Origin of the sequence: Bacteroides sp. FSHCM14E1, assembly GCF_019633785.1 — a bacterium.
Lineage (GTDB): Bacteria > Bacteroidota > Bacteroidia > Bacteroidales > Bacteroidaceae > Bacteroides > Bacteroides hominis.
In genome coordinates, this window is the sequence record NZ_JADKYL010000017.1 from 57,672 (window position 1) to 105,112 (window position 47,441).

At 46.0% G+C, this 47,441-nt stretch carries 44 protein-coding genes and 1 other RNA gene (1 of these 45 only partly in view); 20 read left to right on the top strand and 25 right to left on the bottom strand.

The window, feature by feature from the left end:
* The 6 genes in view from ISX59_RS19450 to ISX59_RS19475 are tightly spaced (at most 46 nt apart) and all read right to left on the bottom strand, a layout consistent with a single transcriptional unit that may run on beyond the window.
* Positions 1 to 320, bottom strand: the 5' end (the start) of a protein-coding gene (locus ISX59_RS19450) for an alpha-1,2-fucosyltransferase (protein ID WP_022012576.1). The gene continues 595 nt to the left of window position 1, outside the view; only the first 320 of its 915 coding nucleotides appear in the window; it begins with the start codon at positions 318 to 320; its stop codon lies off the left edge, out of view.
* An 8-nt stretch (positions 321 to 328) separates the two neighbouring features.
* A complete protein-coding gene (locus ISX59_RS19455; protein WP_022012575.1) occupies positions 329 to 1,576 on the bottom strand; it encodes a hypothetical protein in 1,248 nt (415 codons plus the stop codon).
* Entirely contained in the window at positions 1,539 to 2,600 is a 1,062-nt protein-coding gene (locus ISX59_RS19460; protein ID WP_217737671.1) for a glycosyltransferase, read from the bottom strand. Before ISX59_RS19460 ends, ISX59_RS19455 begins: the two co-directional genes overlap by 38 nt.
* Before the next feature lie 46 nt (positions 2,601 to 2,646).
* A complete protein-coding gene (gene rfbC, locus ISX59_RS19465; RefSeq protein WP_220576196.1) occupies positions 2,647 to 3,204 on the bottom strand; it encodes a dTDP-4-dehydrorhamnose 3,5-epimerase in 558 nt (185 codons plus the stop codon).
* The gene (gene rfbA / locus ISX59_RS19470; RefSeq protein ID WP_022012815.1) at positions 3,201 to 4,091 is read right to left on the bottom strand and encodes a glucose-1-phosphate thymidylyltransferase RfbA; all 891 of its coding nucleotides are present in this window, start codon (positions 4,089 to 4,091) and stop codon (positions 3,201 to 3,203) included. The genes rfbC and rfbA overlap by 4 nt, the downstream gene beginning before the upstream one ends.
* Before the next feature lie 32 nt (positions 4,092 to 4,123).
* Positions 4,124 to 4,642 (bottom strand): UpxY family transcription antiterminator, encoded by a 519-nt coding sequence (locus ISX59_RS19475; RefSeq protein WP_217737668.1) that lies wholly within the window; start codon positions 4,640 to 4,642, stop codon positions 4,124 to 4,126.
* 280 nt (positions 4,643 to 4,922) lie between these two features.
* Here ISX59_RS19475 and ISX59_RS19480 point away from each other — a divergent pair, with 280 nt between their 5' ends.
* Together ISX59_RS19480 and ISX59_RS19485 are read left to right on the top strand one after the other, a co-directional pair.
* Positions 4,923 to 5,075, top strand: coding sequence for a hypothetical protein (locus ISX59_RS19480; protein WP_164932435.1), 153 nt, complete (start codon positions 4,923 to 4,925; stop codon positions 5,073 to 5,075).
* A gap of 224 nt (positions 5,076 to 5,299) precedes the next feature.
* Positions 5,300 to 7,663: a DUF3987 domain-containing protein gene (locus ISX59_RS19485; protein ID WP_220576197.1), complete on the top strand. Its 2,364-nt coding sequence runs from the start codon at positions 5,300 to 5,302 to the stop codon at positions 7,661 to 7,663.
* A gap of 281 nt (positions 7,664 to 7,944) precedes the next feature.
* On the opposite strand, the gene ISX59_RS19490 is transcribed toward ISX59_RS19485, so the two are convergent.
* Positions 7,945 to 8,193, bottom strand: a complete 249-nt coding sequence (locus tag ISX59_RS19490; protein ID WP_005779872.1) for a DUF4248 domain-containing protein — start codon at positions 8,191 to 8,193, stop codon at positions 7,945 to 7,947.
* A 191-nt stretch (positions 8,194 to 8,384) separates the two neighbouring features.
* Between ISX59_RS19490 and ISX59_RS19495 the strand changes: the two genes are divergently transcribed.
* On the top strand, positions 8,385 to 8,831 hold the full coding sequence (locus ISX59_RS19495; RefSeq protein WP_005779870.1) for an HU family DNA-binding protein: 447 nt from the start codon (positions 8,385 to 8,387) through the stop codon (positions 8,829 to 8,831).
* A 224-nt stretch (positions 8,832 to 9,055) separates the two neighbouring features.
* Complete coding sequence (locus ISX59_RS19500; protein WP_005806817.1) at positions 9,056 to 9,505, top strand: N-acetylmuramoyl-L-alanine amidase; 450 nt, start codon at positions 9,056 to 9,058, stop codon at positions 9,503 to 9,505.
* A 125-nt stretch (positions 9,506 to 9,630) separates the two neighbouring features.
* Here the strand turns inward: ISX59_RS19500 and ISX59_RS19505 are convergent, their stop codons facing one another.
* From ISX59_RS19505 to ISX59_RS19520, 4 genes are all read right to left on the bottom strand, one after another.
* Positions 9,631 to 12,036, bottom strand: coding sequence for a polysaccharide biosynthesis tyrosine autokinase (locus ISX59_RS19505; RefSeq protein ID WP_032530476.1), 2,406 nt, complete (start codon positions 12,034 to 12,036; stop codon positions 9,631 to 9,633).
* Positions 12,037 to 12,049: 13 nt separating this feature from the next.
* Complete coding sequence (locus tag ISX59_RS19510) at positions 12,050 to 12,838, bottom strand: polysaccharide biosynthesis/export family protein (protein ID WP_122141694.1); 789 nt, start codon at positions 12,836 to 12,838, stop codon at positions 12,050 to 12,052.
* Between the two features lie 141 nt (positions 12,839 to 12,979).
* Positions 12,980 to 14,383: an undecaprenyl-phosphate glucose phosphotransferase gene (locus tag ISX59_RS19515; RefSeq protein WP_220576198.1), complete on the bottom strand. Its 1,404-nt coding sequence runs from the start codon at positions 14,381 to 14,383 to the stop codon at positions 12,980 to 12,982.
* 454 nt (positions 14,384 to 14,837) lie between these two features.
* Positions 14,838 to 15,755 carry a Tsr19 family tyrosine-type DNA invertase gene (locus ISX59_RS19520; protein WP_220576199.1) on the bottom strand — a complete coding sequence of 306 codons (918 nt, stop codon included), beginning with the start codon at positions 15,753 to 15,755 and terminating at the stop codon, positions 14,838 to 14,840.
* A 235-nt stretch (positions 15,756 to 15,990) separates the two neighbouring features.
* On the opposite strand from ISX59_RS19520, the gene mpi reads away from it, so the two are divergent.
* Positions 15,991 to 16,584, top strand: coding sequence for a serine-type multi-promoter DNA invertase Mpi (gene mpi, locus ISX59_RS19525; RefSeq protein ID WP_005779856.1), 594 nt, complete (start codon positions 15,991 to 15,993; stop codon positions 16,582 to 16,584).
* A gap of 147 nt (positions 16,585 to 16,731) precedes the next feature.
* Here mpi and ISX59_RS19530 read toward each other — a convergent pair whose 3' ends face one another.
* On the bottom strand, positions 16,732 to 17,313 hold the full coding sequence (locus ISX59_RS19530; RefSeq protein WP_005779854.1) for an HdeD family acid-resistance protein: 582 nt from the start codon (positions 17,311 to 17,313) through the stop codon (positions 16,732 to 16,734).
* A gap of 92 nt (positions 17,314 to 17,405) precedes the next feature.
* Between ISX59_RS19530 and tpx the strand changes: the two genes are divergently transcribed.
* Positions 17,406 to 17,906 carry a thiol peroxidase gene (gene tpx / locus ISX59_RS19535; RefSeq protein ID WP_005779853.1) on the top strand — a complete coding sequence of 167 codons (501 nt, stop codon included), beginning with the start codon at positions 17,406 to 17,408 and terminating at the stop codon, positions 17,904 to 17,906.
* Positions 17,907 to 17,990: 84 nt separating this feature from the next.
* On the opposite strand, the gene ISX59_RS19540 is transcribed toward tpx, so the two are convergent.
* The 5 genes from ISX59_RS19540 to ISX59_RS19560 all read right to left on the bottom strand — a co-directional run bounded on the left by ISX59_RS19540 (position 17,991) and on the right by ISX59_RS19560 (position 23,929).
* Positions 17,991 to 18,614 (bottom strand): DUF4840 domain-containing protein, encoded by a 624-nt coding sequence (locus ISX59_RS19540; protein WP_122296890.1) that lies wholly within the window; start codon positions 18,612 to 18,614, stop codon positions 17,991 to 17,993.
* Positions 18,615 to 19,005: 391 nt separating this feature from the next.
* On the bottom strand, positions 19,006 to 19,647 hold the full coding sequence (locus ISX59_RS19545) for a DedA family protein (protein ID WP_005779849.1): 642 nt from the start codon (positions 19,645 to 19,647) through the stop codon (positions 19,006 to 19,008).
* A 43-nt stretch (positions 19,648 to 19,690) separates the two neighbouring features.
* Entirely contained in the window at positions 19,691 to 21,127 is a 1,437-nt protein-coding gene (locus ISX59_RS19550; RefSeq protein WP_032530479.1) for a lipopolysaccharide assembly protein LapB, read from the bottom strand.
* Between the two features lie 179 nt (positions 21,128 to 21,306).
* The gene (locus ISX59_RS19555) at positions 21,307 to 23,046 is read right to left on the bottom strand and encodes a glutamine--tRNA ligase/YqeY domain fusion protein (RefSeq protein WP_220576200.1); all 1,740 of its coding nucleotides are present in this window, start codon (positions 23,044 to 23,046) and stop codon (positions 21,307 to 21,309) included.
* 70 nt (positions 23,047 to 23,116) lie between these two features.
* On the bottom strand, positions 23,117 to 23,929 hold the full coding sequence (locus ISX59_RS19560; protein WP_032542793.1) for a PstS family phosphate ABC transporter substrate-binding protein: 813 nt from the start codon (positions 23,927 to 23,929) through the stop codon (positions 23,117 to 23,119).
* A 313-nt stretch (positions 23,930 to 24,242) separates the two neighbouring features.
* Between ISX59_RS19560 and pstC the strand changes: the two genes are divergently transcribed.
* The 6 genes from pstC (at position 24,243) to ISX59_RS19590 (ending at position 29,404) form a co-directional block, all read left to right on the top strand.
* Entirely contained in the window at positions 24,243 to 25,439 is a 1,197-nt protein-coding gene (pstC, locus tag ISX59_RS19565; RefSeq protein ID WP_220576201.1) for a phosphate ABC transporter permease subunit PstC, read from the top strand.
* 1 nt (position 25,440) lies between these two features.
* Positions 25,441 to 26,316 (top strand): phosphate ABC transporter permease PstA, encoded by an 876-nt coding sequence (gene pstA, locus ISX59_RS19570; RefSeq protein WP_005779838.1) that lies wholly within the window; start codon positions 25,441 to 25,443, stop codon positions 26,314 to 26,316.
* A gap of 21 nt (positions 26,317 to 26,337) precedes the next feature.
* Entirely contained in the window at positions 26,338 to 27,099 is a 762-nt protein-coding gene (pstB, locus tag ISX59_RS19575) for a phosphate ABC transporter ATP-binding protein PstB (protein ID WP_005779836.1), read from the top strand.
* Between the two features lie 80 nt (positions 27,100 to 27,179).
* Positions 27,180 to 27,869, top strand: a complete 690-nt coding sequence (gene phoU, locus ISX59_RS19580) for a phosphate signaling complex protein PhoU (protein WP_005779833.1) — start codon at positions 27,180 to 27,182, stop codon at positions 27,867 to 27,869.
* Positions 27,870 to 28,250: 381 nt separating this feature from the next.
* On the top strand, positions 28,251 to 28,853 hold the full coding sequence (locus ISX59_RS19585; protein WP_005806793.1) for a riboflavin synthase: 603 nt from the start codon (positions 28,251 to 28,253) through the stop codon (positions 28,851 to 28,853).
* 11 nt (positions 28,854 to 28,864) lie between these two features.
* Positions 28,865 to 29,404 carry a nitroreductase family protein gene (locus ISX59_RS19590; protein WP_005779827.1) on the top strand — a complete coding sequence of 180 codons (540 nt, stop codon included), beginning with the start codon at positions 28,865 to 28,867 and terminating at the stop codon, positions 29,402 to 29,404.
* 594 nt (positions 29,405 to 29,998) lie between these two features.
* On the opposite strand, the gene ISX59_RS19595 is transcribed toward ISX59_RS19590, so the two are convergent.
* Together ISX59_RS19595 and rnpB are read right to left on the bottom strand one after the other, a co-directional pair.
* Complete coding sequence (locus tag ISX59_RS19595; protein ID WP_005779824.1) at positions 29,999 to 31,318, bottom strand: YihY/virulence factor BrkB family protein; 1,320 nt, start codon at positions 31,316 to 31,318, stop codon at positions 29,999 to 30,001.
* A gap of 28 nt (positions 31,319 to 31,346) precedes the next feature.
* Positions 31,347 to 31,709, bottom strand: an RNA gene (rnpB, locus tag ISX59_RS19600) — RNase P RNA component class A.
* Positions 31,710 to 32,054: 345 nt separating this feature from the next.
* On the opposite strand from rnpB, the gene ISX59_RS19605 reads away from it, so the two are divergent.
* The 7 genes from ISX59_RS19605 (at position 32,055) to ISX59_RS19635 (ending at position 40,506) form a co-directional block, all read left to right on the top strand.
* Entirely contained in the window at positions 32,055 to 33,257 is a 1,203-nt protein-coding gene (locus tag ISX59_RS19605; RefSeq protein ID WP_220576202.1) for a C40 family peptidase, read from the top strand.
* Between the two features lie 13 nt (positions 33,258 to 33,270).
* Positions 33,271 to 34,422, top strand: coding sequence for a dipeptide epimerase (locus ISX59_RS19610; protein ID WP_217737663.1), 1,152 nt, complete (start codon positions 33,271 to 33,273; stop codon positions 34,420 to 34,422).
* A gap of 31 nt (positions 34,423 to 34,453) precedes the next feature.
* Positions 34,454 to 35,788: a transglutaminase family protein gene (locus ISX59_RS19615; protein ID WP_220576203.1), complete on the top strand. Its 1,335-nt coding sequence runs from the start codon at positions 34,454 to 34,456 to the stop codon at positions 35,786 to 35,788.
* Between the two features lie 305 nt (positions 35,789 to 36,093).
* Positions 36,094 to 37,641, top strand: coding sequence for a trypsin-like peptidase domain-containing protein (locus tag ISX59_RS19620; protein ID WP_022012489.1), 1,548 nt, complete (start codon positions 36,094 to 36,096; stop codon positions 37,639 to 37,641).
* A 234-nt stretch (positions 37,642 to 37,875) separates the two neighbouring features.
* Positions 37,876 to 38,736 carry an RNA polymerase sigma factor RpoD/SigA gene (locus ISX59_RS19625; protein ID WP_005779810.1) on the top strand — a complete coding sequence of 287 codons (861 nt, stop codon included), beginning with the start codon at positions 37,876 to 37,878 and terminating at the stop codon, positions 38,734 to 38,736.
* Positions 38,737 to 38,836: 100 nt separating this feature from the next.
* Positions 38,837 to 39,238 (top strand): hypothetical protein, encoded by a 402-nt coding sequence (locus ISX59_RS19630; protein WP_005806773.1) that lies wholly within the window; start codon positions 38,837 to 38,839, stop codon positions 39,236 to 39,238.
* Between the two features lie 92 nt (positions 39,239 to 39,330).
* Positions 39,331 to 40,506, top strand: a complete 1,176-nt coding sequence (locus ISX59_RS19635; protein ID WP_032530485.1) for a clostripain-related cysteine peptidase — start codon at positions 39,331 to 39,333, stop codon at positions 40,504 to 40,506.
* A gap of 190 nt (positions 40,507 to 40,696) precedes the next feature.
* Here the strand turns inward: ISX59_RS19635 and ISX59_RS19640 are convergent, their stop codons facing one another.
* The 4 genes from ISX59_RS19640 to ISX59_RS19655 all read right to left on the bottom strand — a co-directional run bounded on the left by ISX59_RS19640 (position 40,697) and on the right by ISX59_RS19655 (position 44,368).
* The gene (locus ISX59_RS19640) at positions 40,697 to 41,536 is read right to left on the bottom strand and encodes a PepSY-like domain-containing protein (protein WP_220576204.1); all 840 of its coding nucleotides are present in this window, start codon (positions 41,534 to 41,536) and stop codon (positions 40,697 to 40,699) included.
* Between the two features lie 84 nt (positions 41,537 to 41,620).
* A complete protein-coding gene (locus ISX59_RS19645) occupies positions 41,621 to 42,058 on the bottom strand; it encodes a PepSY-like domain-containing protein (RefSeq protein ID WP_005806767.1) in 438 nt (145 codons plus the stop codon).
* A 317-nt stretch (positions 42,059 to 42,375) separates the two neighbouring features.
* Positions 42,376 to 43,674 carry a HAMP domain-containing sensor histidine kinase gene (locus tag ISX59_RS19650; RefSeq protein ID WP_220576205.1) on the bottom strand — a complete coding sequence of 433 codons (1,299 nt, stop codon included), beginning with the start codon at positions 43,672 to 43,674 and terminating at the stop codon, positions 42,376 to 42,378.
* Between the two features lie 16 nt (positions 43,675 to 43,690).
* Positions 43,691 to 44,368, bottom strand: coding sequence for a response regulator transcription factor (locus tag ISX59_RS19655; RefSeq protein ID WP_005779794.1), 678 nt, complete (start codon positions 44,366 to 44,368; stop codon positions 43,691 to 43,693).
* 156 nt (positions 44,369 to 44,524) lie between these two features.
* On the opposite strand from ISX59_RS19655, the gene nagA reads away from it, so the two are divergent.
* On the top strand, positions 44,525 to 45,676 hold the full coding sequence (gene nagA, locus ISX59_RS19660; protein WP_032539870.1) for an N-acetylglucosamine-6-phosphate deacetylase: 1,152 nt from the start codon (positions 44,525 to 44,527) through the stop codon (positions 45,674 to 45,676).
* A gap of 995 nt (positions 45,677 to 46,671) precedes the next feature.
* Here the strand turns inward: nagA and ISX59_RS19665 are convergent.
* Together ISX59_RS19665 and ISX59_RS21310 are read right to left on the bottom strand one after the other, a co-directional pair.
* On the bottom strand, positions 46,672 to 46,842 hold the full coding sequence (locus tag ISX59_RS19665) for a hypothetical protein (RefSeq protein WP_175413950.1): 171 nt from the start codon (positions 46,840 to 46,842) through the stop codon (positions 46,672 to 46,674).
* 324 nt (positions 46,843 to 47,166) lie between these two features.
* On the bottom strand, positions 47,167 to 47,441 hold a 275-nt coding region (locus ISX59_RS21310), incomplete at its 5' end, for a hypothetical protein (protein WP_370633295.1).

A 47,441-nucleotide genomic window follows, 5' to 3' on the forward strand; every position in this document is an offset into this window, starting at 1 on the left:
CATACGTTTGCATATATATTACGGTTGGACATCCACCACCACCTAATTGATGCTGGCAGAATTTTTCTTGCTATTTTCTGATGGAATATTTGTTTGTTAAACAGTTCCCATATTCTTTTGTTTTCATCGGGAGTTTCCACTATACACATTGTGTTAATGTTGAGATGCCCAAGAGAAAAACTCCGTTCTTCATTCTTTAGTTCTTTATATAAAATTGTATTGAATGATATGTTTTCATTATACTGTAAAGCTAAAGAACGTGCAAAAGCATACTGGAACATTTGGTTTCCTAAGCCTCCGCCTAAAATTAAATGAATCATTGTATGAACTATTGTTTTTTTAATGCGAGAAAGGAGTAGAAAGCCATTATGAACAATCCTGGATTCATGATATGTGGCTGTCCTAGTCCCATATTGATAATTAATAATATAGGGCATAGCATTTCCCATTTATTCTTATTGCCTTTGTGTAGACACCAAAAAGTGAAGCCAAAAAGAATGCTGAATGGAAGAATGCCTATGGCTAATAGAAGTATAGGTAAACCGGCACATGCATCAAGTTTTAATCTGTGAATTTCATCGTATCCTATTCCCATTAAAGATAAAGGTTCTTTTTCGATTTCTGTAAAAAAATCTTGTATGCTTTGAGTTCTAGCTCCTGCTGTCCCTTGAGATAGGTTGATTGTGGTTCTCTTTTCTGCTCCGTAGATTTTATTAAATACAGCTGTGGTGATGAAATCTCTTCCCAATGGAGTGATTATTATAAATAAAACAATTGTAATGATGGTTGCGGTAAAGTATTTTTTTATTTTAGGAGATATTTTAGAGGATGGGTACTGCGCAAAGCATATGATAATGATACATAAGGATATGTATCCGCTTGTTGATTGTGTTGTGAGTAAAACTATTGTGAATACAATTATATATTTTATCCGATCTTGTTTTCTTAAAAGGCGTGCCTTGAATAAAGAAAAATATAATGCTACTGCTAATATACACTGATATTGTCCTGGCTCTCCGAAAGGTCCGCAATTTCTGCCGATATGAAGTGGAACAAAACGGTATAGAAATCCTCCATAACTATAAAGCTCGTAGTTAGAAGAGGAGGTGGATAAAAATGGAAGGAGTGGACTAAATGCTGAAAAACCGAATAATAATGTCGCTGAATATAAAAAAAAACTGATGATGGCCAATATGAATATGATATTAAGAAATCGTTTTAGAAAGTTTCTTTTATCTATATGGATCGTTGTATAAATAATCATCAGTGTGCATATGATACTTAATGTTGAGCCAATACTTAATGTTGAAAAGAATACAGTTACCAACATTGAGATAAATAGAACTGCTAAAAAAAGAATGAAGCGACTGGTGAAAAGAGTTTCTTTCTTATATAAGAATATGTAAATTCCACATATGGTTAATATAAAAACTTGAAAGAGGTCGTTTCCAATATAGGCTGGCAGAGCCATACCTCCAAATGATATGGCACAATAAATTAGGAAATAATGAAATGCTATGAATATTTTAGATTCTTTCCTATGATGTGATACTGTGCTTTTTTTTATATATTGCATATAAATCTTCTTTTATGAGCTTGTAGGTTTGTTGAGCATTGTACTCTGCCTTCATTAATTGTTGAGCATTAATTCCTAATTGCTTGACTAAATTTTTATCATCTTTTAGTCGCTTGATATGGTATATCCATTTTTCTACATCATAAGGAGCTATTAAAAAACCTATCTGGTGTTTTTCTACATTTAAAGGAATGTCTTTGTTGTCAGTTAGCAGGATAGGAATAGAATATGGTAATGATTCTATAACCTGTGTATAGCCTACTCCATATTCTTTTTTGTGGCAAGGTATGGCTGCTACAGATGCTTTTGACATTTGATTCATTATGTAGGTATACTCTTCGTCTTTTTTTAAATTTAAGTCTTCTATGAAAATAAAGTTGATGTTTGAGTATTGCCTGTATTTTTTTTCAACAATTATATTTTCAGGGTGCTTTCGAGTTAAAATGATACATTGGGCTTTTGTGCATACACAAGCTTCGCAGAGTGTGTGGTAGTCTCTGCTATCTTTTCCCGTAGCTACAATTGTAAATTCGTGTGTTTGGGTAGTGAAATTGATGTTAGACTTAAACCATTGATAATCAACTCCTAAATTTAAATTGTATACTTGTTCTGAAGTTAATATATTGTTTCTTATCGCATCTTGCATATGCGATTTAGATATCATGTATATTCTATCAAAACCTCTCCAGTATATTTTCCTTAAAATATAGTTTATTAAAGGAGGAGTTTCTTGGGGAGCAGTATATTTCCAAGTGATGATCTGTGCTTTTAAAAATCTGATAGCTCGTAACATGACTAAAATGTGCAGTCCCCTAGGATTGTATATTATATCGGGATTTGATTTTAAAACAGCAATAATTAGGCGTATATTCGCTATTATTTTGTTAGTTCCAAATTTCGAGGGATTGATTATTTCAAAATTGATATCATTGTCTTCCAAGAGGCTTTTGATGTAAAAATCCGAGTGTGCCGGTTTGCGTTGAATGAGTTTGGCCGGTAGATTGCTTATATGTATTATTTTCATTACTTAACTGTTTGCGATTCTTGAAAAAATGAACTGAAAAGTCTGATTATGAGAAGTGTATATTATTTGATACCTCTTTCAGTCTTTTATGCCCCTTATCCTTTTCACTCAGCGCTACTTCTCCTCTTGGAATTCTCCAATCGATCCCTAAATCCGGATCATCCCACGCTACGGCTCCTTCGCTTTCCGGATGATAAAATTCATCACACTTATATTGGAACACAGCTTCTTCACTTAATACCGCAAAGCCGTGCGCAAATCCTTTGGGAATAAAAAACTGAAGATGATTCTCACCGGTCAATTCTACTGCTACATGCTGCCCGAAAGTAGGGGAGCCTTGGCGGATGTCCACCGCTACATCCAGTACGCAACCTTTAATGACACGCACCAATTTACTTTGTGTGTAGGGTGGTTTCTGGAAATGTAGTCCCCGAATGACTCCATAGCAGGATTGGGACTCGTTGTCTTGTACAAAAGTCAAAGGAGCCACCTTTTCATTAAATTCTTTCTGGGAAAATGATTCGAAAAAGTATCCCCGATCATCCTTAAAAAGCCGGGGCTCGATGATTACTAATCCTTCGATGGCTGTTTTTATTACATTCATTTCTGTTTGTCTAATTCGTCTATAACTTTTAGCAAGTATTGTCCGTATTGGTTTTTTAGCATCGGCTCCGCCAGTCGGCGTATTTTATCCGGTGTAATCCATCCTTGTCTTAAGGCGATCCCTTCAAGACAGGCTATTTTTAAACCTTGGCGTTTTTCGATTACTTCGATGAAGGTGGAAGCTTCGGATAGGGAGTCGTGTGTGCCGGTATCCAGCCAGGCAAACCCACGCCCTAAAAGTTGCATCTTTAACTCCTTGTCATCAAGAAAATGCTGATTAACGGTCGTTATCTCTAATTCTCCACGAGGGGAAGGTTGGATGTTCTGTGCAACTTTAACCACTTTGTTGGGATAGAAGTAGAGTCCTACTACTGCATAATTGGACTTTGGGTTTTCAGGCTTTTCCTCTATATGAAGAACGTTGCCCGATTTATCGAATTCTGCGACTCCGTATCGTTCGGGATCGCTTACCCAATAACCGAAAATAGTTGCTTTTTTATCTTCTTCCGCCGTGCGCACTGCTTCTTTTAGTAATTGGGTAAATCCGGGACCATGAAAGATGTTATCTCCCAGTACTAAACATACCGAATCGTTTCCAATGAACTCCTGTCCGATGATAAATGCCTGTGCCAAGCCGTCGGGTGAGGGCTGTTCTGCGTATTCGAAACGAACGCCAAAATCTGAGCCATCGCCTAACAGCCTTTTGAATCCGGGTAAATCGATGGGGGTGGAAATGATTAGTATCTCTCGAATACCCGATAGCATGAGTACTGAGATAGGATAATAAATCATAGGCTTGTCGAAAATAGGCAGTAGTTGTTTACTGACTCCCTTAGTAATGGGGTAGAGGCGTGTACCCGAACCACCGGCTAAAACAATTCCTTTCATTGTCTGTCGTTTCTTTTATCTATTGATATCCTTCATCTCACCGCCTCCATCTTTCCCACTCTCTCCACGAACCCCACCGGCATATCCACATGGGCGCAGCCCAGCATATCCAGCCTTACCGCCACCTTGCTTTTGCCGTTGATGGTCACCAGTTCGCCTTCCAGTCCGGTAAGCGGACCTTTGATCACTCGCACCTGTTCGCCGGGGGCGAGGGGGGAGGAGCACACTTCGATGGCTTCTTCGGAGTAGTCGAGCATGAAGCGGAAACGTTCCATCTGCTCGTCGGGGATGACGGCGGGGGTACTTTCGCCGCGCAGCACCATGTAGCGGCTGACGGACGAGAGGGTCAGCACTTCGGCCCGTTCTGCCGGATCGACGTGTACGAAGATCATCATCGGAATGACTACGCGCTCTATCTTTTTGCGGCGGTCGCTCCATTGATGGATTTCTTCCTGCACGGGCAGGAAACTTTCGATGCCCATTGCCGTCAGGCGGTCACGGGTTTTCTTTTCGTGATAGAGACGGACGTAGGCGGCAAGCCAGGATTTCATGTCGGTTGGGGAGTATGGTTTGAGAAAGTGGGAGGGACGCTCCCGGATACGCTACGCGGTTACCTGTCACAGTTGTCTGCTTGGGTAAACCGAATCTTACGTTTGATTTTGCTGCAAAGATAGATATAAATTTACTAAATGCAATAAATTGTTCATTAAAATAGAAAAAATAATGAATTTTTAATCTTTGGATTGTACTTTTGTGAGTTTTAATAATTAACATATATTTTAAATTTAATGATTATGGAAAAAAAACTACAAGTTAAAGAACTCGAATGAGTTGCTTAGAGAACTGTCCGGACAGGTGTTTGCCTTGGTGCGTGAGCTTCCCAAACCGCTCTCGAGGGAGGAGATGCGGGAGATGAAACGGTTGTGCCGCTTCCTGAGTAACACGGTGAAGGATCAGGAGCGGAAGCGGGAGGTGAGAAAATAAATTCGGGCGTTAAAAAGAGCCGGGAGGCGGACGGTGAAAGTGGCGTGTGGGTAGGTGTGGAGGCTTTCCGAAGAGACTTTTACGGCGGTTTTAACATTCGGAAGTGTAAAAAGTTTGTTGTTCTTTTGCATCATGGTTCATTGCAGAGGATGCGTAGTGGCAAGGGTTTTGCTTTGTGTGCTTGGCGGCGGATCGGGATTAAAAACATTAAAATTTAATACTCAATGAAAAAGAGAGAGTTTACAATTTCCTTTTTCCTCCATGTGTGGGAAAAGAAGGCGGAAGAGATTTTGCTGGAAGAGTTTCATAATGACCTCAGGGGAGCACGCTGGAAGGTGCTTGCCGAGTCGTATCGGCGGTGGATGCAGACGGGGATGGCCGAGGAAGCCAAGAAGCTGAAGGGTGCCCTGAATGCAGTGGTGGTAGCCGGCAGGTGCCGGGGCGGACATGCGGCGAACCAGGTGAGCCGGCTGAGCGGACTGGCACTGTTCGACTTTGACCACTGTCCGGAGAAACTGTCCGGGATGAAGGAGAAGGCCAAGGCGCTGCCTTATGTGGTGGAGGCCTTTGTCAGTATCTCGGGTGAGGGGTTGAAGCTGATTGTGCGCATCGATGCGGAGAATGCCGGGCAATACGCGGCGGCTTATCCTGTCGTCGCCCGTGAGTTGGAGCGCGTGTTGGGGCATCCTTGCGATATGTCGTGCCGTGATTTGGGGCGGGCGTGTTACGCTTCGTATGATCCGGAGGCGTATTATAATCCCGCTGCCGGGGTGTTTCCGTGGCGGGAGCAGGCGGACGGACTGCCGCAGGCGGAAGGGGAATATCCTGCGCAGGCGGTGGACGGAGCTCGTCCGGCAGGCGTTGCTCCCGAAGCGGGGAATGGCTTTATGCAGGCTTTCCTGAATGATTTTGATGTCCGGAACCCGTTTGCGACGGGAGGGCGTCATGCGTTTATGTTGAAGTTGGGACGTTATGCCCGGTATAAAGGTTTTTCGCCGGAGGAAATGCGGCTGTTGCAAAAAACAGTGGTTGAGAAATATGCGCAGGCTGATTTCGGAAGCGGAGAGATTGAGAAAACGTTATTCTCTGGTTATCAGTATGCTTCTGTCAGAAAGGCGGACGCTGTCGGGGAAGAAAAGGGCTCAAAGGCTCAAGGCTCACTTTATACCCCTCACGGGGAAGAGGAGGGGGATGATTTGGAAGATCTCTTGTTCGGAAAAAGTGAAGCTTACAGACGACAGGCGCCTTACTTTCCCGAAGAGGTGTTCGAGCATCTGCCCGAGGTGCTTGCGGAGGGAGTAAAGGTGGCGGGCAGCTATCGGGAGCGTGACATGTTGCTGACGGCGATGGTTGCCAACATCAGCGCTTGTCTGCCCGAGGTGCGTGTTTTGTATGATCAGGTGTACTACTCGCCGCACCTGTATTACATGGTGATTGCCCATGCCGGAGGCGGAAAGGGGGTGGTGTCGCTTGCCGGCATATTGCCCGGAGAGATTCACCGGTATTATGAGAAGCAGAACGAGGATATGCGTCTGGTGTATGATAAGGCTTTCTTCGAGTGGGAGCTGGAGCTGAAAAAGGCGCAGGCGGAGAAGCGTTCGCCGGACTTTTCGCTGCGTCCCAAAGAGCCTGCCCGTAAATTGCTGACACTTTCGCCCAATGTGTCGAAGAGTTTGCTGATCAGTGCATTGGAGGAGAGCGGCAAGTTAGGGTGCTGCATCAACGCTACGGAGCTGGACATGGTGTCGGGAGCTATCCGCAATGAGTACGGAAAGCATGATGACGTGTTTCGGGCGGCTTTTCAGCACGAGGTGGTTTCGGCCGATTTTAAGGTGAACGGGCGCCAGGTGGTAGCCCACCATCCACGCTTGGCATTGTGTTTCGCCGGTACTCCGAATCAGTTGGCGCGTTTCATACCTTCGTTGGAGAGTGGATTGTACAGCCGTTTTCTGATCTATACCGGACAGAGTGATTGGTGTTGGCGTTCGGCCGCTCCCCGGGCAGGGGGTGAAGATCATCAATCGGTGTTTGCCCGTCTGAGTCACAGGCTGTTGGAGTTACACCTGTTCTTGCTTCAGTCTCCCACGGAGGTCACGTTTACGGCTGCGCAATGGGAGGAGCATACGTCTCGTTTCTCCTCTCACCTGTCCGAGGTGGTGAACGAGCGGGATGATTCGCCCGGGGCGATCGTGCTGCGTCACGGATTGATGGCAAGTCGGATAGCGGGTGTGCTCACTGCTCTCCGCAAGGGGGAGTGTGCCTGGGCGATGCCGCAGTATGTGTGTTCGGACGAAGATTTCCATACTGCCATGCTGATGACGGATGTGCTCCTGGAGCATAGCTTGCTGCTGTCTACCAGTGTGCAGAAGAGTGAAACGAACTCCAAACCTCTGAAGCCTTATTTCAGGTTACGGCCGGTATTACAATCTTTTTCAGGAACTTTTACCTTCGCCGAGATGGTAGAAAAGGCGGTGAAAATGGGAATTCCCCAGTCCACTGCCAAGAGGCTTTTTAAGAAGACTGTAGACTTGGAACTCGTTGTGAAAGAGGATGGAAAATATCGTAAGACTCACCGTAAGTGGGCGTAATGATGCTTGTAGAGTGAGCCTTGAGCCTTTGAACCTTCTCAAAAAGGATAGGGGGAAGGCGAATGTATGAAAAAACTCTTAAGCCTTTTCTGAAAAGACTTAAGAGTTTCTACTAAAAGACTTGGATGTTTCGGGGGAAACGTCTAAGTCTTTTTCACGGTTTTCACCACAGATTACACAGATTAACACGGATTTAAATTAAAAGATCAATTCCGGGAAAAATAAATTCTTGATCTGTGATAATCTGTGTAATCTGTGGTGGGCTCTTCTCTGTGGTGAAATCAAGGTTCTCCCAGGTAATGCACTATCAGCCCGACTTCACGCTTGAGGAAGCTGTGGCGGTATTTGTTGTAATTGACTTCGGACAGTGCCCGGGTCAGGGCAGTGTTTTTACGCATCCAGCGGTAGAGTTTCTGCAGGGCGAGCACCGGGTCGAGGCCCGGGCAGTAAAGTTGTGCAAGTTCGGCTTTGGTGTACGAGCGGATAATGAAATCGGCTTCGGTTGTGTCTTCTTCTTTTCTTTGGTTCATGGTTTTGATTATCTGATTGTTATCTACCGTAAATATACGAAAAAACACCCGGAATGCAGCGTGTTTTTATACTCTTTTTTCGTCAAACTTCGTCATCGGCGCTCTTTCCTTGTCATTGGCGCATCGAGGTTGTCGTATCTTTGAAATGTGATTGAAAAACAGATGTTTAACTCTAAAAAGAAAGTACGATTATGAGTAAAGAAGTTACGTATTCGGTAGTGGCGCGCAAGAACATGCAGAAGAAGGATGATCCCGCCAAGTATTATGCCCAGGCACAGGCGAGTGGCGATGTGGGTCTGGACGAGATCTCGACCCGGGTGGAAAAGGCCTGTACGGTGCACTCGGCGGATGTGGTGGCGGTGCTGAAGGCGCTGGAGGATGAAATGGTAGACGGGCTGTCGAGGGGAGAGATTGTACGGCTGGGCAATATCGGCACGTTTCAGGTGGGCCTGAGAAGCAAGGGAGCTGAAAAGCCGGAGGATTTCAAAGCGGCGAATATCAGCAAGGCGAGGGTGAACTTCCGTCCGGGGCCTGTGCTGGCGGATGCGATGAAGACACTCAGCTTCAGCAAGGTGAGCACCCGGGCGGCGCAAAAGGGCGACGGCGACGGGGGGATTGTGGATGACCCGACGGCATGAATTCGCACCACAGATTTCACAGATTATCACAGATGAAGAATTTATTTTTTCTGCAATTGATTTTCATATTTAAATCTGTGATAATCTGTGAAATCTGTGGTGTAAACGTAAAACAACTTAATATAGCAAAGCAACGATGAAGAAGTTACAAAGAATCTTGGAATGGGTGATCGCGTTCCTGATGTTTCTCAGCGGGAGGAATGTCGAAAAGTGAAGGAGGGGGTATGAGGAAAATCGACTTAATCGTGATTCATTGCTCCGCAACGAGGGAAGACCGGTGCTTTACGGAGTTCGATCTGGATGTCTGCCATCGCAGGCGTGGCTTCAACGGGCCGGGGTATCACTTCTATATCCGCAAGGACGGGCGGATTGTGTCCACTCGTCCGGTAGAGAAAATAGGGGCGCATGCCAAAGGGCACAATGCGACGAGTATCGGTATCTGTTATGAAGGAGGGCTGGATGCGAGGGGACGTCCCAAGGATACCCGGACGGAGTGGCAGGTGCATTCGATGCGGGTGTTGGTGAAGACTCTGCTAAAACAGTACCCCGGCAGCCGTGTGTGTGGCCACCGGGATCTGAGTCCGGACTTGAACGCCAATGGGGAGATCGAGCCCGAGGAATGGATAAAGCAGTGTCCGTGTTTTAATGTGATTGATGATAAAAAATTACATTGATGTTTTAAAATGGAAATTGAACCGCTATAAAAGTTAATTTAATTAACTCTTATAGCGGTTTGGTTTTCATGGCATAAGTGTAACAAATAATTAATTCTTCATATTTTATAAAATCATAGAGATGTCTAAGTGTGTTTTTGGCCGTAACCATATCCATAGCCGTACTTTTTGCCGTACCCGTAGTAGCGTCCGTATTTTCCGTATCCATAGTAATAACCGTATTTCCGTTTTTTCATGTCGAGCCCGTTGATGACGGTACACAGGTTCGGAAGTTTGTTGCCCAGACGAAGATCCTCGAGCAGGGTATAGTCGGCTTTATGCGTATAGTCGGCACGGCATACGTAAACGGAGAGGTCGGCTACCCGTGCGATGATCTGTGTGTCGGTGACCAGCCCGATGGGGGCGGTGTCGAGTATCACGTAGTCGAAGTGCCTTTTCAGAATATCAATGGCCTGCACCAAAGCCTGGCGTGCCAGCAGCTCGGTGGGGTTGGGCGGAACTGTTCCACCGGGGAGGATACTCAGGTTGGGTGATATCTCCGAGGGCTGCACCATAGACAGCAGGTCGGTATGCTGCGGATTGGCCAGGTATTGAGTGATTCCTTTCTCTTTGTGCGAAAGGGAGAATACTTTGTTCAGTCCCGGCTTGCGGATGTCGAGTCCCACGATGACTACTTTCTTGCCGAGCAGCGAGAGGCTGATGGCAAGGTTGGTGGCTACGAATGTTTTTCCTTCGCCGCTGATGGTGGAGGTGACCAGGACCACTTTGTTCTCTTCGCCCAGCATGAATTGCAGGTTGGTGCGGATGCCCCGGAAGGTTTCCGCCATCAGGTCGTTTTCGTTTTCGCGGACGGCGATGCTTCCCTGCTTCCCTTCTCCCTCTTCCGCCAGGGGGATGTCTCCGATGATAGGGACGGAAGTCAGTTTCTCCACGTCCGCCCGTCCTTCTATGCGGAACTGGAGCAGGCCCATGACGTAGATGACGGCTACGGGGATGCCTATCCCCATCAGGAGCGCGATCATGTAGACCGTCTTTGTCTTGGGTGAGACGGGACCGTTGTCGGCCATGGCTTCGTCTACGATTTTGGCATTATTGGCAGTGGCAGCCAGCGCGATGGAGTTTTCTTCCCGTTTCTGGAGCAGCATCAGGTAGAGTCCGGCTTTGATTTCCTGCTGGCGCGAGATGCTGACAAGCTGGCGTTCCTGGGCGGGAGCATTGCTGATGCGGCGGTTGAACTTGTTGGCCTGCCGGTCGAGGTCGGCTTTGGTGATCAGCAAACCTTTCTGAACGCTGTGGATGGTGGTCAGGATGTTTTCGCGCATGGCACGGATGCTGGTATCCAGATTCACGATCACCGGGTTGGTTTCCGAAGAATTGAGCAGCAGGCGGTTGCGTTGGAGCACCATTTCGTTATACTGGCTGATAAGGGTGGACAGGGACTGGTCGGTCAGGCCGACGTTGACGGGCAACACGGTGTTGAGCTTGTCCGGAGCGGAGATATATTCGCCTAAGTAGCGTACCAGGTTGAGCTGGGTGCCGTTCTCCACCCGTTGTTTCTCGTAGGCGGAGTTTTCGCTGACGGCCAGTTGGGCATCGCTTGCCAGGTCCGTCAGTCCGGCATCCCGTTTGAAGTTTTCCAATTCCTTTTCGGTACTGAACAGCTCGTCGTTGATGATGCGGATGCGTCCGGCGATGAACTCTTCCGTTTTCTCCGCCACCTCGTTCTTGTCGTTGTTGGTGTTCCGGTTGTAGACTTCGATCAGCCGGTTGATGAAGTCCTCGCCACGGCGCTTGTTGGTGTTCTTTAAAGAGACGATAACGATAGAGGTGGTTTTGGACGTCGGTTCTACACTGAGTGCTCCCGCATAGCCTTTAGCTGTCCACAGGGGATTGCTGACAACGGCGGTGAGCGTCTGCGGTTCTTTGACGGTGACGGAGTCGTGGGCAAGCGTAAACGTGAACGTGCCTGCGGGAGTAGTGAGCAGGGCCGGCAGCTTGGAGAACTTTTTACTGTAGGAGCTCTCTCCGATGGTGGCTTTCACGTCGAGCCGGTTGCCGGGCGACAGGGTGAGTTCGAACACGGCCGGCGCTGCTAACTTGTCCGCTTCTTGCGGAGTGAGTCCCACCAGTACCGGCGAATTTTTATAAAGTTCCGTTTCGTTGAAACTGCCTTTGGCTGTATAGGTGGTGTATAGGTTCAGTTCGCTGACCACATGCTTGACCAGCGTTTTGGAACGTAGTATTTCAATCTCGTTGTCGATGTTCGATACCGAGCTGACCAGACCCAGGCCTTCGAGCGCGGTGAGGTTTCCTCCACTGTTGCCCCCTTTCTTATCGTCCTTGATGACTACGGAGGCCGAGATGTTGTAGACCGGAGTGGTCTGCCGGAGGTATAACCATGCTCCCGCCAGGCAGAGGATGATCGAAGCCACGAACCAGGGCCACCGGATGATGTAGCGGAACAGCATGGCGTGGAAGTCTATTTTCTCTTCTTTTTCTTCGTATAGATCGTCGTATAAGTCTTCTTTCATTTTCGGGGTTTCTTTATTTGGCGATTGTAATGATTAAACTGGCAAGCGACACAAGCGTGCCTACCACGGAGAACCAGATGGTGGTGCTGGTGCTGATGTCGGCTGTTTTTGCCTTGGTCTTATTGGGGGTGACATACAGGATGTCGTTCTGTTGCAGGTAGTAATAGGGCGATTGGACGATATCTGCCCGGTTCATGTCCAGCGTGATGATGTGCTGGTGTCCGTCGGCGTCCTCGCGGATCAGGCGGACGTTGTCACGCAATCCGTACACGGTCATGTCGCCTGCCATGGCAAGGGCTTCGAAGAGGTTGACCTTTTCGTTGCTGATGGTGAAAGTTCCGGGAGCGTTTACTTCGCCGATGACAGAGATCTTATAATTGGCCATACGGACGGTGACGATGGGCGATTCTTTGATATAGTCGCTTAACTTCCCTTTGATCAGTGTTTCCGCCTCGCTTTTGGTCAGCCCGCCGATGTGCAGGGTGCCCAGTATCGGGAATTCGATATTGCCCCGGTTGTCTACCAGGTATTGCTGGAGTGCCGGCTGGCTGGTCAGGTTGTTCTGTGAGGCGCTGACGGGAGTTGCTACAGTGAGGTTGAACGGTTCAGCCAGTTCGGGGTCGGTGCAGGACACGACGATGGTGAGCAGGTCCTTCGGCATGATGCGTGCATCATAAAGCTTGGCTTCCGCAACGGCACGCTGCACCTCTCCCGAGTCTTGCAGATAAGGCACTTTCTTGTAGGACTGGCAGGAAGCCAGCAGGATACAGGTTAACGTAAAAAAAAGTAGTCTTTTTGTCATTTATCTTAATTTTAGAATATTACTATATGGGGTGGCTCACCACAGATTACGCAGATTAACACAGATTAACAGATTATCCCCTTGATATTTAAGGTTTAAGATTCTGTGTTAATCTGTGTAATCCGTGGTGAACTCTTTGTTTTAATAAGCTTCTTTTTCTCCTTCTAACGCATTTCTTACAGTTTTATATATTATATATAAATCGAGCATGAAGGTCCAGTGCTCGATATACCAGATGTCCCGTTGCACACGCCCTTCCATTTGCCACAGTTCGTGGGTTTCGCCGCGGAAACCGGTGACTTGTGCCCAGCCGGTGACACCCGGCTTCACAAAATGGCGGACCATGTATTTGTTGATCAGTTGTGAGTATTGCTCCGTATGTTTCAGCATGTGAGGGCGGGGGCCCACTACCGACATGTCGCCCAACAGTACGTTGATGAACTGCGGCAGTTCATCGATGCTGCTTTTACGCAGGAAGTTGCCGAATCGGGTTTTACGCGGATCGTGCAAGGTGGCTTGCAGGGTGTCGCTCTGTGCGTTTACTTTCATGGAACGGAACTTGTAACACCAGAACTCGCGTCCGTCTTCTCCGCTTCGCTTCTGCTTGAAGAAGATGGGGCCCGGTGAGGTGATTTTGATGGTCAGTCCGACGATGATATAGATAACGGGGAAGAGCGTGCACAGGAACAGCAGGGAGAAAACGATATCGAACGTACGCTTCCTGAAGCGGTTTTCGGTGAAACTGAGAGGCTCCTGACGGATGCAGAGTACGGGCACGTTGCCCAGAAGCTCGAAGTACATCCGGCGTTTAAGATAACTGCGTACGTTAGGGACGCTGAAGAAGCGTATCAGGTGATTCTCACAATAATCGATGATGGGGAGTATCTCCTCGCTGCGGGCGGATGGCAGGCAGCAATAGACTTGTTCGATTCCTCCCCGTTTCAGATAATCCACAATCTTGCGGGGTTGTCCCAGATATTTCACTTTTTCGGGAAAGCGGCTGCCGGGCTGGTCGTCGAAGTATCCGATGACACGAAATCCGGAAGTGACATCGTCCGTCATTTGATGATACAGTTCGATGATATTGCTGTTGCTGCCCACGAGAATGATGCTGCGGGAGTTTCCTCCATGCTTGCGGTAGCATTTCAGGAGTCTGCGAAACAACAGACGGTAGCAGACTAACAGCGTGGTGAACGTGAGATAGAATATCAGGAAGAAACGTGCGGAGAGGATACCGAAGTTTCCAAAGGTGAGGGCGCAGGAGAAGAATAGGGCGTGTCCGGCGCTGTTGCGTATGGCGCGCCATACAATTTGTTCGGGACGTACTACGCGGCGATGCAGTATGACGCCCGATGTCATGTTGCTAACCAGATAGCATAAGTTGAGTAATACTAAAACCTGTGGAAGTGAGTGTGTAAATGGGTCTGCAAAGAATTTACTTCCTAAGAGTGCGTACAGAGATAGAAAGATACCATTCAAGAGAATTAAATCTCCGGCGAATACTATCCTTTTTATAACTTTATTAAACCGCAATACCTGTTTCATAATGTATCTATAGGAGTGTAGGTAATAGTTGGCAGTGCTTGATCCACCATCATCTTGCTGTGTGCATTACAATTTGTTCCCTTACTTATTAGGTAATAGAATGCAGAATAACGAAAAGATATAAAATATGGCTTGGAGAGGTTAACTAAACATAAAAGAGGGGGTAGCTTATATAACTACGATGTAAAATTATCGCAATTTGGTAACTCCTGTTTGAGTAATTACATCAAACAGGAATTATGACTAATCTTTCTATTATATGAATAAATTATTTCAAACTGATATTTAAACTGATTATTATCCACTTTATTGGAAAAGAAATTATCATTTTGTTTGTGATATTTCAATTTTTATCTCTACTTTTGCAGCGATAAAACAAACAAATCTGTTCTATTACCTAATAAGTAAGGGATCGCTTTGTTCTATTACCTAATAAGTAAGAGAACCATTTATATCACTCTTCTTCCTTCTTTAGTCTCACGGCAGCAATTACTTTTTTATTCGCATTACTCAGTGTTTTATTATCAAAAGAAGCCAGGTAAATGTATGTCACCTTTTCCGAAGCATGCCCCATGCCGGCACTGATTACTGAAACCGGAACTCCCTTTTGCAGGGCTGTGGTGGCCCAGCTATGGCGTGCTACATAAGAAGTGAGCGGAGTCTTCAGCTTAAGTATTTCAGATATCTGGTTGAGTCGTTTGTTATACACCCTCAGCGCACTCCGGTATTGCTTATGCCCTTCTTCACCGGCTGCGCTAATGACCGGCAGCAGATAGATGGAGTCTGCACAGAGTGCCGCATATTTCCTCAGAATCGCTTTGGCACAGCTTTCTATGATGACCGTAAGCTGCTGACCCGTTTTCTGACGGAAGTAAACCAGTGTTTTCCCTCTCACGTCCGTTTTGCGGAGGTGCACCAGGTCGACAAATGGGATTCCACGCAGATAGAAGCTCAGCAAGAAGAGGTCGCGGGCAAAATCGAGCTTACTGTTCTTACCCAGATCGGCCCCCAGCAGACGGGAGATGATGGAAGGCGAAATAGCCCGTTTGGCGGTAGGTTCGTTGCCGATGAAAACATTCTCGAATAACTCCCGCGTATTGAGTGAAGCCAGGTTTTGCTCGATGGCCTGATTGCAAATGGAACGTAACATGCGCATATAGAGTGAGATCGTATTATGCCTTTTCCCACTCAAAAGCAAATACTGTTCGTACTCCTTGATGCTCTCGGGAGTGATTTCTTCAAAAGTAAGCGAATCTTTTCCTGCAAACTTCTGATAACTGTGCAGGGTGTAAATGTAAGTGTTGGCTGTACTGTAACGACCACCTAACTTAGCCTTCTTGGCTAAAGATTTAATGAACTTTTCAATTTCCATTTTCTTGTTTTTTTTAGTGTGTTCAACAACAATGATTCTAATAAAAAAGATTTTGAGCGGTAAGGCAGAAAATTTGCAGGAAATTAGTAAAAAATCAATAGCCATAAAGTATAGACGAATGAAAGTGTCATAAATACCCAAATGGTCCGATGAAAAAGGAGAGTGAAAAAGTGTCCCGAATTTGGATGAATAGCCGTTCTTTCGTGGTGTATTAATCAATTAAAAACATGAAATTATGGTAATAGCTTATTTGAGAGTAAGTACGGAAAAACAGTTTTTAGCTAATCAGAAAGAAGAGATTTTGCGATTTGCAGAGAAAAATGGATTATCGATCGACAAGTGGTACACAGAGACTATCAGTGGAAGCGTAAGCACAAAAGACAGGAAATTATCAGAGTTACTGAAAAGGATGCACCCGGGGGATACACTGATTGTAACGGAGATTTCGAGGCTGAGCCGTACATTGCTCGAGATTATGACTATCCTGAATTTCTGTATCAAGAAGCAGGTGGTGCTTTATAGCACCAAAGAAGGCTATGTGTTTCAGGACGACATCAACAGTAAGGTGCTGGGATTTGCATTCGGGCTGATGGCGGAAATCGAAAGGAACCTGATTTCGATGCGTACCAAAGAAGCACTTGCACGTAGAAAACAGGAAGGAATGACTTTAGGCAGAAGAAAGGGGGATACGCCTAAAATTAAATTGCTGAGTGCCAACAAGCGGGTACTAACCAGAGAACTTGACAAAGGAACTACTTACTCGGAACTGGCGGAAAAAATGGGGGTGTCCAGAACAACATTGTTCCGGTTCATGAAAACGATGTATTAGTGAATGATGAACGATTAGGGGAGCCATGATTCACCACAGAATTACACGGATTCTCACAGATTAATAATTTATTTTACTGAGAGTTAAATTAAAATATCTGTGTTAATCTGTGTAATCTGTGGTGAATATGAGTTCATTCACTGTTTATCATTTATCGTTCATCGTCGATGATCGTTTATGAAGGCTTTTCAGTTCGAAGGAGAGCATGACCCGGAAGAAACCGATGATCAGGAAGGTGAATGCCAGCATGTATATAACGTAAAGTGCACCCACGGCCGGTTGCCAGAGTATGATCAGCGAACAAATGATGGCAAGGATACCGAAGCCCATGTACCATCCCCACTCACGGGTTCCATAACGTTTCAGGTCCATGGAATAGCCTGTGGCAGAGAAACCGCGGAACATCATCCAGAAAGCGACAATGAACGGTATGACTTCCATGCTGAGCAATGGGTAGGCTACCAGGTAAATACCTAAGATCAGGTCGATAATACCTCCTGCGAGATACCATCCCCAGGACGAGATGCTTCGCCGGTTGCTGATGGAAAAGATGATTTCGATAATACCACTGATCAGCATGGAGATGCTGAAGATAACGCTGAGGGCAATGTAACTGCTTCCCGGTGCAAACAGCAGGCAGAGAGCCACGATGATGTACAGAATACCTAAGATAAGAGATAACCACCAGTTTTTTACTGCGTGTTCCATCTCGTCGAATAAAGTTTTCATATCAATTCTATTTTTAGATTATTGTCCCACGTGAACAAAGTAAGCGTACCGATTGTTTAGAATATAGTAAATAAAACTTAGAGATAACAATTATGGCAACAACAAATTTCAAAGGACAACCGGTAAAGCTGATTGGCGAATTTATACAGGTTGGAAAGGTGGCTCCCGATTTTGAGCTGGTGAAAAGTGATTTATCTTCTTTCTCACTAAAAGATTTGAAAGGTAAAAATATAGTTCTGAATATTTTTCCAAGTATGGATACCGGTGTCTGTGCTACTTCGGTGCGTAAATTCAATAAGATGGCAGCGGGATTAAAGGACACGGTGGTATTGGCCATTTCGAAAGACTTGCCGTTCGCTCAGGGACGTTTCTGCACGACGGAAGGCATTGAAAACGTGATTCCATTGTCCGATTTCCGTTTTTCGGACTTTGACGAAAGCTATGGAGTGAGAATGGCCGACGGACCGCTTGCCGGATTGCTGGCACGTGCGGTGGTGGTGATCGGAAAAGACGGGAAAGTGGCTTATACGGAACTTGTTCCGGAGATTACTCAGGAACCTGATTATGAAAAGGCACTGGCTGCCGTGAAGTAATCTGTGTAGGAGAAGATTTAGGAAAAAATAAAGTCCGTGTTCACTCCAAGGAGGTGGGAACACGGACTTTTTCATGTGGAATTGTTACTTCTTTTTAGTCATATCGAAGTCGAACTGTACTTTAGAAGTCGGTACAACCACATCTGCCAGTTTAATCTCGTCGGCATTGAGCTTCATCTTCAACTGATTGTTTTTGTAAGCGAAGCTGCCTTTTTCCGGAGAAGAAATGGTTACGGTTACGGTCTGACCCTTTTCACCTTCTGTAGCAGAGGGCAACTGGAGGATCAGCGGTTTCGGTTCGAATGCAAGGTAGATACTGTCTTTCTCTGTATTGAGAGCCGGCTTGTAACCTACTTTGTATTTCACGTCACCGATAGCTTTGATAATGGCTTCTGCTTTGTCTTTGTCACCGATAATAGAGATGATAAGGTTGTCAACCGGCAATTTGTCGAAGAAAACGGTATCATTCTTTACTGTCGCATTGACATCCTGTCCCTTGGGAGTTTCACCTTCGCCGGCATTCTCTCTGCCTGCAAGCGGAGTAACTTGGGTGATCAGTACTTTTCCGTTATAGGCGCCTGCCACGTCACCGGTCGATGGAGGAGGGAGCGGAGAGTTGTCATCGTTGTCACAAGAAGACAAGGTTACCACTGAAAAAGCAATCGCAAAAGCATAAAAAAGCTTGGATAGATTAAATTCTTTTTTCATTTTCTTAAACATTAAATTTGTTACATAAATCAGTCGTTCATCAACCAACTGTAAGGCCTAGGATTTGTTTTTTGATGAATTGTTGATTAACTGGTTTGGTGTACGTACAATAAGTAAATGCAGGGAATATAAAGATACTGCATGGAAGAGGAAAAAAAAGAAAGATTTTTTTGAGGGAGGGATGAAGGCGGAGTTTTACCACGGAGTACCACAGAGTCTCACGGAGTAATACGGAATAATACAGAGTAATAGAGAGTAGAGAGTGATACAGAGTGATACAGAGTAATACAAAGTTCTTAGAGTTCACTACCATTCGTTATCGATAGATTAAGTTCACTCTGTGTTGCTCTGTGTTACTCTGTGGTGAATGCTGATTCTTGCTGTGGAGGCACTATTTCTTTTTCTTCATTCCTTTGTAGATAAGGAAGCCGACGATGAAGACTCCGATGGCAATGAAGCAATAGCCCAGTTCGTGGCTGTATTCGGTAACTTTGGCAAGCAGTTGCTCTTCGCTTTCGATGCCGGGGACGGTGGACAGATAGTATCCGATGGCGGCAAGGATGGTGTTCCATAATCCTGCGCCTAAGGTGGTGTAGATAAGAAAGGTGTGCAATTTCATGCGGGCAAGTCCGGCCGGGATGGAAATCAGTTGGCGTACTGCAGGGATCAGACGGCCGATGAAAGTGGACAGCGCTCCGTGCTTGTCAAAGTATTCTTCGGCATGTTGCACTTTGGCTTCATCGATCAGGCACATGTGCCCGAAACGGCTGTTGGCGAATTTATAGACGATGGGACGTCCCAGCCAGCGGGCCAGATAGTAATTGATGATAGCGCCGATATTGGCTCCTATGGTGGCAAAAAGCACTACCAGGTAGATGTTCAACTCTTCGTTGACTGCTGCTTTGTAAGCTGCCGGAGGAACTACCACTTCGGATGGAAAAGGAATAAAAGAACTTTCAATGGCCATTAAGAGTGTAATGGTCCAGTAATTGAGGTGGTCTAAACACCACTGAATGAAGGCTACAGATTCCATTTGTTTAATTTAGATTGAATTTAATATAGTTTTGGTTTTTGGATTATTTTTCGTCTTTTAAGAAATCATCCAGTTCACGGAGCATCTGTTCTCCATCCGTTCCCATTTCCAGGATCATATTCCGAAGCGATTCGAGATTGATGGAGTTGCCACACATCTCGTTGTATTTCTTGAATCCTTCGTGGTCCTGAAGTACAAGGCATACAGAAGCCAGTTGTTCGCAGACTTTGGGATATTCGGGATCTTCCTCCAATACTTGCTCGAAGCAAAAACGGGCATTCTCGAGCATACGGTATTCGAGGCTGTAATTACCGATTTCCATCCATGTATCGGCTTCGGGGGCATAACGGAGAGCCAGTGCCCATTCTGCACGGGCCTGATCGAAGTTGCCCTCTTCCATGTAAATGCGTCCCTCAAGCAGATAGGGCTCTGCATCCTGTGGAGCCAGCTCTTTGGCCAGCCGGCAAAGGCGGTGGGCTTCTGCCGAGTCACCCAGATGGGAGGCACAGACCGCTTTGTTTGAATAGATATCGGACAGTAACGGAGAAGAGCCGTTGCCGCTTTCTTCGATTGCCTGAAGGGCCAGGCGGTAGCTCTCGGCGGCTTCTGCCCAGTTCTCCTGATGGGCATAAGCCAATCCGATGAACATGTAGGTGAATTCGGGAGAGAGCGTTTTATATTCCAGTGCTTTCTGATACTCTGCGATGGCCCCTTCGATATTTTCAAGGTGAAACAGGCTGTGTGCTTTGATGATATGGGCTTCGCCGAATTCTTCATCGGCTGCGATAGCGAAGTCGCAGGATTCTACGGCCTTATCAAAATCTTTGGTGGCGAACTGACATTTGGCCAGTCCCACCCAGTAAGCCGGGTTGTATGGGTTCTTGTCGATCAGCTTGTTGTAGAAGAAGGTGGCTTTTTCTATATGTGCCGCTCCGGCTGCTCCATAACAATCGGCGGTGGCTGCCAGAAAATCTTCGTCGTCCTTATACAGTTCTATCCCCCGCGTAAGCCACTGTATGCCTTTTTCCGGATAGCCTAAATCGGTATACAGGTAGACAACATCGACCAGGATGCCGAGTTCGTTTTTCTCTTCCTCTTCTATGCTGTCGAGTATTTGGTCGGCATCGTCCAGCTTGCCTTCGTTCAGCAACAGTTCGGCTAAGAGTAGTTTGACGTTGGCGGAGTAGGTGTCGGTGATAAGGTCCGCCACTTCCCGGGCTTTCCGGGGTTGGTTGAGATCCAGAAACAGGTAAGCTTGTTCTACCATGAGGTCGGTATGCCCCGGATGAAGTCCGAGTCCGTACGAAATGACTTCCTGGGCTTCCTTGAACCTGCGTTCGGAGGCGTATTGATCGGCAATATCGGCCAATTGGTCACCATCCATATAGGGAGACTGGTTGTTGGCCTTTAATGTTTCGTATTGCACGATCATATTATGTAATTCCCGCTCTCTTTCGGACGGGGAGTTCTTTCTACCCAATTTAATTAGTAATTATACAGTTAATAATGATTTGATTCGGAGGGAGAAGGTGTGTCGAAACTCACCACGGAGGACACAGAGTTTTAATTTAAAAACCGGTTCCGGGGAAAATAAATTTTTCCTCTGTGAACTCTGTGTCCTCTGTGGTGAGTTTCGACACACACTCTCTTGCCAAAAAGCTATTTATTGATTTTTCCCCAGGTATCTTTCAGTCCCACGGTGCGGTTGAATACCAGATGACCGGGCGTAGAATCTTTGTCTACATTGAAATATCCGATACGTTGGAATTGCAGATAGGAAAGTACGGGCAGGTCGGCCACGTATTTTTCTATGTAGCAACGGGTCAGAGTGGTCAGTGAGTCCGGGTTGATCATTTCCTTCATGGCTTCGAGAGCATCACAACCTTTCGCCTCACGGATGGCAGCCATCTCGTCACGCGGGTTTTCTACTTTCCAAAGACGGTCGTACAGACGCACCTCTGCCGGCAGGCAATGGTTGCAGCTGAGCCAATGAAGGGTACCTTTCACTTTGCGGTTGGCATCCGGCATACCGCTTCTGGTGTTGGGATCGTATTCGCAGTATACCTCGGTCACGGTGCCGTTCTCGTCTTTCTTGCAGCCTGTACATTTTACGATGTAGGCGTTCTTCAGACGCACTTCCTGTCCCGGAGTCATGCGGAAATATTTTTTCGGGGCATCTTCCATGAAGTCATCGCGTTCCATCCACAGTTCGCGGCTGAACTCGATGGTATGGCTTCCGGCTGTCGGATCTTCGGGGTTGTTGATAGCTTCCAGTTCTTCAACTTGTCCTTCGGGATAGTTGGTGATGATCAGTTTCACCGGGTTCAGTACGGCAGATACACGGGTGGCACGGGCATTCAGGTCTTCGCGTACGGCGCTTTCGAGCAGGGCGAAGTCGTTGAGTGCATCGTAAGTGGTGTAACCTATTTTATCGATGAACTTACGGATGGATTCGGGAGAGTAGCCGCGACGGCGGAATCCGCAGAGAGTCGGCATACGGGGATCGTCCCAGTCGTTCACCAGTCCTTCCTTCACCAGGATCAGCAGGTTGCGTTTACTCATCAGCGTGTAGTTCAGGTTCAGTTTGTTGAACTCTGTCTGGCGGGGGCGGTTGTCGTCCAGATCCTTGCCTTCTTTCAACCAGTCGATGAACAGATCGTAAAGAGGGCGGTGAGGTACGAACTCGAGCGTACAGAGTGAGTGGGTGACTCCTTCGAAATAGTCGCTCTGACCGTGTGCGAAGTCGTACATCGGATAGGCTTTCCATTGGGTTCCGGTGCGATGGTGTACCACATGCAGAATGCGGTACATGATCGGGTCGCGGAAGTGCATATTGGGGCTGGCCATGTCGATTTTGGCACGAAGCACCATGGAGCCTTCCTTGGCTTCATCGCTATTCATCTTTTCGAACAGGGCAAGGCTCTCTTCGATCGGACGGTTGCGGTACGGACTCTCGACACCGGGTTGGGTGGGAGTTCCTTTTTGTTGGGCAATCTGTTCTGAGGTCTGTTCGTCTACGTAGGCTTTGCCTTCTTTAATCAGAGTGACGGCAAAGTCCCATAACTGCTGGAAATAATCCGAGGCATAATATACGTTGCCCCACTGGAAGCCTAACCATTGGATGTCTTCCTGTATGGCTTCTACATATTCCATATCCTCTTTCGTCGGGTTAGTGTCGTCGAAACGAAGGTTGCACACACCACCATGTGCAGCAGCGATGCCGAAGTCGAGGCAAATAGCTTTGGCGTGCCCGATGTGCAGGTAACCGTTGGGTTCCGGCGGGAAACGTGTTTGTACTCTTCCTCCGTTCTTTCCTGCTTTCAAATCATTTTCTACTGCCTGTTCAATGAAATTAAGGCTTTTCTTTTCGCCTGCCTCTTCGTTTTTTATATCTGTCATATCTGTCATTATTATAAAAGCTCGTAGCTAATAAGTTGCTGCAAAAGTAGGATATTTTTTTTGTATAACCTTATTTCACGGGTATATATCCACTCTTTTTTATAATATCCTGTCCCTCGGGAGAAAGAATAAACTGGAGCAGGGGAGCGATTTGTGCTTTGTTCTTTACGTCATAATAATAATAGAGGGGGCGGACAATGGGATATGTCTTGTTGGTGGCGTTCTCTACGGTGGGGCCGGCATAGTGTTCTCCGTCATATGAAACGGACAGGGTTTTGATGCGTGGAGACACATAGGCGAGTCCTACGTAACCAATGGCACCTTTGGTCTGGCTGACCGACTGGATAATGGCTCCGGTGGCAGGCATGGAAAGGCTGCTGCTCATATAATTTTTGTTTTTGAGGACGCTCTCCTTAAAGAATTCGTAGGTACCGGAAGAGGTTTCGCGGGAGTAAACCACTATTTTGCGGTCATCGCCTCCCACCTGTTTCCAGTTGGTTATCTTGCCGCGGAAGATGTCTTCAAGTTGCCGGCGGGTGAGTTGCTTCACCGGATTGGACGGGTGGACAACAACGGCAAGCGCGTCATAGGCAACGATCACTTCGTCTATGTCCCGTTTGGCAGCTTTGGCTTTCATCTTTTCGCTGAACTTAATGGGGCGTGAAGCCATGGCGATGTCAGTGGTATTATCCAACAGGGCGGAGATACCCACTCCTGTACCACCTCCGGTGACGGTGACACGGGCATCGGGTTCCCGGTTCATGAAGCGTTCGGCTGTTTGCTGGGCTACGGGCAATACGGTGTCACTGCCTTTAATGCGTTGGGCATTGGCATTCAGTGCTGCGAGGGAGAGGGCGGCGAATAAGATAGTTCTAACTTTCATATGATTGAGTTTTGAATTTTGACTCACCACAGAGTACACGGAGTACACAGAGTCTCACAGGTCTTTAATCTCTTGTTACAGTATTTTAGAGAAAACGAATTTCTCTGTGTACTCCGTGTACTCTGTGGTGAATCCTGTGGTGGATTCTATATTTATGTGCAAATAAAGCAATAGTGTATTACATTCTTGTTTCAAAACGTTCGATATTCCGCCTTGTAACATAAATGTAACGCCTTTGAAACACTTCCTTCAAACGGTATTCACACATCCTTAATACTTACTCTGTTTCTTTGCATCATGAAAATCAGATGGTATGAAAAAGGTTTTTGAAAGGATTATAGAAGGAATTTTGACCTGTAGCGGATTTGTAACGAGTATTACGATCCTGCTGATTGTGCTTTTCCTTTTTACAGAGGCATTCGGGCTGTTCAGCAGTAAGGTTATCGAAGAAGGGTATGTGCTGGTACTGAACAAAGATAACAAGGTCAGTGAACTGACACCGATGCAGATTAAAGATGTTTTTGATGAAGAGATCACCAACTGGAAAGAACTGGGAGGTGAAGATCTGCCGATCCGGGTGTTCCGTCTGGAAGACATCACGCATTACTACTCGGAAGAAGAACTGGGAGAGGCATACGAAAATGCCGGGGCAAAGATTATGGAGTTGATTCAGAAGACGCCCGGGATCGTAGCTTTTATTCCTCAGAAGTTTGTAACTCAGCCGGATGCGGTGCATTTTATAAAGGATAATACCATTTCCGTGAAAGATGTGTTTGCCGGAGCGGAATGGTTTCCCACGGCAACACCGGCACCCCTGTTCGGCTTTCTGCCGCTGATTACCGGTACGCTTTGGGTGAGCCTGTTTGCCATATTGATTGCTTTGCCGTTCGGGCTGTCGGTGTCGATCTATATGTCCGAGGTCGCCAACCCGAAAGTGCGCGGTTGGCTGAAGCCGGTCATCGAGTTGTTGAGTGGTATTCCTTCGGTTGTATATGGTTTTTTCGGGTTGATCGTGATTGTGCCTCTGATTCAGAAGGTATTCGATTTGCCGGTAGGTGAGAGTGGACTCGCCGGAAGCATAGTGCTTGCCATCATGGCATTGCCCACGATTATAACGGTGACTGAAGACGCGATGCGTAATTGTCCCCGTGCGATGCGTGAAGCGAGTCTGGCACTCGGGGCTTCACAGTGGCAGACCATTTATAAAGTGGTGATCCCTTATTCTATTTCAGGCATTACTTCGGGGGTGGTGCTCGGCATCGGACGTGCCATCGGCGAGACGATGGCTGTTTTGATGGTAACCGGAAATGCGGCCGTGATTCCGACTACGATTCTCGAACCTTTGCGTACGATCCCCGCCACCATTGCGGCCGAACTTGGAGAGGCACCGGCAGGGGGACCACACTATCAGGCTCTTTTCCTTTTAGGAGTCGTGCTGTTCTTCATTACATTAATCATCAACTTTAGCGTGGAGTATATTTCATCTAAGGGCGTAAAACGTAGTAAGTAATATGGAAATACTGAATAATACAAAAGCTAAAAGGCGTTCGCAGGGCATCGCTTTCGGCATATTCCGGTTGCTGAGTTTATGCATTGTGCTGATTCTGTTTGCGATTTTAGGGTTCATCATTTACAAGGGTATCGGTGTCATCAGTTGGGATTTTCTCACATCGGCACCTACCGACGGGATGACGGGAGGAGGTATCTGGCCGGCTATCGTGGGCACATTCTATCTGATGACAGGCAGTGCGCTCTTTGCATTTCCGGTGGGAGTGATGAGTGGAATTTACATGAACGAGTATGCGCCGAAAGGAAAACTGGTGAGGTTTATCCGTGTGATGACCAATAACCTGAGCGGCATTCCGTCGATTGTTTTCGGTCTCTTTGGTATGGCTTTGTTCGTTAATTATATGGACTTCGGAGATAGTATTCTGGCCGGTTCATTGACATTGGGCCTGCTTTGTGTACCTTTGGTGATCCGTACCACGGAAGAGGCGCTGAAGGCGATACCGGACAGCATGCGTGAGGGAAGCCGTGCATTGGGAGCTACCAAGTTACAGACCATCTGGCACGTGATTCTGCCTATGGGGATGCCGAATATCATAACCGGACTGATCCTTGCCTTGGGACGTGTGTCGGGAGAAACGGCCCCGATCCTGTTCACGTGTGCGGCATATTTTCTTCCGCAGTTGCCGACAAGCATTTTAGACCAGTGTATGGCGCTGCCCTATCATTTGTATGTGATATCGACCAGTGGCACGGATATGGAGGCACAGTTGCCTTTGGCTTACGGGACGGCTTTGGTATTGATTGCGATCATACTCCTGGTGAACCTGCTGGCCAATGCTTTACGGAAGTATTTTGAAAAGAAAGTAAAAATGAATTAGTGACGGAGTACAACAAAAAATATGGATACAACAGTGAAAATTGATGCGCGTGACGTGAATTTCTGGTATGGTGACTTCCATGCACTGAAGGGAATCAGTATGCAGATTGAAGAAAAATCTGTAGTCGCGTTTATAGGTCCTTCCGGATGTGGAAAATCTACTTTTCTGCGTCTTTTCAATCGTATGAACGATTTGATCCCTGCCATTCGCCTGACGGGGGAAATCCGTATAGATGGTGAAAATATCTATGACAAAGGAGTGCAGGTAGACGAACTTCGTAAAAACGTAGGCATGGTGTTCCAGCGTCCTAACCCTTTTCCGAAAAGCATTTTTGAGAATGTAGCTTACGGATTGAGGGTGAACGGAGTGAAAGATAATGCTTTTATCCGGCAGCGGGTGGAGGAGACCCTGAAGGGTGCCGCCCTTTGGGATGAAGTGAAGGACAAACTGAAGGAATCGGCTTATGCTTTATCCGGCGGACAACAGCAACGCCTTTGTATCGCCCGTGCGATGGCTGTATCTCCTTCGGTGCTGCTGATGGACGAGCCGGCTTCGGCACTCGACCCTATTTCGACGGCAAAGGTGGAAGAATTGATTCATGAACTGAAAGAACGGTATACCATTGTGATTGTGACGCACAACATGCAGCAGGCCGCCCGTGTCAGTGATAAGACGGCATTTTTCTATATGGGGCAGATGGTGGAGTTTGGCGATACAAAGAAGATCTTTACGAATCCGGAGAAAGAAGCCACCCAGAATTATATTACCGGACGATTCGGGTAACCTGTGATTTTTCGGCGCAGATCGTCGAAACATGGTTTTATATTGTATATTTGCTTAATAATTAATTTAATACATAGAGTATGGTGAAGTTTATAGAATCAGAACTTGTTCTGCTGAAAAAGGAAATAGACGAGATGTGGACATTGGTTTACAATCAGCTGGATAGAGCAGGAGAGGCTGTACTGACACTGGATAAGGAACTGGCTCAGCAGGTAATTGTCCGTGAGCGCAGAGTGAATGCTTTTGAGTTGAAGATAGACAGTGATGTGGAGGATGTGATTGCCTTGTATAATCCGGTCGCTATCGATCTTCGCTTTGTGTTGGCTATGTTGAAAATCAATACGAATCTGGAACGTTTGGGCGACTTTGCCGAGGGAATCGCACGTTTTGTGCTGAAAAGTGAGGAGCCTATTCTGGATGGAGACTTACTGAAACGCCTTCGTCTGGAAGAGATGCAGAGACAGGTGCTTTCTATGCTCGAGGTGGCCAAACGTGCGCTGAACGAAGAAAGTCTCGAACTGGCAACTTCCGTATTCGCTAAAGATAATTTATTGGACGAGATTAATGCCGAAGCTACAGCGATATTGGCTGATTATATCAGAGAGCATCCCGAAAGCACGCTGTCTTGCCTGAATCTGGTAGGGGTATTCCGTAAGCTGGAGCGTTCTGGCGACCATATAACGAATATTGCCGAGGAAATTGTCTTTTTCATAGATGCTAAAGTCTTGAAGCATAGTGGCAAGGTGGAAGAGCATTATCCCGATAAATAATAAATCGCAAATTTTTAAACAAAAATTAGTGCTACTTAAAAAAATGTCATATATTTGTCTCCTGTAACGGTTCGGTTACAGGAGTTTTTTTTGAAATGATAATAAATCCAAAGAAAAATCAAAAATATGTTATATGACATGTTTTTATATTTGGTTCATAACGAGAAAAGCACCTATATTTGCACCGTTATCCTGAAAACAATCTTTTTACCTTAAAAAAAAACTAATACCTATTGAAAACTGAAAAGCGGGGCTTTGTGAAAAGCCCCGCTTTTTTATGTTTATTCACTCACTCTCTCCCATTTTCTTTGTATCTTTGACCCCCGTTGATGCGCGTATGCATCTTTTTGAATGGTAAATCCTAATATTAAAAATAGAACTATGTTTTCCGGAATCGTAGAAGAGTACGCTACCGTTGTAGCACTGGTGAAAGACCAGGAGAATATACATTTCACACTGAAGTGTTCGTTTGTAAACGAGTTGAAGATAGATCAGAGTATCTCGCACAATGGAGTCTGTCTGACTGTGGTCAGCATGGCGGAAGATACCTATACAGTGACTGCCATGAAAGAGACACTGGACCGCTCGAACCTCCGGTTGCTGAAGGTGGGGGACAAGGTGAACGTGGAACGCAGTATGATGATGAACGGACGTCTGGACGGACACATTGTGCAGGGACATGTGGATCAGACTGCCGAATGTATCGGTATAAAAGATGCGGACGGAAGTTGGTATTTCACATTTAAATATGCTTTCGACAAGGAAATGGCTAAACGTGGCTACATCACCGTAGATAAGGGATCGGTAACGGTGAACGGTGTCAGTCTGACGGTATGCAATCCGACGGACGATACTTTCCAGGTAGCGATTATTCCATATACTTACGAGCATACCAATTTCCATACTTTTGAGGTAGGCAGTATTGTGAACCTTGAATTTGACATCATCGGCAAGTACATCAGCCGGATGATTCAATATAAATAGCAGGACTAGGTATGAACGACTTTCTGCAATTGGTAAATGCCCGGCAGAGTGACAGGGCCTATGATAAATCACGTCCTGTGGAACCGGATAAGCTGGAACGTATCCTCGAGGCAGGACGTTTGGCACCTTCCGCATGCAATGCGCAACCCTGGAAGTTTGTGGTAGTAACCGATCCGTTATTGGCGGAGAAGGTTGGCAAAGCTGCTGCGGGGTTGGGAATGAATAAATTTGCTAAAGATGCTCCCGTGCACATACTGATTGTAGAAGAGTCGGCTAACATAACGTCCAGGCTGGGCGGCAAACTGAAAGGGAAGCATTTTCCGCAGATCGATATAGGCATTGCGGTTGCGCACATTGTGCTGGCTGCCGAAAGCGAAGGGTTGGGATCGTGCATACTCGGCTGGTTTGACGAGAAAGAGGTGAAGAGCCTGACCGGCATTCCGTCTTCGAAACGTGTGTTGCTGGATGTGCTGATTGGCTATCCGGTGAAGGAGAAACGGAAAAAGATCCGAAAAGAAAAGGAGAAAGTTGTTTCTTATAACAGCTATTAATGAACTGAATAATCTCTGATTCACCGACCCGAACACCCCCGTCCAGAACCGCATTTCAACCGGGACGGACCGTCGAGAACCCGCTGCAACCGGGACTACGGTTGCCGGAACCGTCACCGTGGGGAGCGGTGGAAGTCACCGTGAAACGTGCTGCCAATGGGCGTTTCACCGTAACACGGTGCTAAGAAAAGAATATATTAAAAGAGAAAGAAGAAGAAGGAGAAGAAGGGGAAGAAGAGAAAGAAGAGAAAGCAGAGCTACTCCCGATCCTCCTTTCACCTCAAGCACGGAACGCGTCGTGTGTAGCACCCCGTTTGGGAGAAGTGAACGGAATGACGGCACCATCGGAGGTAAATGGCGGCAGGGTGAACGGTCTCTGCCGGCAGGAGACATAAAGAAAACCCATATCGCTCTTTGACTTATCGGAAACGAACATTCACCACAGAGGACACAGAGGACACAGAGTTTAATTAGCTGCGCTCAATCTGTTTTCAGACAAAAGAACAAACGAACACATAAAAAATCATCTGCCCTTTTGTTCTTTTGTTCTTATGTCTAAAAAAACTCTGTGTACCCTGTGTCCTCTGTGGTGAGCTACAAGTCTTTCAGCAGCACTTTGCTTGCCTTTTTATAATATTCCTCCCTTGAGTCGAGTAATACTTTCCACTGTTCGCTGAATTCCTCGTCTTTATCTACTTTGAAGTCTTCTGAGCCGTATGTATCCAGCCGGTCGAGCAGTAAAGCGACGTTCAGTTGATTGATGTCGATGGAAGGCTGATATGCGATGTCTTCACTTTTCTGATCGGTCACAACTTCGTGGATCAGATGAATCTCTTGCAGTTGATAGAGTATCTGGTTGGTCAGCCGGATAGGGATGCGATGCTCTTCGGATATCTCTTCGGCGGTGTAAGGCGTTTCATTGTTTTCAAAACGTTTGGCTATAAGAGACATTATCAGGATGGAGATGAAGTCCCGGTAACGGCGGCTGATATTCTGCGTGTCTCTGTCGAAACTGAAGTTACGGATATTCTGTCCGGCGTAGGTCAGTTCGGCACCGAACAGGCAGATGGTCCATGATATTTGCAACCATAACAGGAACATCGGCAGGGCGGCAAAACTACCGTAAATGGCATTGTACTTGGACACCCACAACTGGCTGCTGATGTACAGGAACTGAAATGCCTGGTAAGCGGAACCGGCAAGGATACCGGAGATCAGTGCATGCTTGAATTTTACCTTCGTATTGGGCATGAAGATGTAGAGTCCCGTAAACATCAGCCAGGTCAGCACGAACGGAATCAGACGGATCAGGAATTTCAGGATAGGAGCAAGCAAAACAAAATCCGCCATACTCTTCAGCATAGTGCCCACAAAGATGGAAAGACCTCCCGATACCACGATCAGGATCGGCATCAGCAGGAACATTGAAAAATAATCGGTGATTTTGCGGTACATGCTGCGTCCTTTTTTCACTTGCCAGATGCGGTTGAAGGTGATTTCAATGTTACTGACCAGGTTGAGCACGGTCCACAACAACATGACCAGGCCGACTCCGATAAAAATACCGTTTTTGGTTTGTGACAGATACGAGTCTACGAATTGCAGGATAACATCCGTCGCTTCGGTGGAACCTCCGAAACCATCACGAAACTGGCTTTCCATCAAAGTGGAAACACCGAATCCGCGTGCAATGGCAAAGACGATGGCCAGGATGGGCACAATGGCGAGCAGTGTGCTGTAGGTCAGTGCTGAGGCTTTGTTTACGATGCGGTCTTTGTTGAAGCGGTTGACGCAGAGATAGATCGTTTTGATGATATTGTATATCGAGAACTTGGTGCGGGTGACTTCGCTTTCCGTAATCCGCCAGATATCATAGGTAATGAATTTCCATATATCGGAGAGACGCTGATTCATAGGTCTGTTATTTGAAATTAAAAAAAAGAAAAGCAGTCAGCCTGTAAGCCGAGTTCTGTACCCTGAATAAATCAAGGTGCCTGTCATTTATCTGAGTGGGGTGTCACCACACCACTTTAGCGGTCTACCCTCCGACATGGAGCGAGCAACTCTCATAACGCCGGTTTACATGACCTTACAACTCCTAAGACGTACAGCCCGATATGTCACCATACGGCTGGTGGGCTCTTACTCCACCTTCTCACCCTTACCTCTCCCCGGAGGGAGGGGCGGTTCTTTTCTTCTACGTTACTCTACCCTCGCGGACAGCTTTCTGTTAGGAAGTAGGATGCTCTGTGTTGCCCGGACTTTCCTCCTGTACCGAAATACACGCGACAGACCGGCCAACTGCTTTGGTCAGCAAAAGTACAAGAATTATTTTGTTTGAGCAAACGGAAGGGAGGATTAGTTCGGTTCACCACAGAGGACACAGAGGGCACAGAGTTTCACGAATGACATAAATTCACCACAGATTACGCAGATTATCACAGATTAATAATTTATTTTACTGAGAGTTAAATTAAAATATCTGTGTTAATCCGTGTAATCTGTGGTGAACTCAAAACTCTGTGCTACTCTGTGGTGAACATCGTGTGACTCAATTTCAGTTCTTATTCTTAATATTTTTGAAAATATATATCTAAAACGGAAATAGTTTCTATCTTTGCTAAAAATGTAACCCCCAAATCTTTCTTTCATGAAGAATATGATCCCCTTTGTATCGTTGCTTCTGGCAGTGTCCGCCTGTACAGGTATTCCTGAGAACAAGAAAAACGCACTTCCCCAAGATGTAGAACTGTTGTCCGGTGAAGTTCGCAACCGGTTCATTCCCGATAAGCGTGTCATCCTTTGGGATGTGGATTACGATGTATCCGGAAAGACGATTACCGTAAAGGGGGCGACTACCTCAGCGGAAGCTAAGTCGGCTTTGTTATCGGGACTGGAAGAGAAGGCTTATGAAGTGAGGGACAGCCTGCAACTGGTTCCGGACAGCGTGGCCCTGGAAGGAAAGATGTACGGCATTGTCAATCTCTCTGTATGCAATATGCGTGTAGAGGATGATTTCTCTTCGGAGATGACTACCCAGGCATTGATGGGAATGCCCGTTAAAGTGTTGCAACATCGCAACTGGTATCGCATCCAGACACCTGATAATTATATCGCATGGGTACACCGGGTAGGAATCCATCCGGTCACCAAAGCCGGGCTGGATGCCTGGAACAAGGCAGATAAAATTGTAGTGACGTCGCATTATGGGTTCACTTATCAGCAGCCGGATGAAAAGTCTCAATCCGTGTCGGACGTGGTAGCCGGAAACCGTCTGAAGTACGAAGGTACGCAAGGAGGGTTCTATAAAGTCGCTTATCCGGACGGACGGCAGGCTTATATCTCACGATCGATATCGATGCCCGAAAAGGAGTGGCGTGCTTCTTTGAAGCAAGACGCTTCAAGCATTATCCGCACCGCTTATACAATGATGGGGATTCCTTATCTATGGGCGGGCACTTCTTCGAAGGGAGTCGATTGCAGCGGCTTTGTACGTACCGCCTTATTTATGCACGATATCATCATTCCCCGTGATGCCTCTCAACAGGCTTATGTGGGCGAGCATATCGACATTGCTCCTGACTTCGGTAATGTTCAGCCGGGAGATTTGATTTTCTTCGGGCGGAAGGCCACTGCCGGGAAGAAAGAGCGTGTGGTTCATGTGGCCATTTATCTGGGTGATAAAAAGTTCATTCACTCACAAGGCGATGTCCATGTCAGCAGTTTCGATCCGTCGGATGCCGATTTTGATGAGTATAACCTGAATCGCCTGCTGTATGCAGTCCGTGTGTTGCCATCTATAAATAAGGAGGCAGCCTTAAACACCACCGTTACGAATCCGTATTATAACTAAACTCAAAATAGATATGCAAAACCGAAGAGATTTCCTCAAGACCGCTGCTTTTGCCGCCATAGGTTCGGGGCTGTCATTGCAAGGTGTTTTTGCCGGCGAGAAGAGCCCCGCTTCATTTGCGATCAACAAACTCGGCCTGGGAGCAAAGCTGAAACTGCGCTTTTTCCCTTACGAGCTGAAACTGAAACATGTGTTTACGGTGGCTACTTATTCGCGAACCACCACTCCCGATGTGCAGGTAGAGATAGAATATGACGGGGTCATCGGTTATGGCGAGGCTTCGATGCCTCCTTATCTGGGACAGACGGTAGACTCGGTGATGGCTTTTTTGAAGAAGGTCGATCTGGAGCAGTTCGACGATCCGTTCCGGCTGGAAGATATACTGGCTTATGTAGACGGTATCACTCCGGGAGATACGGCTGCCAAAGCTGCCATAGACATCGCCTTGCACGACTTGGTGGGTAAACTTCTGGGAGCACCCTGGTACAGGATCTGGGGACTGGATAAGGCTAAAGCACCTTCGACCACTTTCACGATAGGCATCGATACCCCCGAGGTGGTACGTGAAAAGACCCTTGAGGTGGCCGGGCAGTTCAATATCCTCAAAGTGAAGTTAGGGCGTGAGAATGACAAACAGATGATTGAAACGATCCGTTCGGTGAGCGATCTGCCTATTGCGGTCGATGCCAATCAGGGGTGGACGGATAAGAAATATGCATTGGACATGATTCAATGGCTGAAAGAAAAAGGAATTGTAATGATTGAACAGCCTATGCCCAAAGCACAGTTGGACGATATTGCATGGGTGACCCAGCATAGTCCGTTACCTGTTTTTGCCGACGAATCTTTGCAACGGCTGACTGATGTGGCAGGATTGAAGGGAGCCTTTACGGGGATAAACATCAAACTGATGAAGTGTACCGGTATGCGGGAAGCCTGGAAGATGGTTACGTTAGCACGGGCGTTAGGCATGAAAGTGATGGTGGGATGTATGACGGAAACTTCGTGCGCGGTTTCTGCCGCCGCACAATTCTCTCCGGCCGTCGATTTTGCCGATCTGGACGGAAACTTGCTGATAGCGAACGACCGCTTCAGAGGGATGGAGGTTGTAAAAGGCAAGATCATGCTCAACGACCTTCCGGGAATTGGTGTGGTTAAATTATGAACGCGGATAAACCTTTGAAACTGTTTTGATAATGAAAAAACTACTTTATATAATTGCCGTATTTATCAGCCTTTCAGCCTGTACTTCGCGGCAGGCTCCCAAGCCTTACAACTGGGACGATGACTTGCACCAACGGTTGCTGGCGGACTTCTGTCTGACCGAATCTCAGGTGAAAGACTATATCCGCAAATACATTCCCGACGTGACGGACGAACAGATGCGCCAATGGGAAGAGAGCAAAGCGCTTGAATGCCGGATGATCGACGGGGAGAAACGTTATTTCCGCAATGCCGGTCCCAACCTGTTCCGGATAGACTCTGCCTGCTGTGCCGTCAAAATGGAGAAAGAAGGCACCTCACTGAGCACGAGCGAACAAGTCAATAAAGAACATCTGCCCGAAGTGATGGCCGCTGTCAGGAAAGAGAGAACGCCTGTCGTGCAGCCCAAGCGGATGCGGGTCACCTACACGCTGACGGTGGACAGCAACGCGGTTCCTGCCGGAAAAACGATCCGCTGCTGGCTGCCCTATCCCCGGACAGACCAGCCCCGCCAGCAAAATGTAAAATTGCTCCATGTCAGCGAACCCCGTTACACATTGTCCCCGCCTTCATGCCGGCACAGCACCCTCTATATGGAGAAGCAGGCCATTCCCGGTGAGCCGACGGTCTTTTCGGAAACCTTTGAGTACACCTCGTGTGCCGAATGGCATCCGTTGAGACCCGAAAATATACTGCCTTATGATACTGTCGGTGCTCTTTATAAAGAATATACTGCCGAGCGGGAGACACATATCCGTTTTTCACCCCGTATCAAAGAGCTGGCTGCCAATCTGACAGCCGGTGAAACCAATCCTTTGTTGAAGGCGCAACGCATTTTCCGTTGGATAAACGATCATTTCCCCTGGGCCTCGGCCCGCGAATATTCCACTATTGAGAATATTCCGGAATATGTGCTCGACAATCGTCACGGCGATTGTGGCCAGGTGAGCCTGTTGTTTATCACCCTCTGCCGTTGCAGTGGCATTCCTGCCCGTTTCCAGAGCGGCTTTATGATGCATCCCCGTGCATGGAACCTGCACGATTGGGCGGAAGTCTATTTCGAAGGCGCGGGCTGGGTGCCGGTAGATCAATCATTCGGCATTCCCTCATTTGCCGGCAATCCCGAAGAAAAGATGTTCTTTCTGGGAGGTATCGATTCCTGGCGTATGATAGTCAACAGTGACTATTCCATGCCGTTGGTTCCCGAGAAGAAATATCCGCGTAGTGAAACGGTTGATTTCCAGCGTGGGGAGGTAGAGTGGGAAGGGGGAAACCTGTACTTCCCGCAATGGAGTTATCATATGGATATAGACTACTTGAATTATTAAGTTCATTCTCCATAAAAGGCTTAAGCGTTTTCCGAAAAGACTTAAGTGTTTCTCAAAAAGACTTTAGTCTTTCGAGGGAAACGCTTAAGTCTTTTTTCTGCCTTCTAAATACTTGTGTGTCATGCAACGAATGCTAATTTGTCAGTCTCTGCCGTTAACCGCTGTTAAGCTCTGCAGATTCACTGTTAAAAGAGAACAAAAAAGAGTGACAAGGAGAATAACAGAATGATTTTTGTCGTTATTTTAACGTCGTAAATGTTAAATGAAAGTAGAATATTAACAATTAAATGAATAAAAAGAATAGTATGAAACAGACAACAAAAAACATTCTTGGGGTAGGAGCGGTTGTTCTTCTCAGCGCAGGAGTTGCCGGAGTGACAACGTATACGATGTTGAAACCGGAAAACAGAGACAGCCTGTCGTTCAGCGAACAGTTCCGCCAGAATCCCAATGCCCGCTTGGCTGCTTATGACGCCATTAATGCACAGCCTGTGGATCTGACGCAGGCAGCAGAAAATTCGCTTCATGCTGTGGTACATATAAAATCGACTCAACAAGCTAAAGAACAAACAGTCACCGTGCGAGATCCGTTTGCCGAGATCTTCGGAGATATTTTCGGTAATGGAGGCAGACAGCAGCGCCGTGTACAAACCCAGCCGCGTGTCGGTTTCGGTTCGGGAGTCATCATTTCGAAGGATGGCTATATCGTAACCAACAACCATGTGATTGACGGGGCGGACGAGATTGTTGTGAAGTTGAATGACAACCGTGAGTTTAAAGGCCGTGTGATCGGTACCGACCCGAATTCGGATCTGGCTTTGGTCAAAATCGAAGGAGATGATTTTCCGACCGTTCCTATCGGCGATTCGGATGCCCTGAAAGTGGGAGAGTGGGTCTTGGCGGTAGGTAACCCCTTCAACCTGACTTCGACTGTAACCGCAGGTATTGTCAGCGCCAAGGCACGTACTTTGGGCGTATACGGTATTGGCGGTGTGGAGTCGTTTATCCAGACAGACGCCGCTATCAATCAGGGAAACAGTGGTGGAGCTTTGGTCAATGCAAAAGGTGAGTTGGTAGGTATCAATGCCGTTCTTTCTTCACCCACGGGTGCTTATGCCGGATATGGTTTTGCCATTCCGACGAGCGTGATGACCAAAGTGGTCAGTGACCTGAAACAATACGGAACCGTACAGCGTGCATTGCTGGGAATCAAGGGTACTTCTCTCGCGGGTGACGGCGACATGATGTCCGACCAGCCGATTGACAAGTCGGGAGCTACTTTGGCCGATAAACGCAAAGAGTTTGGCGTTGTAGACGGCGTGTGGGTTCGTGAGATTGTGGATGGCGGTTCTGCTGCCGGTTCCGATATCAAGGTGGACGACATCATCATCGGCATCGATGGTAAGAAAGTACAGAACTTCGCCGATTTGCAGGAAGCCATTGCACAGCATCGTCCGGGTGATAAAGTTACCGTGAAGGTGATGCGTGACAAGAAAGAAAAGAATATCGACGTAACGTTGAAGAATGAACAAGGTACAACAAAGATTGTGAAGGATGCAGGTATGGAGATTTTGGGTGCTGCCTTTAAGGAGTTGCCGGACGACTTGAAGAGACAACTCAATCTCGGATACGGCTTGCAGGTGACCGGAGTGACTTCGGGCAAGATGGCGGATGCCGGTGTACGAAAGGGCTTCATCATCCTGAAAGCCAACGATCAGCCGATGCGTAAAGTCAGCGATCTTGAAGAAGTGATGAAAGCTGCTGTGAAATCACCGAACCAGGTGCTCTTCCTCACAGGAGTATTCCCTTCAGGAAAACGCGGATATTACGCTGTAGACTTGACTCAGGAGTAAATTAGCTGAAAGCTGCTGTGTGGTGAGTATGGTCACACCAGCGAATCGTCTGTCGAAAAAAGTATTCGGTAGCTTAATAATAGCTAAGGAAATCGAAAAGAGAGTGCCGGCAATCAACCAGTCGACACTCTTTTTGTTTGTAGTAGTAGATAATTAATGGTGAAAAAGTTGTGGAAATTTATACGTTAACAAATAAATTGTCGTAACTTTGCACTCCAAATCTGTTTTATAAGAATGAGACAACTAAAGATTACCAAAAGTATCACTAACAGAGAGAGCGCTTCTCTTGACAAGTATTTGCAGGAAATCGGTCGCGAGGACCTTATTACTGTGGAAGAAGAGGTAGAACTCGCTCAACGCATTCGTAAGGGTGACCGTGTAGCATTAGAGAAACTGACACGTGCCAATCTTCGTTTCGTCGTATCCGTAGCCAAGCAGTACCAGAACCAAGGTTTGAGTTTGCCCGACTTGATTAATGAAGGCAATTTAGGACTGATCAAAGCTGCCGAGAAGTTTGATGAAACACGTGGTTTTAAGTTTATCAGTTATGCTGTATGGTGGATTCGCCAGTCTATTTTGCAGGCATTGGCAGAGCAATCCCGTATCGTTCGTCTTCCGTTGAACCAGGTTGGTTCGCTGAACAAAATCAGCAAGGCCTTCTCTAAGTTCGAACAGGAGAACGAGCGTCGTCCGTCTCCCGAAGAGCTGGCAGGTGAACTGGACATTCCGGTTGACAAGATCTCCGATACGCTGAAAGTATCCGGCCGTCATATTTCGGTGGATGCACCTTTTGTTGAAGGAGAAGACAACAGCCTGCTCGATGTGTTGGTGAACGATGATTCGCCCATGGCAGACCGTTCTCTGGTTAATGAGTCTCTTGCGAGGGAAATTGATAGAGCTCTTTCTACGTTAACCGATAGGGAAAAAGAAATCATTCAGATGTTTTTCGGTATCGGACAACAGGAAATGACATTAGAGGAAATCGGCGACAAATTTGGTCTCACACGTGAGCGTGTTCGTCAGATTAAGGAAAAAGCAATCAGAAGATTAAGACAAAGTAATCGTAGTAAATTGCTCAAATCTTACTTGGGATAAGCAAGATATATCAGTTTCCGAAAAAGTATTTAAAAAACGCTTCATCTTTTGATGGGCGTTTTTTTTTGTTATCTTTGCGAAGTTAAAATAATAACAGAATATGAAATACGTAAAAATACTGTTTGCCGTAGCGTTAGTGTTTACATTGTGCTCGGCGTTTTCGTTGAAAAAAGGAGAACATAAGCCCGTTTATGCTTTTGGAGTATCGGCGTCATTTACCGATACAGTGGTATACTACACCGAGATTCAGGTACTCGATAGCGTAGCGTTGGATAAAAACGGATTTCTGCCGCATAGAGAGATATACAGCTATCAACTGAAAAACTATCTGGAGATTGATAAAGGGCAACCCAACCGTACTTGCATGATCTACTTCTCGGAGAATCAGAAGAAACTTGAAAAGGAGGCTGCAAAGGTATTGGGCAAATATAAAAAGAATAAATCGGTGGCTCTTGAGAAAATAGATACCCAAAGTTTTAAATTCACTAAACCGGAAGAATAACTTAAACGTTATATAAGAAGGGGATGCTTAGAAGCTCCTGATGGAGGAGCTTCTAAGCATCCTTTTTTTTAGGTTTTAAATTCAATACAGCTATGAAATCAAAAATGATTCTTTTTTTTGTAAGTTTTGTCATGTTGTTCAGCGCTTGCCGGAATGAAGATGAACCTACTCTTCCGGCGTATGGTTCGCGTACGGTTTTAATTTATATGATGGCGCAAAACTCTTTGTCTCCATTTGCCCGGCTGGATATGGAAGAAATGATAAAAGGAATGAAGCAGGTGGATGCAACGTCTAATAATCTGTTGGTTTATATCGATGACTATTCGGCTCCCCGTCTGGTTCGTTTGGGTAAAAACAGTAAAGGGCAGGTTGTGGAAGAAGTGGTTGCCAACTATCCGGAACAGAACTCAACGGATGTGGCTGTTATGAAAAAAGTCATTTCAACCGCTTTCAATACTTATAAGGCAGAGAGTTACGGTATGGGCTTCTGGTCGCATGGAGAAGGATGGATACCCTCGCCGGCCAAAACGCGCTGGTTCGGACAAGACGGCAATGATTATATGAATATAGCCGATCTGCACGAAGCTTTGCAGGTGGCTCCAAAGCTTGATTTCTTGCTCTTCGATGCCTGTTTCATGGAGTCGGTGGAAGTGGCTTATGCTTTACGTGACTGCGGTGACTATATGATCAGCTCGCCTACTGAAATTCCCGGTGTAGGAGCTCCTTATGAAGACGTGGTTCCCGCTATGTTTACTGCCGGAAACCCGACCATGAAGATTGTCTCTGCTTATTATACCTACTATGAAAACAGGTATAACGACGGGGTAGGGCTGACTAATGAAAACTGGACCGGTGGGGTTTCGGTGGGAGTCGCAAAAATGAGTGAACTTGAAAATCTGGCAGCTGCCACAGCAAAGATACTTCCCAAATATGTGACGGGAAAGACTGATTTCGATCTTTCAGGGGTGATGTGTTATGACCGGAGGTACCTGGCGTTGTATCATGACCTCGATCAGTATATTTACAAGCTGACAGCCGGTAACAGCGATTATGATGCATGGAAGGCGGCTTTTGATAAGGTAATGGTTTACTGGAAGTCGACTCCGCGCAACTATTCGGCATACGTCGGCATGTTTACCATGGACTCAAAGGCGAAAGGGCTTTCCACCTATATTCCAATGACGAATAGGGAGTCTACCAATACGTCCTACCGGGATACGGGATGGTATAAGGCTTCCGGTTGGGCAGATACCGGTTGGTATAAATAAGCAATAAAAGTGAGGCTGTGTCGAAACTCACCACAGAGGACACAGAGTAACACAGAGGCGATTTTAAGTTATTGATTATTAGTTAAAAGACTCTGTGCTACTCTGTGTTACTCCGTGGTGAAAAGAGTTTTGACTCAGCCTCCCTTTTTATGCATTGTGTCAGGTCGGCCACCTGTAACGGTTTTAGTACTTATGGGATGAATTCTCCTTTTGCGGTGATTTTCACTTTTACTTCCAGCTCTCCTTTTTCCAGTTCAACCAGATAGTATTCGCCTGTGGGAGTTTCAAAAAAGTCGGCTTCATCTACGTGATATCCGGCATATTGTGGTGAAGAGGCAATGGCACTGGTCACCTCAACCGGTAGTGCATTCCGGTGTACGTCCCAGGAAGTGTATGCCCATTGGTTGGAGCTGTTGAATACAGCCTCTTTGCTGATATTGTTGTGGATAATATCGACTTCTGTCATTCCATGTTCCACTTCAATCTCCGCCAGGCGCGCATTCGGATACTTCTCTTTTATAAAGTTCTCGATGGCTGCGGGGACTTCGGCCGGAAGGTAATTTCCCGAATCATTGTCCGTGTCTGCAACGCTTTTAATCAGGATTCCTTCTGTCGAATAATACAGGTCGAACTCTTGTTTGCCGGATTCTACTTCGATGACATATACGGTTTCCATATCCAGACGTTCCAGCATATCTACATCATCTATTTTCCATTTTGCATATTCACTGCTTTCAAAAGCACTTTTTACCGCTGAGGGCAGAGCCTGATATGGAATGTCGGTTTCTGTCATTTGCCATGTTCCGTCCGAAGTAAACCAAGCAGAGGTTTCATAGTTTTGATGGCGGAAGTCAGCCACATAATAGTTACCTTTTGTTTCCCACTTTTCATTGCTGACTGTCGGGTACTTTGCGGTGAATGCGTTTTTCAGTTCTGCCGGTACATAAGACAGATCATCATCATCGTTATCACAGCTTTGTAATCCCAGGGCACCCAGTGCCAAAAGAAGAAAATACATTTTCAGTTTCATTTCTACTATACTTTTTTTAGTTGTCAATTCATGTTATGCGCATATTGTAATAAAGCGGAATTATACCCGTATATGTGCGTAACATCAGTTATCGATATCGATTAAGTTAAATTTAGAGTCGAATTTTAGTTCCCATCCGTTGGACAGTTTCACTTCATAATCCGCTTTATCACGTTCTATTTTCAGAATCTTCGCATCCGCATAGTTGGTGGTTACGTACTTCTGGATAGGAGCGGGTATTATGCCCTGTGGCACTACACTGAATTTGCAATTTACTTCAGTCCAGTTTCCTTTCTTGTCGAATTCCACTTTGTTGCCGTCGGTGAAAATGACGTCGTAGCTTTTCTGTAAGAAATCGCTTTCAACTTTGGCCATGGCAATGTTGTTGCCGGCAAAATGTTGTTTGATGAACTGCTGTGCCTTCTGCGGCATTTGGCTTACCTGGATAGGTTTATCATCGTCCGCTCTTGCGATGGTTTGCAGAGTGAACAGGCATACGAATAAAATAAGTAACTTTTTCATATTCATCCTTTTTTAATGGTTTTTACTGTTAGCAATTAATTTATATTGCAAAGATGAAGGTCGATTCTGAAAAGAATTGGGAATTCTCTCCATTTTGATACTTTTTTCTAAATAAAAGTTCGATTACTCTTGTTCATCCGGTTGAACTTATACTGTATATTTACACAACATTTAACGCTGAGCGAGAAGTCCTTCTCGCAATAGATATGAAAAGATTTTGTACAGGCAGGTGTGCCGGGGAGTCGTATCTACCACAGATTACACGTGTTTGCGCAGATGAATGTCGCCGGTTCTCAGTGGATTAAATTCGTTCTGTGTTAATCTGCGTAATCTGTGGTGAAATTGTTCTTCCGTAATTCGAAACAGTGTTCATCTTTCTCAAAATAATACCTGAGTGTGAGATGCTGTAATTTACAGATGGAGTCGGCTATGGCAAGTCCCAGTCCGGTCGAACCTTCCTTTTTGCTTCCCTGATAGAATCGTTCAAAGATATGGGTCGCATCCAGGGGACGGTCTGTGCCGCTATTCCTGAAGGTCATGCTATGGCCGGTTATTTCAATCCGGATATGTCCACTGTCTACGTTGTGTACAAACGCATTTTTGAGCAGGTTCGTTATCAGGGCGACTGCTAATGATTCATTCATTTCCGCCCGGAATATTCCCTGTTCATCTAACGTCAGCTCAATTTCCCGATAGCCGTATACTTCTTTATAATCTTCTATATATCGCTTGAGCATGCTGTTGAATTCCACCGTTTGGGTCTCGGAGAATTGTCCGTTATCTATTTTGGATAGTAACAGCAGCGATTTATTGAGCTTGGTGATATGCTCCAGGGTCTGGTGCGTTTTTATCAGCTCTTCCAACTGTGCTTCAGACAAGGAGTCGTCTTCCATCAGCATTTCCAGGCGATTCCGGCAGATGGCTAACGGCGTTTGCATTTCGTGTGAAGCATTGCCGATGAATTGCTTTTGTTGTTCAAAGATGTGCTCGCTTCGTTCCGCGTTGCGGATGGCTGCTTCGTTCAGCTTCCTGAACTCCATAATTTGCGTTTCATTCTTCAAAGGGCGATTGGGACGGCCTATCCTGTAGGCATCCAGCCAGCGCAGCAGATTGTAAAGTGGCTTCATGCTGCGGTGAAATATCCAGATGCAGACAATCAGGATGGTGAGCAGCAGGACGATGTACAGAAAAATAATCCATCCCAGCATGGCGTCTTTCAGGTCGTCCTTCTCAATCGTCGGTGTCGATACGGTAAGCTCGTAATATTGCCCTTCGTCATCTTTGAATAAGGTGGTCAGTATGCGTGCCGGTTCAGTCTCTTCCTTCTCCACAATATAAACCATGGAGTCTTTGTAGCAGATATCTTCGCGTTCGTCGGCATACTCTTTACTTACTTTTCTAAGATAGTATTGATTGTTCGACCCATTGTTTTTCGAGGGCAGTTCTTCTCCGGCCAAGGCACGGATAATGATGGTTTCCGAGTAATCCTCCAGAGAGTCGTCTACTTCGTCGTTCACTTCATCTATCACGGCTATATAGAAAAATACAGCCCATGCCCCGAGAACAACTGTCAGCATGAGTGCGATGCGGATTATAATACGGTATATCAACTTCATGGAGGTAGAGTCTTTTTTATTCAACAGTCATTTTGTAGCCGAATCCATATACAGCCTTAAGTTCTGCCAAGGCACCGGCATCTTTAAGTTTCTTTCTCAGATTCTTGATTTGCGCATAGATGAAATCAAAATTGTCTACCTGGTCGATATGATCTCCCCACACCGATTCGGCAAGTGTGTTTTTGTTTACCAGTCGTCCGGGACGGTTGGCAAAGTAAAGAAGAATATCATACTCTTTGCGGTTTAATTCTATTTCCTTGTCATCTACGAATACCTGGAATGTATCGGGAACGATACGTATGTTGGCCAGGCGTATGTCCATTTCTCCGTCGCGGCGCTGGCGTCGGATCACACTTTTGATGCGGGCATTTAATTCGGCCAGGTGAAAGGGTTTGGGCAGGTAGTCGTCAGCGCCCAGTTCCAGTCCCAGTACTTTATCGTCCAGGGAGTCTTTGGCCGAGATGATAATTACATTTTCCCGTTTATGCATCTTCTTCAGTTGCTCCAGCAGATTCAGCCCATTGCCGTCAGGCAACATAATGTCCAGCAAGACGCAGTCGTAATCGTAGTCCTCTATCTTGCGTAATCCCGACTGGAAGTCTGCGGCAGCTTCCACTACGTAGCGTTCTTTTTCGAGCGAACGCTGGATAAGTTCCCTCAGTGAGGGTTCGTCTTCGATTATTAATATTTTCATAGGGCTTTTTATTTCTACCTGCAAAGAAAAGGCTTATTTCTGAAATAAAACTGAAAAGAAAAGCTATTTTATTTTTCTATCTCAACAGAAGTGTCTAATTTTGTTTCCAATAAACAAAAATAACACGAGTATGAATCTCTAATACTATAATTTATCATGTTGACTCAAATTATCAATGGACGCATATTTACTCCGCAAGGTTGGTTGAACGAAGGTTCTGTGTTGATGAGAGATGGAAAAATTCTGGAAGTAACTAATTGCGACCTGGCGCTGATCGGTGCCGATCTGGTGGATGCCAGAGGAATGTATATTGTTCCCGGTTTTGTTTGTATGCATGCCCATGGCGGGGGAGGACACGATTTTACGGAATGTACCGAAGAGGCTTTCCGCACGGCGATAGCTGCACACATGAAGCACGGCGCCACCAGTTTTTTCCCGACACTTTCTTCTTCTCCGTTTTCCGAAATACGCAAAGCTGTAGATATATGCGAAAAACTGATGGCCGAACCCGATAGCCCGATACTCGGCTTGCATGTGGAAGGCCCTTACCTGAACCGTAAGATGGCGGGAGAACAGTTTGCAAACCAAGTGAAAGAAGTCGATGTGGCAGAATACACCTCTTTGCTTGAAAGCACCGATTGCATCAAGCGTTGGGATGCCTCTCCCGAACTGCCCGGAGCACTTGACTTTGCACGTTGTCTGAGGTCGAAGGGTATTGTAGGAGCTGTTTCGCATACGGAAGCCGAATATGATGGCATAAAGGAAGCATATGAGGCAGGATTTACACATGCTGCGCACTTCTACAATGCAATGCCGGGCTTCCATAAGCGTCGCGAATATAAATACGAGGGAACGGTTGAGAGTGTCTACCTGACCGATGGCATGACTATTGAGCTGATTGCTGACGGCATTCATTTGCCTTCCACTATTTTGAAACTGGCTTATAAGCTGAAGGGAGTGGAGCATACTTGCCTGGTGACCGACGCACTTTCATATGCGGCTGCTGAAGGCAAGGCAATTGACGATCCCCGTATTATTATAGAAGACGGTGTGTGCAAGCTTGCCGACCGTTCGGCCTTGGCAGGTAGTATTGCTACCATGGATCAGTTGGTGCGTACGATGGTGAAGGCTGATATTCCCCTGGCAGATGCCATACGTATGGCTTCTGAGACTCCTGCCCGTATTATGGGAGTTTATGACCGTAAAGGATCTCTCCAGAAGGATAAAGATGCGGATATTCTGATCCTGGATCGTGATCTGAACGTCAAGGCGGTATGGGCTATGGGGCAGTTGGTGAAGGAGTCGTAAATAGTTCACTACGGATTATACAAATTTACTGTTGCCCTCTTATGCCGGTTATTTGTAAGAAGGGCTTTCAATAGAAATTGTTAGTATCGTTACTATTCTTATTCTATTCTTATAAATGGAAGGGAAGGAGGATAAGAATAGTAACGACTTACTTTAATCTGTGGTTCAATTACCGTTAATTTTCAACTTCGTCTCTTCTTAAATCGGTATATCTCCTTATTCTCCCTTTTTCTCTGATCACCTCTCAATTTCCTGAAAAACGCCCCTATAGCCTCCTTATACGGCCATCCTTTTACTTTTAAAACCAAGACCCCTTTATCCTTAAAATCAACGCTTCCTTGGTTTTAAACCAACGAGCCTTTGGTTTAAAAGGTAGGCTTCTCCCGTTTCCGTCCCAAATTTTGTTTGTGAAAATATGGTATAACTAGGCTTTCCGGATCGCAAATGTGTTCTTCCGAATTGCATTGGCACTTGCTTTAATTGCACCTATACCTGCTCTGATTGCACCCATATCTGCTTCGATCGCAACTATACTTACTTCAATCGTAACTATCCTTTTCGGTCCGCCGCTTATCCCTTTTCCCGGTAAACATTCCCTTGTCTCTCTATTGTCTTCATCTTCAATCTTTTTCTTCCTTTCGTTTCTTCTCTTCCTATTACCTGATTTAACAGGATGTTAAATCAAGGCTTTTGTCTCCAAATAACAAGTCTTTTCGAAGCAAAAGCCTTGTTATTTCCATCCCTGAAATAAATGTTTTCCCAACCGCATTAACAATGTTAACGCAGGATTCCGTTCAATTCCCGTCTGATTCTTGTTTGATCCTTGTCTGATTACTGTTTGATTCCTGCTCAATTTCCATTCAATCCCCGTATGATTCCTGTTTTAATTTCCGTCCAATCCTCGTCTGATTCCCACCGGCTTTTCAGTTTAATCCCTGTTTGACTCCCATCTGATTCCCGTTCACTCTCCATTCAGTCCCTGTCCAATTCCAGTTTCATCCCCTCCAATTTTCCTCCAATTCCCTATTTTTCTCCGCAATTCCCTCTCCAAAACACTTGTTCCCCTCCCTTTCGTAGCAAATATCCTTTCCGTCCTCTCCGGAAAACTTCCCCCTTATATAATATAATAATGTGTCATTTTCCTTCTTTTCCTTTCCGTTCCCCATAATCCTGTTTTAAAACCTACCTCTCCTTCAGCCCTTTACATCTGAATTTATATTTTTATTCAAAAAACTTCCTTATATATTTGCCTTGTATTGGTAAATCGCGTACTTTTGCACCCGCTTTCCAAGAGACGGAGAGCCGATTGAAATTGACATGTTGCAAGTGCGTATTGATTGCCTTAACGAACAACAAAAATAATCTCCTTTTTATTTGGAGCTTAATATTAAAATTCGTTATCTTTGCAGTCCGATTCGCGATAAAAGGCGTTTATTCCGGTGCCTTTCCCTTTCGCTAAGAGAGCCAGAGAACAGACCGGGAAAACATTTTTAAAAAAACTTCCAAAACATTTGGTGTTTTAAAATAAACCTTTTACCTTTGCACCCGCTTTTGAAACGAAGCGCAATCGAAAAGAAGAGTTCTTTGAAAAATTGATAAACAATACAAGTAGTACAAGTAAATTTAGAACCGTCAATGCTTATTATATAGGTATATGAAAAAATGACCGTCAATAAATTTTCGACATCCTGAACAGAGCTAATATTATCCCTTACGGGATATATAACAATACTTTTACAATGAAGAGTTTGATCCTGGCTCAGGA

Coding starts and splice junctions, on each gene's coding strand:
- ISX59_RS19455 (WP_022012575.1), bottom strand. CDS start 1,576: ATGCAATATATAAAAAAAAGCACAGTATCACATCATAGGAAAGAATCT.
- ISX59_RS19545 (WP_005779849.1), bottom strand. CDS start 19,647: ATGGAATCTGTAGCCTTCATTCAGTGGTGTTTAGACCACCTCAATTAC.
- ISX59_RS19505 (WP_032530476.1), bottom strand. CDS start 12,036: ATGAAAGAAGACTTATACGACGATCTATACGAAGAAAAAGAAGAGAAA.
- ISX59_RS19640 (WP_220576204.1), bottom strand. CDS start 41,536: ATGAAACTGAAAATGTATTTTCTTCTTTTGGCACTGGGTGCCCTGGGA.
- ISX59_RS19530 (WP_005779854.1), bottom strand. CDS start 17,313: ATGAAAACTTTATTCGACGAGATGGAACACGCAGTAAAAAACTGGTGG.
- ISX59_RS19605 (WP_220576202.1), top strand. CDS start 32,055: ATGAAGAATATGATCCCCTTTGTATCGTTGCTTCTGGCAGTGTCCGCC.
- ISX59_RS19625 (WP_005779810.1), top strand. CDS start 37,876: ATGAGACAACTAAAGATTACCAAAAGTATCACTAACAGAGAGAGCGCT.
- ISX59_RS19635 (WP_032530485.1), top strand. CDS start 39,331: ATGAAATCAAAAATGATTCTTTTTTTTGTAAGTTTTGTCATGTTGTTC.
- ISX59_RS19460 (WP_217737671.1), bottom strand. CDS start 2,600: ATGAAAATAATACATATAAGCAATCTACCGGCCAAACTCATTCAACGC.
- ISX59_RS19630 (WP_005806773.1), top strand. CDS start 38,837: ATGAAATACGTAAAAATACTGTTTGCCGTAGCGTTAGTGTTTACATTG.
- ISX59_RS19515 (WP_220576198.1), bottom strand. CDS start 14,383: ATGAAACAGGTATTGCGGTTTAATAAAGTTATAAAAAGGATAGTATTC.
- ISX59_RS19665 (WP_175413950.1), bottom strand. CDS start 46,842: ATGGGGAACGGAAAGGAAAAGAAGGAAAATGACACATTATTATATTAT.
- ISX59_RS19490 (WP_005779872.1), bottom strand. CDS start 8,193: ATGAACCAAAGAAAAGAAGAAGACACAACCGAAGCCGATTTCATTATC.
- nagA (WP_032539870.1), top strand. CDS start 44,525: ATGTTGACTCAAATTATCAATGGACGCATATTTACTCCGCAAGGTTGG.
- ISX59_RS19590 (WP_005779827.1), top strand. CDS start 28,865: ATGAACGACTTTCTGCAATTGGTAAATGCCCGGCAGAGTGACAGGGCC.
- ISX59_RS19655 (WP_005779794.1), bottom strand. CDS start 44,368: ATGAAAATATTAATAATCGAAGACGAACCCTCACTGAGGGAACTTATC.
- ISX59_RS19555 (WP_220576200.1), bottom strand. CDS start 23,046: ATGACAGATATAAAAAACGAAGAGGCAGGCGAAAAGAAAAGCCTTAAT.
- mpi (WP_005779856.1), top strand. CDS start 15,991: ATGGTAATAGCTTATTTGAGAGTAAGTACGGAAAAACAGTTTTTAGCT.
- ISX59_RS19540 (WP_122296890.1), bottom strand. CDS start 18,614: ATGAAAAAAGAATTTAATCTATCCAAGCTTTTTTATGCTTTTGCGATT.
- ISX59_RS19560 (WP_032542793.1), bottom strand. CDS start 23,929: ATGAAAGTTAGAACTATCTTATTCGCCGCCCTCTCCCTCGCAGCACTG.
- ISX59_RS19645 (WP_005806767.1), bottom strand. CDS start 42,058: ATGAAAAAGTTACTTATTTTATTCGTATGCCTGTTCACTCTGCAAACC.
- ISX59_RS19500 (WP_005806817.1), top strand. CDS start 9,056: ATGAGGAAAATCGACTTAATCGTGATTCATTGCTCCGCAACGAGGGAA.
- ISX59_RS19615 (WP_220576203.1), top strand. CDS start 34,454: ATGAAAAAACTACTTTATATAATTGCCGTATTTATCAGCCTTTCAGCC.
- ISX59_RS19520 (WP_220576199.1), bottom strand. CDS start 15,755: ATGGAAATTGAAAAGTTCATTAAATCTTTAGCCAAGAAGGCTAAGTTA.
- ISX59_RS19610 (WP_217737663.1), top strand. CDS start 33,271: ATGCAAAACCGAAGAGATTTCCTCAAGACCGCTGCTTTTGCCGCCATA.
- ISX59_RS19595 (WP_005779824.1), bottom strand. CDS start 31,318: ATGAATCAGCGTCTCTCCGATATATGGAAATTCATTACCTATGATATC.
- rfbC (WP_220576196.1), bottom strand. CDS start 3,204: ATGAATGTAATAAAAACAGCCATCGAAGGATTAGTAATCATCGAGCCC.
- tpx (WP_005779853.1), top strand. CDS start 17,406: ATGGCAACAACAAATTTCAAAGGACAACCGGTAAAGCTGATTGGCGAA.
- ISX59_RS19650 (WP_220576205.1), bottom strand. CDS start 43,674: ATGAAGTTGATATACCGTATTATAATCCGCATCGCACTCATGCTGACA.
- pstB (WP_005779836.1), top strand. CDS start 26,338: ATGGATACAACAGTGAAAATTGATGCGCGTGACGTGAATTTCTGGTAT.
- phoU (WP_005779833.1), top strand. CDS start 27,180: ATGGTGAAGTTTATAGAATCAGAACTTGTTCTGCTGAAAAAGGAAATA.
- ISX59_RS19510 (WP_122141694.1), bottom strand. CDS start 12,838: ATGACAAAAAGACTACTTTTTTTTACGTTAACCTGTATCCTGCTGGCT.
- pstA (WP_005779838.1), top strand. CDS start 25,441: ATGGAAATACTGAATAATACAAAAGCTAAAAGGCGTTCGCAGGGCATC.
- ISX59_RS19620 (WP_022012489.1), top strand. CDS start 36,094: ATGAAACAGACAACAAAAAACATTCTTGGGGTAGGAGCGGTTGTTCTT.
- ISX59_RS19485 (WP_220576197.1), top strand. CDS start 5,300: ATGAAAAAGAGAGAGTTTACAATTTCCTTTTTCCTCCATGTGTGGGAA.
- rfbA (WP_022012815.1), bottom strand. CDS start 4,091: ATGAAAGGAATTGTTTTAGCCGGTGGTTCGGGTACACGCCTCTACCCC.
- ISX59_RS19585 (WP_005806793.1), top strand. CDS start 28,251: ATGTTTTCCGGAATCGTAGAAGAGTACGCTACCGTTGTAGCACTGGTG.
- pstC (WP_220576201.1), top strand. CDS start 24,243: ATGAAAAAGGTTTTTGAAAGGATTATAGAAGGAATTTTGACCTGTAGC.
- ISX59_RS19495 (WP_005779870.1), top strand. CDS start 8,385: ATGAGTAAAGAAGTTACGTATTCGGTAGTGGCGCGCAAGAACATGCAG.
- ISX59_RS19475 (WP_217737668.1), bottom strand. CDS start 4,642: ATGAAATCCTGGCTTGCCGCCTACGTCCGTCTCTATCACGAAAAGAAA.